This window comes from Salinimicrobium sp. TH3, assembly GCF_026676115.1.
GTDB lineage: Bacteria > Bacteroidota > Bacteroidia > Flavobacteriales > Flavobacteriaceae > Salinimicrobium.
Window position 1 is genome coordinate 171,801 of sequence record NZ_JAPONB010000002.1, and the last position, 57,671, is coordinate 229,471.

Annotated in this window: 48 protein-coding genes (1 of these 48 only partly in view); 23 read left to right on the top strand and 25 right to left on the bottom strand. The window is 41.2% G+C overall.

Translation table 11 applies throughout. From position 1 onward, the window contains the following. From OU683_RS04020 to OU683_RS04030, 3 genes are all read right to left on the bottom strand, one after another. A protein-coding gene (locus OU683_RS04020; protein WP_268135461.1) for a T9SS type A sorting domain-containing protein crosses the window boundary here: on the bottom strand, nt 1-2,582 show its 5' portion. It extends 403 nt beyond the left edge of the window; the window shows 2,582 of its 2,985 coding nt (coding positions 1-2,582); the start codon lies at nt 2,580-2,582; its stop codon lies beyond the left edge, outside the window. A 108-nt stretch (nt 2,583-2,690) separates the two neighbouring features. Then, a complete protein-coding gene (locus tag OU683_RS04025) occupies nt 2,691-4,229 on the bottom strand; it encodes a glycine--tRNA ligase (protein WP_268135463.1) in 1,539 nt (512 codons plus the stop codon). 65 nt (nt 4,230-4,294) lie between these two features. After that, nucleotides 4,295-5,176 (bottom strand): DUF8428 domain-containing protein, encoded by an 882-nt coding sequence (locus tag OU683_RS04030; RefSeq protein ID WP_268135465.1) that lies wholly within the window; start codon nt 5,174-5,176, stop codon nt 4,295-4,297. Between the two features lie 73 nt (nt 5,177-5,249). Here OU683_RS04030 and OU683_RS04035 point away from each other — a divergent pair, with 73 nt between their 5' ends. Both OU683_RS04035 and OU683_RS04040 read left to right on the top strand, forming a co-directional pair. Next, nucleotides 5,250-5,930 (top strand): ComF family protein, encoded by a 681-nt coding sequence (locus OU683_RS04035; RefSeq protein ID WP_268135467.1) that lies wholly within the window; start codon nt 5,250-5,252, stop codon nt 5,928-5,930. Between the two features lie 51 nt (nt 5,931-5,981). Beyond that, nucleotides 5,982-7,625 (top strand): Ig-like domain-containing domain, encoded by a 1,644-nt coding sequence (locus tag OU683_RS04040; RefSeq protein ID WP_268135468.1) that lies wholly within the window; start codon nt 5,982-5,984, stop codon nt 7,623-7,625. Here the strand turns inward: OU683_RS04040 and OU683_RS04045 are convergent. After that, a complete protein-coding gene (locus OU683_RS04045; protein ID WP_268135470.1) occupies nt 7,606-8,391 on the bottom strand; it encodes an amidohydrolase in 786 nt (261 codons plus the stop codon). The two genes, OU683_RS04040 and OU683_RS04045, sit on opposite strands and share 20 nt — an antisense overlap. A 101-nt stretch (nt 8,392-8,492) precedes the next feature. On the opposite strand from OU683_RS04045, the gene OU683_RS04050 reads away from it, so the two are divergent. Beyond that, on the top strand, nt 8,493-9,038 hold the full coding sequence (locus OU683_RS04050; RefSeq protein ID WP_268135472.1) for a DUF1440 domain-containing protein: 546 nt from the start codon (nt 8,493-8,495) through the stop codon (nt 9,036-9,038). On the opposite strand, the gene OU683_RS04055 is transcribed toward OU683_RS04050, so the two are convergent. The 5 genes from OU683_RS04055 to OU683_RS04075 form a co-directional block, all read right to left on the bottom strand. Beyond that, entirely contained in the window at nt 9,022-10,179 is a 1,158-nt protein-coding gene (locus tag OU683_RS04055; protein ID WP_268135474.1) for a methionine aminotransferase, read from the bottom strand. The two genes, OU683_RS04050 and OU683_RS04055, sit on opposite strands and share 17 nt — an antisense overlap. A 78-nt stretch (nt 10,180-10,257) precedes the next feature. Further along, nucleotides 10,258-11,001: a succinate dehydrogenase/fumarate reductase iron-sulfur subunit gene (locus OU683_RS04060; protein WP_268135476.1), complete on the bottom strand. Its 744-nt coding sequence runs from the start codon at nt 10,999-11,001 to the stop codon at nt 10,258-10,260. 26 nt (nt 11,002-11,027) lie between these two features. Then, entirely contained in the window at nt 11,028-11,405 is a 378-nt protein-coding gene (locus tag OU683_RS04065) for a four helix bundle protein (protein WP_268135479.1), read from the bottom strand. 36 nt (nt 11,406-11,441) lie between these two features. After that, nucleotides 11,442-13,445, bottom strand: a complete 2,004-nt coding sequence (locus OU683_RS04070) for a fumarate reductase/succinate dehydrogenase flavoprotein subunit (RefSeq protein WP_268135481.1) — start codon at nt 13,443-13,445, stop codon at nt 11,442-11,444. Nucleotides 13,446-13,448: 3 nt separating this feature from the next. Then, the gene (locus OU683_RS04075; RefSeq protein WP_228913654.1) at nt 13,449-14,162 is read right to left on the bottom strand and encodes a succinate dehydrogenase cytochrome b subunit; all 714 of its coding nucleotides are present in this window, start codon (nt 14,160-14,162) and stop codon (nt 13,449-13,451) included. Nucleotides 14,163-14,501: 339 nt separating this feature from the next. Here OU683_RS04075 and OU683_RS04080 point away from each other — a divergent pair, with 339 nt between their 5' ends. The 3 genes from OU683_RS04080 (at nt 14,502) to OU683_RS04090 (ending at nt 16,998) form a co-directional block, all read left to right on the top strand. Beyond that, complete coding sequence (locus OU683_RS04080) at nt 14,502-15,794, top strand: aminopeptidase P family protein (RefSeq protein ID WP_268135485.1); 1,293 nt, start codon at nt 14,502-14,504, stop codon at nt 15,792-15,794. A gap of 78 nt (nt 15,795-15,872) precedes the next feature. Next, the gene (locus OU683_RS04085) at nt 15,873-16,658 is read left to right on the top strand and encodes an alpha/beta fold hydrolase (RefSeq protein WP_268135488.1); all 786 of its coding nucleotides are present in this window, start codon (nt 15,873-15,875) and stop codon (nt 16,656-16,658) included. A 91-nt stretch (nt 16,659-16,749) separates the two neighbouring features. Then, nucleotides 16,750-16,998 carry a DUF1660 family phage protein gene (locus OU683_RS04090; protein WP_268135491.1) on the top strand — a complete coding sequence of 83 codons (249 nt, stop codon included), beginning with the start codon at nt 16,750-16,752 and terminating at the stop codon, nt 16,996-16,998. A 157-nt stretch (nt 16,999-17,155) separates the two neighbouring features. On the opposite strand, the gene thiL is transcribed toward OU683_RS04090, so the two are convergent. Then, a complete protein-coding gene (thiL, locus tag OU683_RS04095; RefSeq protein WP_268135494.1) occupies nt 17,156-18,220 on the bottom strand; it encodes a thiamine-phosphate kinase in 1,065 nt (354 codons plus the stop codon). A gap of 274 nt (nt 18,221-18,494) precedes the next feature. Between thiL and OU683_RS04100 the strand changes: the two genes are divergently transcribed. The 14 genes from OU683_RS04100 (at nt 18,495) to OU683_RS04165 (ending at nt 29,280) form a co-directional block, all read left to right on the top strand. Then, on the top strand, nt 18,495-18,824 hold the full coding sequence (locus tag OU683_RS04100; protein WP_268135496.1) for a HesB/IscA family protein: 330 nt from the start codon (nt 18,495-18,497) through the stop codon (nt 18,822-18,824). A gap of 32 nt (nt 18,825-18,856) precedes the next feature. Beyond that, the gene (locus OU683_RS04105) at nt 18,857-19,252 is read left to right on the top strand and encodes a four helix bundle protein (protein ID WP_268135498.1); all 396 of its coding nucleotides are present in this window, start codon (nt 18,857-18,859) and stop codon (nt 19,250-19,252) included. Nucleotides 19,253-19,289: 37 nt separating this feature from the next. Further along, nucleotides 19,290-20,735: a Fe-S cluster assembly protein SufB gene (sufB, locus tag OU683_RS04110; RefSeq protein ID WP_268135500.1), complete on the top strand. Its 1,446-nt coding sequence runs from the start codon at nt 19,290-19,292 to the stop codon at nt 20,733-20,735. A 6-nt stretch (nt 20,736-20,741) separates the two neighbouring features. Then, nucleotides 20,742-21,152, top strand: a complete 411-nt coding sequence (locus OU683_RS04115; protein ID WP_268135501.1) for a hypothetical protein — start codon at nt 20,742-20,744, stop codon at nt 21,150-21,152. Between the two features lie 22 nt (nt 21,153-21,174). Then, nucleotides 21,175-21,927 carry a Fe-S cluster assembly ATPase SufC gene (sufC, locus tag OU683_RS04120; RefSeq protein ID WP_268135503.1) on the top strand — a complete coding sequence of 251 codons (753 nt, stop codon included), beginning with the start codon at nt 21,175-21,177 and terminating at the stop codon, nt 21,925-21,927. A 58-nt stretch (nt 21,928-21,985) separates the two neighbouring features. Next, nucleotides 21,986-23,299 (top strand): Fe-S cluster assembly protein SufD, encoded by a 1,314-nt coding sequence (gene sufD / locus OU683_RS04125; RefSeq protein ID WP_268135505.1) that lies wholly within the window; start codon nt 21,986-21,988, stop codon nt 23,297-23,299. Nucleotides 23,300-23,319: 20 nt separating this feature from the next. Continuing rightward, complete coding sequence (locus OU683_RS04130; protein ID WP_268135506.1) at nt 23,320-24,558, top strand: aminotransferase class V-fold PLP-dependent enzyme; 1,239 nt, start codon at nt 23,320-23,322, stop codon at nt 24,556-24,558. A 10-nt stretch (nt 24,559-24,568) separates the two neighbouring features. After that, nucleotides 24,569-24,982, top strand: coding sequence for an META domain-containing protein (locus OU683_RS04135; RefSeq protein WP_268135508.1), 414 nt, complete (start codon nt 24,569-24,571; stop codon nt 24,980-24,982). Beyond that, nucleotides 24,975-25,403, top strand: a complete 429-nt coding sequence (locus tag OU683_RS04140) for a SufE family protein (RefSeq protein ID WP_326493543.1) — start codon at nt 24,975-24,977, stop codon at nt 25,401-25,403. The genes OU683_RS04135 and OU683_RS04140 overlap by 8 nt, the downstream gene beginning before the upstream one ends. Before the next feature lies 1 nt (nt 25,404). After that, the gene (locus tag OU683_RS04145) at nt 25,405-25,728 is read left to right on the top strand and encodes an SUF system Fe-S cluster assembly protein (RefSeq protein ID WP_228913669.1); all 324 of its coding nucleotides are present in this window, start codon (nt 25,405-25,407) and stop codon (nt 25,726-25,728) included. 27 nt (nt 25,729-25,755) lie between these two features. Next, nucleotides 25,756-26,259 carry a DUF2480 family protein gene (locus OU683_RS04150; protein ID WP_268135513.1) on the top strand — a complete coding sequence of 168 codons (504 nt, stop codon included), beginning with the start codon at nt 25,756-25,758 and terminating at the stop codon, nt 26,257-26,259. A gap of 2 nt (nt 26,260-26,261) precedes the next feature. Next, the gene (locus OU683_RS04155; protein WP_268135515.1) at nt 26,262-27,158 is read left to right on the top strand and encodes a DUF3078 domain-containing protein; all 897 of its coding nucleotides are present in this window, start codon (nt 26,262-26,264) and stop codon (nt 27,156-27,158) included. Between the two features lie 127 nt (nt 27,159-27,285). Further along, entirely contained in the window at nt 27,286-28,509 is a 1,224-nt protein-coding gene (gene hflX, locus OU683_RS04160; RefSeq protein WP_268135516.1) for a GTPase HflX, read from the top strand. A 42-nt stretch (nt 28,510-28,551) separates the two neighbouring features. After that, entirely contained in the window at nt 28,552-29,280 is a 729-nt protein-coding gene (locus tag OU683_RS04165) for a hypothetical protein (RefSeq protein ID WP_268135518.1), read from the top strand. A gap of 189 nt (nt 29,281-29,469) precedes the next feature. Here the strand turns inward: OU683_RS04165 and OU683_RS04170 are convergent, their stop codons facing one another. Next, on the bottom strand, nt 29,470-31,023 hold the full coding sequence (locus OU683_RS04170; RefSeq protein ID WP_268135520.1) for an NAD(P)/FAD-dependent oxidoreductase: 1,554 nt from the start codon (nt 31,021-31,023) through the stop codon (nt 29,470-29,472). Nucleotides 31,024-31,167: 144 nt separating this feature from the next. Here OU683_RS04170 and OU683_RS04175 point away from each other — a divergent pair, with 144 nt between their 5' ends. Both OU683_RS04175 and OU683_RS04180 read left to right on the top strand, forming a co-directional pair. After that, a complete protein-coding gene (locus tag OU683_RS04175; RefSeq protein WP_268135522.1) occupies nt 31,168-31,575 on the top strand; it encodes an ester cyclase in 408 nt (135 codons plus the stop codon). 169 nt (nt 31,576-31,744) lie between these two features. Next, entirely contained in the window at nt 31,745-33,922 is a 2,178-nt protein-coding gene (locus OU683_RS04180) for a S9 family peptidase (protein WP_268135524.1), read from the top strand. Between the two features lie 22 nt (nt 33,923-33,944). Here the strand turns inward: OU683_RS04180 and OU683_RS04185 are convergent, their stop codons facing one another. Both OU683_RS04185 and OU683_RS04190 read right to left on the bottom strand, forming a co-directional pair. Further along, on the bottom strand, nt 33,945-35,336 hold the full coding sequence (locus tag OU683_RS04185; RefSeq protein ID WP_268135526.1) for a DUF5689 domain-containing protein: 1,392 nt from the start codon (nt 35,334-35,336) through the stop codon (nt 33,945-33,947). A 4-nt stretch (nt 35,337-35,340) separates the two neighbouring features. Beyond that, entirely contained in the window at nt 35,341-38,142 is a 2,802-nt protein-coding gene (locus tag OU683_RS04190; protein ID WP_268135529.1) for a carboxypeptidase-like regulatory domain-containing protein, read from the bottom strand. A 95-nt stretch (nt 38,143-38,237) separates the two neighbouring features. On the opposite strand from OU683_RS04190, the gene OU683_RS04195 reads away from it, so the two are divergent. Then, complete coding sequence (locus tag OU683_RS04195) at nt 38,238-39,299, top strand: endonuclease/exonuclease/phosphatase family protein (RefSeq protein WP_326493544.1); 1,062 nt, start codon at nt 38,238-38,240, stop codon at nt 39,297-39,299. Here OU683_RS04195 and OU683_RS04200 read toward each other — a convergent pair. The 12 genes from OU683_RS04200 to uvrC form a co-directional block, all read right to left on the bottom strand. Then, on the bottom strand, nt 39,296-39,733 hold the full coding sequence (locus OU683_RS04200) for a hypothetical protein (protein WP_268135531.1): 438 nt from the start codon (nt 39,731-39,733) through the stop codon (nt 39,296-39,298). The genes OU683_RS04195 and OU683_RS04200 overlap by 4 nt on opposite strands. 85 nt (nt 39,734-39,818) lie before the next feature. After that, nucleotides 39,819-41,465: an Ig-like domain-containing protein gene (locus tag OU683_RS04205; RefSeq protein ID WP_268135533.1), complete on the bottom strand. Its 1,647-nt coding sequence runs from the start codon at nt 41,463-41,465 to the stop codon at nt 39,819-39,821. Nucleotides 41,466-41,560: 95 nt separating this feature from the next. Continuing rightward, nucleotides 41,561-43,285: a hypothetical protein gene (locus OU683_RS04210; protein ID WP_268135535.1), complete on the bottom strand. Its 1,725-nt coding sequence runs from the start codon at nt 43,283-43,285 to the stop codon at nt 41,561-41,563. 11 nt (nt 43,286-43,296) lie between these two features. After that, complete coding sequence (locus OU683_RS04215; protein ID WP_268135537.1) at nt 43,297-45,834, bottom strand: TonB-dependent receptor; 2,538 nt, start codon at nt 45,832-45,834, stop codon at nt 43,297-43,299. 185 nt (nt 45,835-46,019) lie between these two features. Beyond that, nucleotides 46,020-47,654 carry a glucose-6-phosphate isomerase gene (pgi, locus tag OU683_RS04220; RefSeq protein WP_268135539.1) on the bottom strand — a complete coding sequence of 545 codons (1,635 nt, stop codon included), beginning with the start codon at nt 47,652-47,654 and terminating at the stop codon, nt 46,020-46,022. Between the two features lies 1 nt (nt 47,655). Further along, nucleotides 47,656-48,894, bottom strand: a complete 1,239-nt coding sequence (locus OU683_RS04225) for a peptidoglycan DD-metalloendopeptidase family protein (protein ID WP_268135541.1) — start codon at nt 48,892-48,894, stop codon at nt 47,656-47,658. Between the two features lie 12 nt (nt 48,895-48,906). Continuing rightward, on the bottom strand, nt 48,907-49,863 hold the full coding sequence (locus tag OU683_RS04230) for a tryptophan 2,3-dioxygenase family protein (protein WP_268135543.1): 957 nt from the start codon (nt 49,861-49,863) through the stop codon (nt 48,907-48,909). Between the two features lies 1 nt (nt 49,864). Beyond that, nucleotides 49,865-50,638, bottom strand: coding sequence for a DUF3108 domain-containing protein (locus OU683_RS04235; protein ID WP_268135546.1), 774 nt, complete (start codon nt 50,636-50,638; stop codon nt 49,865-49,867). A 297-nt stretch (nt 50,639-50,935) separates the two neighbouring features. After that, complete coding sequence (hppD, locus tag OU683_RS04240) at nt 50,936-52,072, bottom strand: 4-hydroxyphenylpyruvate dioxygenase (RefSeq protein WP_268135548.1); 1,137 nt, start codon at nt 52,070-52,072, stop codon at nt 50,936-50,938. Nucleotides 52,073-52,161: 89 nt separating this feature from the next. Then, the gene (locus OU683_RS04245; protein WP_268135550.1) at nt 52,162-53,322 is read right to left on the bottom strand and encodes a homogentisate 1,2-dioxygenase; all 1,161 of its coding nucleotides are present in this window, start codon (nt 53,320-53,322) and stop codon (nt 52,162-52,164) included. A 113-nt stretch (nt 53,323-53,435) separates the two neighbouring features. Continuing rightward, a complete protein-coding gene (locus OU683_RS04250) occupies nt 53,436-55,658 on the bottom strand; it encodes a patatin-like phospholipase family protein (RefSeq protein WP_268135552.1) in 2,223 nt (740 codons plus the stop codon). Then, the gene (uvrC, locus tag OU683_RS04255) at nt 55,651-57,450 is read right to left on the bottom strand and encodes an excinuclease ABC subunit UvrC (RefSeq protein WP_268135554.1); all 1,800 of its coding nucleotides are present in this window, start codon (nt 57,448-57,450) and stop codon (nt 55,651-55,653) included. The genes OU683_RS04250 and uvrC overlap by 8 nt, the downstream gene beginning before the upstream one ends. Between the last annotated feature and the right edge of the window lie 221 nt (nt 57,451-57,671).

A 57,671-nucleotide genomic window follows, 5' to 3' on the forward strand; every position in this document is an offset into this window, starting at 1 on the left:
GCATTTTCCGGAAGGGTAAATTCAAATACGGTTACGGCTGAAGAAGAAGTAATATCTCCAGATCTTACCAATTGCTCTTCGGGTTCAAAGACCGCATTATCATTAAAGTCTATCCACATCGAAAATTCACTGCTGCTACCCGATCTTACACCAACAAAATAAGTCTCCCTGTTTACATCAAGTCTCGTTGAGATGCCGAGGAAATTATTATAACCGTCATCGCAATATATATTTTCGTTGACAATATCTTCTAAATAGAAGCTGTTGATCCCATCTCCAAAAGCACAGGAGGAACCTACAGGAATACAGTTAAGTTGGGCAATTGTTTTAATTACCCCATCATTGGTGGTGTCACTGTCGCCTCCAAGGTACGTGGATGCTTCGATGATATATTTTCCATTTGCCGAAAAATCATATGAGCTATTAAATGTGTAAGTTAATTGATCACCTACTTCAAGATTATCAGTCACAGTTTCGGTAACAAGATCACCTCCATTGACACTGTAACCTACATCGAAATTGGTTTGAGGTTCCCCTCCAAAATTTTCTATGGTTACTACAATATTTTCCATTCCCAGGTTTGAGGATGTCTCCGGGTGTACGATGCTGGTTACGCCTATATCTTTTGGTGGAAGATTAATTATCCTGGCAGACAAAGTATCATTTACCGAATTCATATCCCCCTCCAGTTCTGTACCCACTGTTAGCTCGTACTCTTCACCAGGATTTGATAGATCAACAGTTTCTGAAAATGTGAACTCCACCTGATCTGTAGAAGGAATAGTACCGCTGAAAGTTTCAGTAATAATTTCCCCTTCGTTCACCTGAAAATAAACAGGAAAATTACTTTGAGGCTGGCTTCCGAAATTCCTTATACTTACCCTAATGTTTTCACTGGCTGAAAGTGTAGAGGATACGGGTGAAATTATTTGAGTGACCCCCACATCTTTTGTAAACTGCGGAGCCAGCTTAAACACTCCCACTCGATTCAGGCGGGAACCGGGCCTAAAATATTCCCCGTTATACCAAAAAGTTTCATTGTCTACAGGATCTATGCTGGTATGGGCATAATCCCCGTATCTGTTGCTTTCACTCGGCGATGTACTTTCAATTAAAGTGACTTCCTGCAGGGTCATAAGATTTGGAGGATCGTTAAAGAAACGACCGGTGAACTTAAGGGAAGGAAGAACGGGGGATTCGGGATTATCATCAACTACAGTAAATCCCATTCCTATATTGCCATGCTTGTCAATATTGATGCTACCACACCAGCGATCATTTAAATCGGGGGCATAAGTCCCCTCCTGAAAAATAGACCAGGGCTGATTTTCTCCGGTTTGCCGCAGTTCATACCACCTTATTCCGGCGTGTTCTGCCTGCGAAGGGTCCACATCAACCACAAAATTAAAAACAACGGAATTATGGCCATCAAACCTTCTGTAAGAGGTGGGATACATTAAAGCTCCCTGGAGGGCATCGAGATCGGGATTCCCAAAAGGCTGGGGCAAATTTGAAAATCCCCCGCCATCAAATGTACTTTTGAATGGAGTGAGACCTTCATTAGGAGTAATTTCCTGAGATTCCCTTATGGTGGAATTCTGAAGGTTATTCCAATCCACGTTAACAAGCCAGATCTTAAGATGATCAATGTTCACTCCCATCCAGGAATCATCCTGAAAATAAATGACCGGCATATTTCCTGGTGGTGGTGGAACATTGCCGGTGGCGTTAAGAGCAGCAGGGCTGTAAAAACCATTATTTCTCACCCCGGGAAGAGGAAAACCTACATGCTTTGCCGCCTCTCCCTGCAACATCTTATCTCTTTCCAGCACATAAACCACTTCAGTAATTTCGGGATCATCCAGGTCTTGATTTGTCGTGACATAGTACCCGTCGCTCCAGACGAAATATTTTGGATAATCGGGGAAAGTTCCAGTAGCAAACCTATAGGTATACCAGCCATCATTCACAGGATCGGGACCACGTGAAATAGCCACCAGCAATGCATTCGTAGGATCATTCTTATTAGGACACCCCCTGGTAGGATCATATGGGCAGCCTGCAAACTGGGTTATAAGGAAACGGTCGGCAAATTGATCATACAACACTATGGGGTCCCCCAGTCTTTCTCCCGAAAATTCCCCTCCCAGGGAGGAAAGATCTGTAGGTGGCAGGAGCAAATTTCCCTGTTTATCAAAAACCGAAAATCCCGAATTGTATGCATTGACATAATGATTGGGACCGGCAGCCCCTGTAGGATCTGTTGGTGTATGAAAGAGGTTGGCGGCATCAAAAGAAATAATTGCCTGTTTTAAGGGAATGGATCCTTTCTTCTCCTGAAGGGCTGCGTCTTGACCTTTTGGAAATCCTTTACCCGGCACCACCCTGTTTGCAGTCCGGTTTTTTGGATTTACTTCCTTTCTTTCACTAATTGCCGGAATCAATTCCTTCGCCGAAAGTGGAGCAGAAACAGAAGGTTCTGAAAGCCCTTGCGATATAGGCCCCAAAATTTCTTTGTCCTGGGCGCTAACCTGCAAACCAGCAATAAAGAGGAGCAAAAGAAGGAAATAATTTTTCACCATGGAAGAACCTTTAACCTCTAAATTTAATGATTTAGAATGAGTAGAAACAAAAAAAAGAACAATTCGGCAGGAATTGTTCTTTTTTAACTCATTTTAGACAGATAAAAACTACTTTTTTAACCAGTGCTTAAAATTGGTTTCCTCTGCAATTACTTTTGAAATTTCAGAAATAGGTATTCTTTTTTGTTCCATGGTGTCACGAAACCTTACAGTCACGGTACGATCTTCAAGAGATTCGTGATCTACAGTGATACACAGCGGAGTACCGGCGGCATCCTGACGTCTATACCTGCGACCAATGGCATCCTTCTCATCATACTGTACATTGAAATCCCATTTAAGATCTTCAATGATCTCCTGCGCCAATTCGGGTAGACCGTCTTTTTTCACCAATGGCAGTACAGCTGCCTTATTAGGAGCTAAAATAGCCGGCAACTTGAGAACGGTTCTAGTGCTGCCGTCTTCAAGCTCCTCTTCCTTAAGTGAAGCTGAGAGTACAGCCAGGAACATCCTGTCCAGTCCTATTGAAGTCTCAATTACATAAGGCACATAATTCTCCTTAAGTTCGGGATCATAGAACCTCAATTTTCTTCCCGAGAATTCTTCGTGTGCCTTCAGGTCAAAATCGGTACGGGAATGAATACCTTCAAGCTCTTTAAATCCAAATGGAAAATTAAATTCTATATCTGTTGCGGCGTTCGCATAATGCGCAAGTTTCTCATGGTCATGGAAGCGATAATTCTCCTCGCCCAAGCCCAGTGAAAAATGCCATTTTTGACGCACCTCTTTCCAGTGTTCATACCACTTAAGTTCTTCCCCTGGGCGAACAAAATATTGCATCTCCATCTGCTCAAATTCGCGCATTCTAAAGATGAACTGCCTTGCGACTATTTCATTTCTAAAAGCTTTGCCGGTTTGAGCAATCCCAAAGGGAATTTTCATTCTTCCGGTCTTTTGCACATTGGAAAAATTTACAAAAATTCCCTGTGCTGTCTCCGGCCTAAGATAGAGATCAGATGCAGTTTCAGAAGAAGCTCCCAGTTTTGTACCGAACATGAGATTAAACTGCCGCACCTCTGTCCAGTTTTTAGAACCTGTCTCAGGATCGGCGATCCCAAGTTCTTCAATAAGTGCTTTTACATCCTTAAGATCTTCATTTGTGAGGGAGCGGCCTAATCGTTCCAAAATCTCTTTTCTCTCAGACAAATATCGCTTGACCCGGTCATTAGTATTTATAAACTGCCCCTCATCAAAGGCTTCTCCAAAACGCTTGCGCGCCTTTTCAATTTCTTTCTGAGCTTTCTGCAGGATCTTTTCGGCATGATCTTCCACCAAAACATCGGCCCTGTAACGCTTTTTTGAATCCTTATTGTCGATCAAAGGATCATTAAAGGCATCAACGTGACCAGATGCCTTCCAGGTTGTGGGATGCATGAGAATAGCGGCATCAATGCCTACAATCTCCTGGTGCAGTTGCACCATGCTCTTCCACCAGTATTCTCTGATATTTTTTTTAAGCTCTGCTCCATTCTGCCCGTAGTCGTAAACTGCGCTAAGGCCGTCATAAATTTCGGAAGAAGCAAAAATATACCCATACTCTTTAGCATGGGAAATAACGTTTTTAAATAAATCTTCTTGTTTTGCCATAGAGCAAAAATAAAAAAACCGCCCCGATTCAAGACAGGGCGGCAGGATTAATTGTTTTTTTTGTTTTATCTAAGACTAAACCCGGTTGCACCTATAAGGTTTGTTCCTTCATAGACCAGTACTTTATAAGATCCTTCAATAAGACGATCTGAATTTGTATTGGCCAAAAGGCAAACATCAAGCTCCTCGTTTTCGTAGAAAACTTTAGTTGAAGCGCTGTAAACCATGACACCACCTTCATGCTGAACGGCAATTTGATCTCCCACCAATTCGTTGTTGGGGTTATAAACCTGGACATAAAGCTCCTTATCTCCCGAAGAGGCAAGGGAATTTGGTGTGATGGTAAAGCAGGTTCTTATTTTATCCACTCTACGCGTGCGGTCATTTTCTACAAGCCTGCCGCTGTTTCTTTCAATTACTCCTTCCCCTCTCAGGTTACTTACCTTGAGTTGGGCGGCACGATCGATCTTGGACGCCATAGTTTGAGTTTGAACCTGAAGGGAATCAGAGATCCTGGTCCTCTCCAGCAACATGTTGTTTGTGCTGTCAATTTCGGTTATAAGCCGCTGGTTTTGATTGCTCAAACTATCCACTACCCTAAAAAGCTGTTCTTTCTCTGCCTTAAGGTTACTCACTTCACGTCGATAACGAGAGATAAGAGCCAAATTGGCTTCCATATCCTGCACAGAATCTCGCAAGGCAACTATTCTGCCTCTCGCTGCACTTAATTCAGAGTCAAGCCCTTCATTTTCTGCAATAGCCTCATCATACTTTACTATCAAATCATTGAGCTCTCCTTCTATAACAGCTTTCTCCTGCTGAAGTAACTCCTGATTCTCCTTTTCGTCATTATAAAATTTAATGGTATAAATACCCAGTGCAATCAAAGCGACTGCCAAGACCCCGGTTAAGATCTTTAAGGCATTATTACTCTTCTGATCCGACATAACAATTGTTTTTTAACGGTTTAGTTTTGTAAATTTAAGAGTTTTAATCAGGCCAAGACCAATTTGTTAACAAATGTTTCACGATTTCCTTAACCTTCTCTACCCTAAACTATGCAATTCATGTGAATCCACCTTGAAAACCAATGAAAATATTCTTTGTACCTCCTGCCTTCATGAGTTACCGATAGCCGATCATCATCTTGAAAAAGATAATCCTGTAGAGAAAATTTTCTACGGAAGAATTCCCGTTGAAAATGCCACCTCCCTTCTGTTATTTGAAAAGAAAGGGATGGTTCAAAAGCTAATTCATAACCTCAAATATCGTGGCCACAAGGAAATAGGTCCATTTTTAGGCACCTGGCTGGGAAGCGAATTAAAGGAAATCCCTGCATGGCAGAAAATCACAATGGTAATTCCTGTACCGCTACATCAAAAAAAGCTAAGAATAAGAGGTTTTAACCAGGTGGCCGGCTTTGGTGAGGAGATCGCCAAAGCATTTGAAGTGCCATACCGGGAAGACCTCTTGCTTAAAATCACCGCCACAAAAACTCAAACCCTTAAAAAAAGACTCGCCCGCTGGGGCACCATCGATGAGACCTTTGTAGTGAAAGATCCCGGTATCCTGGAAAATGCCCACGTGCTGCTGGTAGATGATCTGGTTACTACAGGCGCAACTCTTGAGGCTTGTGCCCATAAACTGCTCCAAATTCCAAATCTTAAAATAAGTATAGCTACCATGGCCGTTACCCATTAGCTACTTCAGGATTAAAAGAATAAATTGTTTCTTTGTACCAAATATCTCATTATGCAACGTGCCGGCGTCAATTTCCTGCTGATTCTATCTCTTATTCTCGCCTTTTCGGCCTGTGCAAAAAGAGGTACACCAGATGGTGGACCGCTGGATATGGAACCTCCCCGGTATGTAAAAGCGAGACCCGAGAATTTCACAACCAATTTTGATGCTAATGAAATAAGGATCTATTTTAATGAATATGTAAAACTTTCAGATCCACAGCGGCAAATAATTATTTCTCCTCCCATGGATCCCCGGCCCGAGATCACTCCGTTGGGAACCGCAAGTAAATCGATCCGCATCAGGATCAATGACACCCTGCAGCCGCGCACCACCTACACCATTAACTTCGGAAGAAGTATTACAGATAACAACGAGGCAAACCCGCTGAGTTTTTTCACCTACGCCTTTTCAACAGGACCATACATAGATTCCCTTTCCATAAGAGGAAGTGTGAATGATGCAGTTCTAAGGGCTCCAGATCCTTTTATTTCTGTCATGCTATATGAGATCGATTCTACTTATTCAGATTCTGTTATTTATACCCGCGTGCCACGCTACGTTACAAATACCCTCGACAGTGCCACCACTTTTCAGCTGAACAACCTAAAACAAGGCACCTATCAGCTTGTAGCTATGCGAGATGTGAATAACAATTATACCTTCGAACCAAAAACAGATAAAATTGCCTTTGCAGATGAGTATATCACTATTCCTACAGATAAGGAATTTGGTCTCACGCTCTTTAGCGAGGTACTGGAGGGAAGTTTCGAAAGACCGCAGGTTAAGGGGCAACAGCATCTCATTTTTGGTTATACCGGGCTTATGTTGGCCGATAGTATTTCAATAACTCCTTTAAACGTGCCGGCAGATTTTGAAGACAGGATCACCAAAGATCCTGCGAAAGACACCTTACATTACTGGTATAAACCTTTTGCAGAGCGGGATACGCTTCAGTTTGTTGTTCAAACCCCCAGGGTGACAGATACTTTGATCGCCAGATTAAAAAAGGCAAAGCGGGATACTCTTCAATTCACATTTGAGCCTCAGCCTTCATTGGGCTTCCACCAGGATTTGCAGGTTAGACCCACGGTACCACTTGATGAGATAAACGATTCTTTGGTAAGCGTCACCATGAGTGACAGCATACCTGTATCTTTTACCGGGAGTTATGACAAATGGAATAACGTTTACAGCCTATCCTTTGAAAAAGGTGAAAAAAAGACCTATAAAGTCACGGCCTTACCGGGCGCTTTTACAGATTTCTTCGGAAGGCTCAATGACACTATTACCTCCCAGGTACGCACTCCTGCCCTCTCAGATCTCGGAAATCTTATCATCAACCTCACAGGTGTTGAGGAGTTTCCCGTTATCGTCCAGGTGACCACCGAAAAAGGGGAAGTTATAGCCGAAAAATATTCGACGGGGAGCAATGTGATTAATTTTGAAAAACTAAAACCCGGAAACTACCTCCTAAGGTTGATCTATGATCGCAATGAAAATCAAGTTTGGGATACAGGAAGTTTTCTAAAAAGGACCCAGCCCGAACAAGTGGTGTACTTTCCGGTACCTGTAGATGTAAGAGCCAACTGGGACGATACCTATACCTTCGATGCCAGTCCCGAAGCTACTATACCTACTCCAGGTGTACCGTAAACCGGTCCCGGTCCTGCAGGAACTTCAGCTGGGAGCGGGTGTCCAATAGATGCTGCTTATTCAACGCCACCAACTCGGTGAATTCGGTTTCTTCCTTGCTGGAAGAGATCTGCTTTCCGAGGCAATCATAAACTGCCGAATGCCCTACATAATCAAGTTCACTGCCATCACGGCCCACACGGTTCAAACCTATACAATAGCTCATATTTTCTATAGCACGTGCCTTTAAAAGTGTATCCCAGGCTGTTACGCGCGCAGCAGGCCAGTTAGCTACATATATTAGCAGGTCATAATCTTCGGTATTGCGGGCCCAGACAGGAAAACGCAGGTCGTAGCACACCAGAGGACAAATTTTCCATCCTTTGTAATTTACAATAAGTCTTTCCCGTCCCGCAGCATATGTCTCATCTTCCTTAGCTAAGGTGAAGGTATGGCGCTTATCGTATTTTTCTGAAGACCCATCGGGGAAAACAAAATATAAACGGTTGTAAAAATGCCCTTTTTCAGAAGTAATGAGGCTTCCGGTTACGGCTGCATCTTTTTCTGAAGCCATTTTTTGCATCCATTTAAAGGTTGGTCCTTTATCGGGTTCCGCAAGATTTTCAGCATTCATTGAAAAGCCGGTAGAGAACATTTCGGGCAGGACAATTAGATCTGTCTCCTGCGGAAGTTCTTTAATCTTCCTTTCAAAAAGTGCTTTGTTCTGTTCGATATTCTCCCATTCAAGGTTCGCCTGAAGGAGTGCTGTATTTAAAATTTGTGCCATACGTAAAGTTATTAAAAATCCCTTTTATCCTGCTAAATGCTTGTTAAATGGTTGCATTGACCGGAGAAGTTGAATAGTTTTATTTGAGAAAAAATTAAGCTATGAGTTTACAATCATTTTTTGAGAAAGATTCTTTTCCCTCTAATACCTCCCGTGGAATTATATCAGGATTTATTGGCGGCCTTGCCGGAAGCGCTGTAAAATCTGTGGTGGAGAGATTCCTGGAAGTTAGAAAGATCGATAATAGATCTGCGCAGATCAAGGTCATGGACAAGTTTTCAACCAAAATTACCGGCTCCCCAATTAAACTGCAAAACGAAGCAATCGTAGAACAGTTGGTGAACATTCCACTTGGAGCCACTGTAGGTGCCATTTATGGCTACGGTAAAAGAGATAAAGACGAAGTTAATATCCTGGACGGCGGAATTCTTGGCGCCACCACCTGGGCATCAACCCATGAAACCAGTTTACCGCTTATGGGTCTTGACAAGAGCCCTAACAAGGTTCCTGTAAAAACCCAGGTGCACGAATTGGTAGCACACGTGATCTTTGGTATTACCACCGAAGTGGTGAGAGGCTATGTAAATGATAAGCTGAGAAGAAAGGAAGAAGAGTCTGAAGAAGCCGAATTTACTTCACTTTCTTAAGGATCTCTGCCGCTTCTTTTAAAGTGTCGTCTGTCTTTGCAAAGCAGAACCTCAATTGCCGGTAATCAACCTTATCCTTATTAAATACTGAAACCGGGATACTTGCAATGCCAAATTCTTCAATGAGCCTGCGTGAAAATTCAATGTCGGGCTCATTGCTTATTCTTGAATAATCAAGTAACTGGAAGTAAGTTCCATTAGAAGGCAATGCTTTGAACCCTGTATCTTTAATAAGGGCTAGAAATTTATCTCTTTTCTCCTGATAAAAATCTCTAAGTCCGAGGTAATGTTGAGGAGTTTTGAGGTACTCGGCAAAGGCTCTTTGGGTAGGGTGATGTACACAGAAAACATTTACCTCCATCACCTTCCAAATCTCGGCCATAAGTTCCTCGGGGGCTACGCAGTATCCCATCTTCCATCCTGTATTGTGAAAAGTCTTACCAAAAGAAGCACATACAATTGCCCTTTTTGAAAGGTTAGGAAATGCTGAAGCACTGTAATGTTTAGCTTCTTCAAAAATGATGTGTTCATATACCTCATCGCTCAGCAAAATTATATCCGTTCCTTCGAGCAGCTGCTCCAAATGCAACATTTCTTCCTTACTAAAGACATTTCCGCTGGGGTTATGCGGAGTATTTACGATCAACATTCTGGTCTTCGAGCTGATCTTCTCTTTAATAGCTTCAAAATTCAGTTTATAATCCTTTCCTTCCAGTTGCACGAGCACAGGAATTCCTCCGTTCAACTCAATTGCAGGTTCATAAGAATCATAAGCAGGTTTCAGCACAATCACTTCATCTCCCGGATTTATAAAGGCGGTAATGGCCAGAAATAATGCCTGGGTGGCACCATTTGTTACTGTAACCTCTGTGTTTTTATCATACTTTTTCCCGTGAAGCGATTCAATTTTGTCCACGATCTGCTCCCTTAGCGGGGAAACGCCTGCAAGAGGAGCATATTGGTTGTAACCATCGAGCATTGCCTGGTACACCAACTCTTTTAGATGCTTATCTGTATCGAAATTTGGATAGCCCTGGGATAGATTTACAGCTTTATGTTCATAAGCCATTTTTGACATGACTGTAAATATGCTGGTCTCGTGCTTTGGAAGTTTAGAGGAAATATGATTGACTGCTGCCATTGATTTTTTTAATAAGATCCAAAAAAAATCCCGAACTGCAAAGTCCGGGATCTTTAGAAATATTAGGTTTCAAAAATGTTATTTTACGCTGGCTCTTAAGTACTCCCTGTTCATACGGGCAATGTTCTCCAGGGAGATTCCTTTAGGACATTCAATCTCACAGGCACCTGTATTGGTGCAGTTTCCAAAGCCTTCTTTATCCATTTGCTCCACCATCGCAAGCACACGGCGATCGGCTTCTATTTCACCTTGTGGCAAAAGTGCCATTTGGCTTACCTTAGCCGATGTAAACAACATGGCGCTGGCATTCTTACAAGCTGCTACACAGGCACCACATCCTATACAGGTTGCCGCGTAAAATGCAGCATCTGCCTGGTCTTTTGGAATAGGAATAGAGTTGGCATCCTGTGTATTTCCCGAAGTATTTACAGAAATATACCCTCCTGCCTGCTGAATTCTCTCAAATGAAGAGCGGTCTACAACAAGATCTTTAATTACAGGAAATGCCTTTGCACGAAAAGGTTCAATGGTAATGGTATCACCATCCTTAAACATTCTCATGTGCAGCTGGCAAGTAGTAACTCCGCGGTCGGGCCCATGAGGCTCCCCGTTAATCTGTAAGCTACAGGTTCCGCAGATCCCTTCACGGCAGTCATGGTCAAAAACCACAGGCTCTTCTCCTTTATCTATCAATTCCTGATTCAATACATCAAGCATCTCAAGAAAAGACATATCGGGTTCAACTCCACCTAATGGGTAAGTTTGAATTCCTCCCTTTGAAGCGGCATCCTTTTGACGCCATATTTTTAGTGTAAGATTCATCTTGTAAAAAAGTTATTCGTTAAAAGTTAATAGTTATTTTCTGCACTTTTCAGGTATTTGATATAACCATTAAGTATAGTAGTGCATTCGACAACCTTTAACCTCATTTCTTTAAAACGATCTTCATTAATATAACCTTCGTCTAGTGCGGTTATCAATTGATCTTGTAATTCATATAAAGAACCTCTCGAAACTCTACAAAACTGAGCATTTTCTTTGAAATGGAATCTTCCATATCCCTCAGCAATATTATGAGTAACAGATCTTGAGGCTCTTCTCATTTGTGAAGCTAATTCAAATTTTTCATAGGAAGGAAATTCTCTAATTAAAACCGAAACCTGATTTCTAACTTCTCTTGCCACTTTCCAGCATTTGAGATCTTCAAAGGTTTTAATTGTATCCATCCCATTAACTAATAACCATTAACTACTAACAATTATCTATTTATAGCTTCTCGTTTTAACTTCAATATTTTCGTACTTCAATTCCTCTTTATGTAGAATCGCATTTGCAGGCTCTCCTGTATATTCCCAGGCTGCCACATACATAAAGTTCTCGTCATCACGAAGGGCTTCCCCTTCTTCTGTCTGGTACTCCTCTCTAAAGTGTCCTCCACAAGATTCTTCCCTGTGAAGTGCATCTTTGGCGAAAAGCTCTCCAAGTTCAAGGAAATCGGCTACTCTTCCGGCTTTTTCAAGTTCGGGGTTCATACTGTCGATAGTTCCTGGTACTCGCACCTCGTTCCAGAATTCTTCTCTCAAAGCTTTAATTTCTGAAATAGCTTCTTTTAATCCGGTGGCATTACGCGACATCCCTACTTTATCCCACATGATCTTTCCAAGACGCTTGTGGAAGTAATCGACCGATTTGGTGCCTTTGGTGTTTAGGAAACGTTCCAGTTGTCCACGGATGTTCCTCTCTGCCTCATCAAATTCAGGTGAGTCGGTAGGGATTTTTCCGGTTCTAATGTCGTTGGCAAGATAATCTCCCATAGTGTATGGAAGTACGAAATATCCATCGGCCAGTCCCTGCATCAAAGCCGAAGCTCCAAGACGATTGGCACCGTGATCGGAGAAGTTGGCTTCCCCGGCAGCGTAAAGTCCTGGAACAGTAGTTTGTAAATTATAATCTACCCAAAGACCACCCATTGTGTAATGTACAGCAGGATAGATCTTCATTGGAGTTTGGTATGGATTCTCATCAACGATCTTCTCATACATCTGGAAAAGGTTTCCATATTTGGCTTCAACTACGGCTTTTCCAAGCTCGCGTATCTGCTCTTCGGAAGCATTTTCTATTTTTTGTGTGGAAACGGCTTCTTTTCCGTAGCGCATAAATGCAGCGCTAAAGTCAAGATAAACAGCTTCTCCTGTTTTATTTACTCCAAAACCGGCATCGCAACGTTCTTTAGCAGCTCTTGAAGCCACATCACGAGGCACAAGGTTACCAAAAGCCGGGTAACGTCTTTCCAGGTAGTAATCCCGGTCTTCTTCAGCAAGTTGGGTTGGTTTCAGTTTTCCTTCTCGGATTGCTTTTGCATCTTCCAGTTTCTTGGGAACCCAGATACGACCGTCATTCCGCAGAGATTCAGACATCAGTGTCAGTTTAGACTGATGCTCCCCTGAAACCGGAATACATGTCGGGTGAATTTGGGTGAAGCAAGGGTTGGCAAAAAAAGCACCCTTTTTATGAACTTTCCAGGCTGCAGTAACATTACTTCCCATCGCATTTGTTGAAAGAAAAAACACGTTTCCGTATCCGCCAGAAGCGATCACTACGGCATGCGCACTGTGTCTTTCAATCTCCCCTGTAACAAGATCACGGGCAATAATACCACGCGCCTTACCATCAACAAGCACCACGTCAAGCATTTCATGACGGGTGTAAGATTGTATCTTGCCGCGGTTGATCTGCCTGTTCATGGCAGAATAACAACCTAATAACAATTGCTGCCCTGTTTGACCTTTTGCATAAAAGGTACGTGAAACCAGCACCCCTCCAAAAGAACGGTTGTCCAGGAGACCACCATATTCACGGGCAAAAGGCACACCCTGTGCAACACATTGGTCAATAATATTTCCTGAAACTTCTGCAAGACGATAAACGTTGGATTCGCGGGAACGGTAATCCCCACCCTTTACGGTGTCGTAGAAAAGACGATAGTCTGAATCCCCGTCTCCCTGGTAATTTTTTGCAGCATTGATACCTCCCTGTGCAGCAATAGAGTGTGCACGACGGGGCGAATCCTGGTAGCAAAAAGTCTTTACGTTATATCCAAGTTCTGCCAGAGTAGCAGCAGCACTACCTCCTGCAAGCCCGGTTCCTACCAAAATAATGTCGATATTCCGTTTGTTTGCGGGATTGACAAGATTGATCTTATTTTTATGATTGACCCACTTCTCGGCCAATAGCCCTTGTGGTACTTTAGAATCTAATACTCCCATAGCTTATATTTTTTCGAGTACGAAATAGATGTAAAACGGAATAATTGCAAATAGCAGCGGCACCACAATGGAAAAAGCGACTCCCACTCTTCTCACAAAGGTGTTGTACTTTGGGTGGTTGATCCCCAGGGACTGAAATCCACTTCCAAAACCATGGTACAGGTGGAAACCAATTGCGATCATTGCAATTAAATAAATAATTGCCCAGATAAGACCCATTTCAGAATCCTGAAAGGTCATTATTGTAAGCGTGTAAAGATCTTTAACCGTCTCCCCGTTAGCAGTTTCATAAACCGTGTCGTCAAGCCCCCCAAATTTCATTTCTCCCCAAAAGTTGATCAAATGGATCACAATGAATGCAAGGATCACGGTTCCAAGAACACCCATGTTTCGGGATGACCATTTGGAATTAGTAGAAGGTTTAAAACTAACATATCCCTGTGGTCGTGCCTTCCTGTTATTGATGGTTATGATAATACCATCGATCACATGAAAAAGTATACTCGCGAAAGTAACTATTGACAACACCCTCACCGCAGGATTTGTAGTCATAAAAAGAGCGTACTCATTGAACTGATCCCTCGCACCCACTCCAGAGACCAACAATTGCAGGTTTCCTGCAAGATGACCTACAAGAAATAAACATAGAAACAGGCCGGTGAAAGCCATCCAGTACTTTTTTGCAAGCGATGACTTTAATAGCGCAGATTTTGCCATAAAATTTATGATTGTTTTAATAAAGTGAAAACAAAAATACGCCCTTTCACATCATTAGCAAACAAACCTTCTTTAATTAGTGTTTATTTAGAATAAATTTAAAGAAGCCGCAAAAAAAGAATTTTTGAGATATAAAGATAAGAAGTTAAGAGATTTATACTTCAGAACATGGAATTAAAATTTCAATCAAACTGAATGGCCAAAGGATCACTCGCTGCATGTGATATAAGTTTAAGAAATTTACAATTCATTAAAATATCCTTAAAAATTATTCCTTATCCCTTCCCAAGGCTTCTCTCTTTAATTTTTTAAATTTGTAGCACACACTAAAAAACACTCATGAAATATCACCAAATAGATCGTAATCTGTTCATTAAGAACAGAAAGAATTTTACTGAAAAAATGCAGCCAAAGAGCCTGGCTGTTTTCAATTCCAATGACGTTTATCCAATTGGGGCAGATAGCACCATGCCATTTCAGCAGGCCCGTGACCTCTTCTATTTAAGTGGTGTAGATCAGGACAAGAGCATTTTGGTCCTTTTTCCTGATGCACCTTCAGACAAGCATAAGGAAATGCTGTTCCTTACCGAAACCAATGATCATATCGCGGTTTGGGAAGGAGAAAAACTAACCAAAGAAAGAGCAGAAGAAGTATCGGGCGTCAAAAATGTCTTTTGGCTAAAGGATTTTGAAAAGGTATTTTTTGAAGTCATGACTCAATGTGACACTGTTTACTTTAATACCAATGAACACTACCGGGCCAATGTTGAGACCGAAACCCGTGAAGCCAGGTTCATCAAATGGTGCAAAGAGCAATTTCCTGCTCACCGGGTCGCAAAAAGCAATCCCATCCTGCAACGTCTGCGCTCTGTAAAGGATCCTATCGAACTGGATCTTATGCAAAAGGCCTGTGACATAACAGAAAAAGCTTTCCGCAGAGTTTTAAAATTTGTAAAACCCGGAGTTTGGGAATATGAGATCGAAGCCGAATACTGGCACGAAATGATAAGAAACCGCTCAAAAGGTTTTGCATACACTCCTATTATTGCGAGCGGAAGTAATGCAAATGTTCTACATTATGTTGAAAACAACCAGCAATGTAAGGAAGGAGAGCTTATCCTACTTGATACCGGTGCCGAATATGCTAATTACGCAAGTGACCTGTCACGAACAATTCCTGTTTCGGGAAGATACACCAAGCGTCAAAAAGAAGTATACAACGCAGTTAACCGTGTGAAAAATGATGCGACCAAAATGCTTGTTCCCGGTGCAGACTGGGCAGAATATCACAAGGAAGTTGGAAAGCTAATGACTTCTGAACTTCTCGGACTAGGACTTCTCGATAAAGCAGATGTTCAAAATGAAGATCCCGACTGGCCGGCTTATAAGAAGTATTTTATGCATGGAACTTCACATAATATAGGCCTGGACACCCATGATTATGGGTTGCTATATGAACCAATGAAAGCCAATATGGTATTCACCGTTGAACCCGGAATCTATCTTCCCGATGAAGGCTTTGGGATAAGACTTGAAGATGATGTAGTCATCCAGGAAAAAGGAGAACCTTTTAACATGATGGGCAACATTCCTATTGAGGCAGATGAGATCGAAGAAATCATGAACAGCTAAAAGGTTTATAGTTATAAGTTTAAAGTTAATAGGCCACGTTTACAGGAATCAAGTGTATTCGTGGCCTTCTATTTTAATATGAATAAAGAAATGACGGTTAACTTCCAGGGAGCAAATATTTGTTATTCGAATGTTGGCGAAGGTGAGGCGACGGTATTGCTTCATGGGTTTCTGGAATCTTCAAAGATTTGGGAGGAATTCCTGCCTGAATTTTCCCGCTATGGAAAGATCATAACTTTGGACCTTCCGGGACATGGAAGTTCGGGTTGCTTTGATGAAGTACACAGTATGGAACAAATGGCCGATGCTGTTTGGAAAGTCTTAAAAACGGCAGGTATCAAAAAAGCGAATTTTATAGGGCATTCCATGGGAGGTTATGTTTGTCTTGCACTCTTGGAAAAGCATCCTGAAATGATAAAGGATCTCATGCTGCTCAATTCTACTCCCCAGGCAGATAATGAAGAGAAAAAGGAAATAAGAGATCGATCGGTTAAGTTGGTGAAGAGAAACAAAGGCGCTTATGTAAGTATGGCTATCAACAACCTGCTTTCCCCAAACAATACCGATAAATTTTCCGAAGAAATAGAGGAACTTAAGAAGACCGCAAAAAGGTTCCCCACCAAAGGAATCACTGCTGCTTTGAAAGGCATGAAAATTCGTACAGACAAAACAGATGTCCTTAAAAGCTTTAATGGAAATAAAATTATTGTTGCAGGAAAAGAAGATCCATTAGTTAATATTAAGGAATTAAAGCAATTGGCAAAGAGCTGTGGCTGCAGGTTTGTTAGCTTTTCAGGGGGACATCTTTCCTATATCGAAAATAAAGCTCAATTCGTTAAATTGTGCATTTCAACGAATAATTAACGCATTTTATCGATTTTTAAGAAAAGTTTTTTAATTTTAATTTTGAAACCTTTTTTAAATTCTTTACCCAATGGAATGTAAAAAGCCCCTTTTGTTTTCACCCAAGTCATGGATTTGTGCCTTATTTGACCATCGTTTTGAGGTTTCTCAAAACATCACAAATCATATTAAAGAATATCAATGCACCCGATGCGGAGAAGAAATGACCGATACTGCACAGGGCTTTATTGCCAAACTCACTCCAAAGTTCAGGGAAACTAATGCTTATATAGCGAAGATCCATCAACGCAGGTGTTCCAGAAAATTTTTTGAAAAAAAAGAGCTTTCCAGGGCCTCTTAAAATCTTCTATACAAACCTTTCATAGGATACTGCACAAAAGCATGTATTACCTGCCCAATTCCCACCAGGAAAACCATCCTGAAAACTGCATTTTTAAAAGGGAAGCAGAATATTTTTCAGACGTTGCTCCTGCTCCCCGGCACAAAATAATACAGCTCTAGTTACCTTCTCCTTCTTCTTTCTTCATAGCATTCCAGCCGCGTGCAATCAATTCAATCTTTTGATTGGCACGAGTGACGAGATGCCTACCCTCATTCTCTTCTGTCATGTGGCCAATTACCGTAAAGTTGGGATTGCCTTTGATCTTATCGTAATCCCCCTGGTCAATTGTAAAGAGCAGCTCGTAATCTTCTCCTCCACTTAAAGCAATGGTAGTACTATCCAGCTTAAATTCTTCGCACACAGAAATCACCGCCGGATCCAATGGTATTTTCTCTTCAAACAGATTTACTCCGGTTCCCGAATTCTTACAGAGGTGGATGGTTTCTGAGGAAAGTCCGTCACTAATATCGATCATTGAAGTGGGATGTAAATCTAAAGCCTTGAACAGCGGCGGGATATCCTGGCGGGCTTCAGGTTTTAACTGTCGCTCAATGAGGTAAGTGTACGGGTCAAGATCGGGTTGGGAGTTTGGATTTACTTTAAATACCTGCTTTTCCCGCTCCAAAACCTGTAACCCCATGTAGGCAGCTCCAAGATCTCCTGTAACTACCAATAAATCATTAGCCTTTGCGCCGCTTCGGTAAACTACTTCTTCTTCTTTGGCAGCACCTAGAGCAGTAACACTAATGATCATTCCCGAATTCGACGAGGAGGTATCTCCTCCCACCACATCCACTTTATATAGTTTGGCGGCCAGTTCAATGCCCGAATAAAGTTCTTCGAGTGCTTCAACCGGAAAACGATTTGAAACTGCAATAGAAACAGTGATTTGCCGGGCCTTTGCATTCATCGCATACAGGTCGGACAGGTTCACCATGACCGCTTTATAGCCAAGATGCTTCAGCGGCATATAGGATAGATCAAAATGAACCCCTTCCACAAGAAGGTCTGTGGTAACCACCACCTTCTCATCCTTAAAATCCAGTACGGCGGCATCATCGCCTATGCCTTTTAAAGTATTTTCAGGAGTAATTACAAAATTGCGTGTCAAATGATCAATTAATCCGAATTCTCCGTATTCTGAAAGGCTTGTTCTGCTTTCCCCGCTATTTTCAAACATAATCTTGGTGCATAAATTTTTGCAAAATTAAGGCTTAAATGTTCAATTGAGGAATGATAAGCCCAAAAAGGCATTTTTGACAGGCCGGTAAATCCTCTCCTTTTGTTTTTATTCTGAAAATGAGTCGCTTATACCTGAAGCTATCAAAAATCAAGGTAGAGTGACAGATAGCGGATGCTAATGCCTGAATTCTTTTTTCTGATGGTATTTACTATGGTTAAACCTATTGTTTGTATTATATTTGCACTTAATTTAGAATTAATCTTTATAAGCAATGATAAAGGTAAGTGAAAGCGCCAAAAAAAGAATAACCATGCTCATGGAGGAGGATGGATTTGATGCCATGCGCGATTTTGTTCGGGTAGGTGTGAAGAGCGGCGGATGCTCTGGCCTTTCCTATGATCTAAAATTTGATCATTCCCAGGCAGAAGGCGACCGGCTTTTTGAAGATAACGATATAAAGATCGTGGTAGACAAGAAGAGCGTTTTATACCTGGCGGGAACTATTCTGGAATATTCCGGAGGCCTTAACGGCAAAGGATTCGTATTCAACAATCCCAACGCCCAGCGTACTTGTGGATGTGGAGAATCATTTTCGCTTTAGGTTCAAAGTTTAAGGTTTAAGGTTTAAAGTCAATGGGGACGGTAAAAAAATTTGAGGATCTGGAAATTTGGAAGAGTGCCCGGGTAATTTGCAATGATATTTTTACAATTAAAGAAAAAACCGACCTTAAGACTGACTTTAAACTTTACAACCAGTTAAACGGTTCTTCGGGTTCAATAATGGACAATATTGCTGAAGGATTTGAGAGAAATGGCAACAGGGAATTTATTCAATTCCTGGCGATAGCAAAAGCATCTTGTGGTGAAACAAGATCTCAACTTTATCGCGCATTTGATAGGAAATATATTGAAAAGGAAATATTTGATTTTCTCTTGGAAAAATTGATTCAATTGAGCAGGCAGATAAGCTCCTTTATGAATTATTTGCAAAATACTGATTTGAAGGGAACGAAGTTTAGGAAAGAATAACCTTGAACTTAGAACCTTAAACCTGGAACATAGAAAGATGGCATATACAGAAGATGATTTAAAAAAAGAGCTAGACAATAAAGAGTATAAGTACGGATTCTACACCGATATTGAATCTGATACTTTTCCTGTGGGGCTTAATGAAGATATTGTGCGAGCGATCTCCCTCAAGAAAAATGAGCCGGAGTGGATGACCAACTGGCGCCTTGAAGCTTTTAAGGCCTGGCAGGAAATGATCGAGCCGGAATGGGCGAATGTTCATTATAAAAAACCGAACTTTCAGGACATTTCTTATTATTCTGCGCCTTCAAAAAAGCCAAAATATGATAGTCTTGACGAAGTTGATCCAGAATTACTGGATACCTTCAAAAGATTGGGGATTTCTCTTGATGAGCAGAAAAAGCTTGCAGGGGTGGCGGTAGATGTTGTTATGGATTCTGTTTCTGTAACTACTACCTTCAAAAAAACCCTGGCCGAAAAAGGAATTATTTTCTGTTCGATGAGTGAGGCAATTCAGGAGCACCCAGAGCTTGTCAAAAAACATTTAGGAACTGTAGTGCCTCAAAAAGACAATTTCTATGCTGCTTTAAATTCCGCAGTATTTAGTGATGGTTCTTTTTGTTATATTCCTAAGGGAGTACGATGCCCAATGGAGTTGTCTACTTACTTCAGGATTAACCAGGCCGGGACGGGACAATTTGAAAGAACTCTTGTAGTTGCCGATGAAGGAAGTTATGTAAGTTATCTGGAAGGTTGTACTGCTCCATCAAGGGATGAGAATCAATTGCATGCTGCGGTGGTGGAGCTTATCGCTTTGGATGATGCCGAAATCAAATACTCAACTGTACAGAACTGGTATCCCGGGAATAAAGAAGGAAAAGGCGGAGTTTACAATTTCGTTACCAAGCGTGGTATTTGCGAAAAGAACGCCAAGATAAGCTGGACACAGGTCGAAACCGGGTCGGCAGTGACATGGAAATATCCGAGTTGTATCCTGAAAGGTGATAATTCTGTAGGAGAATTCTACTCTATTGCTGTAACAAATAATTTTCAACAGGCAGATACAGGAACCAAAATGATCCACATTGGGAAGAATACAAAGAGTACGATCATTTCCAAAGGTATTTCTGCAGGGGTTAGCCAGAACAGCTATCGTGGTTTGGTACAGATCAATAGCAAAGCCGAAAATGCACGGAATTTCTCACAATGTGATTCCCTGTTGATGGGCGACAAATGTGGTGCGCATACCTTCCCTTACATTGAGGCCAAAAATAAAACTGCAAGGGTAGAACACGAAGCTACCACGAGTAAAATTGGAGAAGACCAGATATTTTACTGTAACCAGAGAGGAATTGATACTGAAAAAGCTATTGCCCTTATTGTTAACGGTTTCAGCAAAGAAGTATTGAATAAATTACCAATGGAATTTGCGGTTGAAGCGCAAAAGCTACTGGAAATTTCCCTTGAAGGCTCTGTAGGATAAGGAACTATGAAGAAGATTTATTTTTCATTACTGGCTGTTTTGTTCATGTTTACGGGATGTGGCGAAGATTCTACCCCCGAAGATACAGAACAGGAAGTTGTAGTTGTGAAAGACAGCATCCCTACAATAAAAGGGGATTTCATCTTTCTGGCAGACGCAGCAGTTATCAAAGGGAAAGATTTTATTTACGGAGTGGAGATGGATTCTATAAGCCGAAAGCTGGCCGATAGTGTTGCTTTTTTCAAAAGAGATGAATTCGATATGGTCCCCGTGACCGTGAAGGCAAAAATATTACAGAATCCCGGGCAACAAGGTTGGGAAGAGTTGGTGCAGATCAAGGAGATCCTGGAGATATCTGCAAGAATTCCAGACTCTGCAACTGCACCAAAAGTTAAAAAAGACATAGACAAACCCTGAGATTTCAGGAAATATAGAAATTATGCTTAAAATAAAGAATTTACACGCCAAAGTAGAAGGTCTTAAAATATTAAAAGGTATAGATCTCGAAATTAATGCGGGAGAAATACATGCTATTATGGGACCTAACGGTTCAGGAAAAAGTACGCTTTCTTCTGTTATCGCAGGGAAAGAAGAATATGAAGTGACCCGTGGAGAGATCATTTTTGAAGGGGAAGAACTTACCGAGTTTGATCCTGAAGAAAGGGCACATAAAGGTGTTTTTCTTTCTTTTCAATATCCCGTAGAAATCCCGGGAGTAACGGTAACCAACTTTATGCGTACCGTGATCAACGCGAACAGAAAGGCCAAAGGTCTTAAAGATATGCCCGCGAATGAGATGCTGAAGAAAATTCGTGAAAAATCTGAACTTTTAGAGATCGACCGCAAATTCCTGTCACGTTCACTTAACGAAGGATTTTCGGGAGGGGAAAAGAAAAGGAATGAGATCTTCCAAATGGCAATGCTAGAGCCAAAACTGGCTATTCTTGACGAAACAGATTCAGGTTTGGATATCGATGCGCTTCGCATCGTGGCCAATGGGGTCAATAAATTAAGAAGGCCAGATAATGCCACACTGGTGATCACTCACTACCAAAGACTTCTCGATTATATTATTCCTGACTTTGTGCACGTGATGCTTGACGGGAAGATCGTAAAATCTGGCGGAAAAGAACTGGCTTACGAGTTGGAAGAAAAAGGTTACGACTGGATCAAGGAAGAAGTAGGAGCGTAAGAACGCAGCAGAAAAACCTTTTAATTTTCCCTTTTTTGGGGAGTAAGAAAAAAGAACAATGGAGTTAAAAGATAAATTATTATCCTCATTTCTGGCTTTTGAAGAGAATGTGGACATGCATACAGATATCCACGAAATAAGAAGCCGGGCGATCAAGGATTTTGAGGAAATGGGATTTCCTACCAAAAAGCAGGAAGCCTGGAAATACACCTCGTTAAACAAGGTTTTGAAGCACGATTATACCGTGTTTCCAAAGAAAGAGGACACCATTGATTACCGGGATGTTGAGAAATATTTTATTGATGACATCGATACATATAAGATCGTGTTTATCGATGGGATCTATGCTTCTCATCTCTCGGCAACTACACATGAGAAGATCGATGCCTGTTTGATGTCTTCTGCATTGAACAGTTCGAAGTACAAGCCAATTATTGACAATTACTTCAATACAGTGGCACCAAAAGAAAGCCTTACCTCGCTTAATACAGCTTTTTCAAGGGAAGGTGCTTTTATCAATATTCCCAAGAACACCATGGCCGATAAGCCAATCCAGGTGATCAATTTTTCCACGGGAAATGAGTCGGCCCTTTTAGTACAGCCAAGAAACCTGATTGTTGTAGGAGAAAATTCGCATGTACAGATTATCGAGAGGCACCAAAGTCTTACAGATCATCCGGTCCTTACGAATTCTGTAACCGAGATCTATGCCGATAAACGTGCTATTGTGGATTATTACAAAATCCAAAATGACAATCACCAGGCTTCATTGATCGATAATACATTTATTGAACAGCACAGAGAAAGTAATTGTTCTGTTCATACCTTCTCTTTCGGGGGTAATCTTACCCGCAACAACCTGAACTTTTATCAAAAAGGTGAGCGCATAGATTCCACCCTTAAAGGAATAACAGTAATTGGAGAAAAACAACATGTAGACCACAATACACTAGTGCACCACATGGAGCCAAACTGTGAAAGTCATCAGGATTATAAAGGTGTTTTCGCAGAATCTTCAACAGGGGTTTTCAACGGAAAGATTATTGTGAACAAGGAGGCTCAAAAAACAAATGCTTTTCAAGCTAACAACAACATTCTGCTGGATGATAAGGCAACCATTAACTCAAAACCACAGCTGGAAATCTTTGCCGATGATGTGAAGTGTAGCCATGGATGTACCATTGGACAACTCGACGATGATTCCTTATTCTATCTTCGATCCCGTGGGGTTCCTTTAAAAGAAGCAAGAGCCTTATTAATGTACGCCTTTGCAAATAATGTATTAGAGAGTGTAAAAATTCCTGAACTTAAAACCAGGATCACAAAAATTATTGCTTTAAAACTTGGCGTAAATGTAGGCTATAGCCTCTAACGATATTAAACCCATTTTTAATGAAAGTTGCCTCTACCAGAACTAATTTTGATGTCGAAACTATCCGCAAGGATTTTCCCATTCTCTCACGCGAGGTGAATGGAAAACCTCTGGTATATTTCGATAACGCGGCAACCTCTCAAACTCCGCAGCAGGTAATAAACGCTATTGTAGACTACTACACGCGCTATAATGCCAATATCCACCGTGGAGTGCATACCCTCTCACAAGAAGCTACAGATGCTTATGAGCAGGCAAGGGTTAAAGTGCAAAAACATTTTAATGCCGCTCAATCTCATGAAATCATTTTTACTTCGGGAACAACCCATGCGATCAATCTTGTCGCTAGTGGATTTTCCTCGCTTCTAAAGGAAGGTGAGGAGATTATAGTTTCGGCCCTGGAACATCACAGCAATATAGTACCGTGGCAAATGCTCTGCGAAAGAACCGGAGCAAAGCTAAAGGTTATTCCTATGAATGACGATGGTACGCTCAACATGAAGGAGTATGAAAAACTTCTTTCAGAAAAAACAAAGCTGGTTTTTGTAAATCACGTATCCAATGCCTTAGGCACTATTAATCCTGTTGAGGAAATTATCGACAAAGCTCATGGTGTAGGCGCTGCTGTCCTATTGGATGGCGCCCAGGCGGCACCACATATAAAAGCAAATGTCCAGGAGTTGGATGTGGATTTTTATGTTGTCTCTGCTCACAAGATGTGTGGACCTACAGGGGTAGGTATGCTTTACGGAAAAGAAGAATGGTTAAAAAAACTTCCTCCCTACCAGGGAGGAGGTGAAATGATCGCGACCGTGACCTTTGAAAAGACAACCTACGCCGATCTTCCTCACAAGTTTGAAGCCGGCACACCCGACATCTGCGGCGGGATTGCTTTTGGAGCCGCTTTAGACTACATGAATTCCATAGGTTTTGAAAACATAGCTTCCTATGAACATGAATTACTGGAATATGCCACAGAGAAGCTTCAGGAAATAGAAGGCTTGAGAATTTATGGCACTTCCGCAGAAAAAACTGCAGTGATCTCTTTTAACATTTGCGATATTCATCCCTATGACATCGGGACCATTATAGATAAACTGGGAATAGCAGTAAGAACCGGCCACCACTGCGCCCAACCGGTTATGGATTATTATAAAATTCCGGGAACAGTAAGAGCTTCTTTTTCCTTTTACAATACTAAAGAAGAGATCGATATTTTTGTGGAGGCCGTAAAAAGGGCTAAAAATATGCTATCCTAATTTACGGGTTATGAAACAAATCCTGTTTTTAGTTTGCTCTCTGATTTTGTTTTCCTGTGCGAATACCGCAGATACGGTAACAGAAGAAATTTTGCTGGGAGAATACAGGGTGATAGAAATTGATGTCGAACAATCTCTTGAAAATGAAATAATTTTCGATTTTAGCCCTGTAGGTAACAGGGTATCAGGGAATACGGGATGTAATAGATTTTCAGCTAATTACAGTCAACAGGGAAACAACCTTGAGTTTTCTACCCCTATGAATACCAGAAAGTACTGCAAGGGAAAAATGGAAGTGGAGAAACAAATTCTTTCTTCTCTTGAAAAGGCTTCCAGGCTGGATCGCAATGGTAAGGAAATTGTGGTTTATTCCAGTAATAACATACCTTTAATGACCTTAATTAAAATTGAGCATAGTGAGTAATAATATCAAAGAAATACAGAACGAGATTGTTGATGAGTTCGAAATGTTTGACGACTGGATGCAGCGGTATGAACATATGATCGAACTTGGAAAGTCACTTCCGCTTATAGAAGAAAAGTACAAGACAGAAGAAAACCTGATAAAGGGTTGCCAGAGCAAAGTGTGGGTTCATGCTGAACTCGAAGGCGACCGATTAATTTTTACGGCCGATAGTGATGCAATAATAACCAAAGGAATTATTGCTATTCTTATCCGGGCATATTCAAATCAACATCCTAAAGACATCATAGATGCCGATACGGCGTTTATTGATGAAATAGGACTAAAAGAACACTTGTCACCAACCCGGGCCAATGGGCTGGTAAGCATGATTAAGCAGTTAAAAATGTATGCTGTTGCATATCAAACGCAATTGAATTAAAATGGAACACGCACAGAATTCAGAAGTTTTGGGAGAAAAAATCGTAACGGTTTTAAAAACCATTTACGATCCCGAAATCCCTGTTGACATATACGAACTTGGATTGATCTATGACGTTATGGTAAACGAGGACAACGAGATCAAGATCCTTATGACTCTTACAACTCCAAACTGCCCTGTAGCCGAATCGCTACCCATGGAAGTTGAGGAAAGGGTTAAATCCATGAATGAGGTAAAGGATTGTGAAGTAGAGATCACTTTTGATCCTCCATGGACCCAGGACCTTATGAGTGAAGAAGCCAAGCTCGAACTTGGAATGCTCTAATTAAACAGTAATTTTCTAACAACTTTTATGGCCGAAGAAATTGTAAACCGAATAGCCAACAGTAAACTTGTTACTATTGACCTGGAAGATTATTATCCTGTAGGCGAACGCGTGGTTTTCGACATAAAAGACTGGCTTTTGGAAGGTTTCGTTCTTAGGGAAAAGGATTTTAGAGCGACTGCTAAAGCTTACAACTGGTCCCGGTTTGAGGGAAAATATGTGGCTCTAACTTGCTCAAGTGACGCCATTATTCCCGGGTGGGCTTATATGCTGCTAAACACTTACTTGGCCCCTGTTGCCAAAAAAGTTGTGGTAGGCAATCTTGAAATGCTCGAAACCGTACTCTACACCGAAATTTTACAGGAACTTGACGTGACAAAATATGAGGGAGCACCGGTTATTATTAAAGGCTGTTCCAGGAGACCTGTTCCTCAAAATGCCTATCTTCAATTAATATCAAAACTTCAGCCGGTAGCCAGAAGCATTATGTACGGCGAAGCTTGTTCTTCTGTTCCACTTTATAAAAAATAAATATGAAGAGAGTTCTACTTTCAGTTTTCATTTTTATAGGATTTTTTGCCAATGCCCAGGAAAAAGGGGAGGCCGAAGAACAGAAGGAAGGATGGACTACAGAAGGGAATATTCAACTCCTGTTTAACCAGTCAGCTTTTAATAAAGAATGGGCCGGCGGAGGAACTTCCAGTCTTGCGGGAAATCTCACTTTTGATTACAGCTTCAATTACTTGATGGATGATATTACCTGGGATAACAAAGTCTGGGCAACCTACGGACTTACAAAGGTAAAGACCGATGAATTTATAAGGAAGACCAATGACAGGTTTGAAATAAATTCTATTGTGGGAAAACAGATCAAAGAAACCAATTGGTTCTATTCATTTTTCGCACATTTCCAATCGCAGTTTGACAGCGGTTATGTTTTTTCTGAAGACCCCGACACAGGAGAGATCACCCGCACCGAAACCTCCCATTTTTTCTCCCCGGCCTATTTAAAAGCAGGACCCGGTATTGGATGGCATAAAAGCGATGATCTGCATTTTAATATAGCACCTGCAACTTCGCGGTTCATATTTGTAGATGGTGATTTCACCAATGCCCCGGGATATGTGGATGGAAGTTATTACGGAGTTGATAAAGGAGAAACCATGCGGTTTGAATTTGGTGCCTCTTTAACGGGATATGGAAAATTCAAACTAATCGAAAACGTCATTTTGGAAAACACTCTTAGTCTTTACTCAAATTATCTCGATAAGCCGGGAAATATTGATCTCGACTATTTAATGAATCTCAATATGAGTATCAATAAATTCCTGTCGGCCAACCTTATTTTTCAGGCGATCTACGATGATAACACTATAGGAGCTTTCCAGATTAGAGAGGTTTTTGGAGCCGCGGTCACCTACAATTTTTAATTTCTTCAGGAACAAAAGCATATCGATCTCAGGAGCCAATTTTGGCTAATGTTTAAGACGGCTGTTTTAATCATGCCTGTACTTGTAGCGCATATTTATGTAACTTTGTTGGAATAGCCAATCTTTTATGTTAGAAAAAAACGATTTAGAATACGAAAAGGTAGTTTTAATCGGGATCGTCACCCGGGAGCAGAATGAAGAAAAGCTCGAAGAATATCTTGACGAACTGGAGTTTTTAACCTACACCGCAGGAGGAGAAGTAGTGAAACGCTACACCCAAAAAATGGAGCGTCCAGATCCTAAAACTTTTATTGGTTCTGGAAAGATGGAAGAAGTGCGGGCCTATGTCTCAGAACATGAAATAGGGACTGCAATTTTTGATGATGAACTCTCCCCTGCCCAACAGAAAAATATTGAAAAGATCCTCAACTGTAAGGTACTGGACAGGACCAATCTTATCCTGGATATCTTTGCCCAGCGTGCCACAACCAGTTATGCACGTACACAGGTAGAACTGGCTCAATACCAATATTTACTACCCCGTCTCGCCGGGATGTGGACCCACCTCGAGCGTCAACGTGGAGGTATTGGAATGAGAGGACCCGGGGAAACAGAGATAGAAACCGATAGACGTATTGTTCGTGATAAGATCGCTCTTTTAAAGAAAAAGCTTGAAACCATTGATAAGCAGATGGAAGTTCAACGTGGCAACCGTGGCCAGCTGGTAAGAGTAGCTTTGGTTGGATATACCAACGTTGGAAAATCTACTTTAATGAACGTGATAAGCAAGAGTAAAGTCTTTGCTGAAAATAAACTATTTGCGACTCTGGATACAACGGTGCGTAAAGTTGTGATAAGAAACCTGCCATTCCTGCTAACAGATACTGTAGGATTCATTAGGAAATTACCTACACAATTAGTCGAATCCTTTAAATCAACACTGGACGAAGTAAGGGAAGCAGATCTTTTGCTGCACGTAGTAGATATTTCGCATCCACAATTCGAGGATCATATTGCTTCTGTAAACCAGATCCTGGCTGAGATCAAAAGCGCCGAAAAACCTGTCCTTATGGTTTTCAATAAGATTGACGCTTATGAAGCCGAAAAGATCGAAGAGGACGACCTAATGACCGAAAAAACCAGCTCTCATAATACTTTAGCCGAATGGAAAAATACCTGGATGAACCGTCTGGGTGACAATGTTCTCTTCATTTCTGCCCTCAATAAGGAGAATTTGGAGGAATTCCGTAAGAAGTTATACGAAGCAGTTCGCGAGATACACATTACACGGTTCCCTTATAATAATTTTCTTTATCCCGAGTACGACACCTACACTGACGAAGAAGAATAATTTCTGAAAAATCAGTAATTTTGAGAAGCTAAATTACTGAATATGAAAAGCCTGATTCTTTTTTCAATGCTATTGTTTTTTGCAATGGCGACTGCACAGGACCTGGAGGGTTCGTGGCAACTCATGGAAATTAACGATCAACCTGTAAGTGATCGGGAGACAGTAAGAATTTATATGGATGGCTACTTTGCCCAGGGCGCCCGTGAAACCGAAACCAACAAATTCATAAGTGCTCTTGGAGGTGAATACACTATGGATGATTTCTACAAGGAGACCTACGACTTTGATACAGCAGACACAAATAACCTTGGGAAAACCCGCACTTTTGAGCCTGTTGAAATTCGTCAAAATATGCTTATTCTTACAGCCGAAGACGGCACAACTTCAACCTGGAAGCGCATTTCAAAAAAGAATAATGATCTTGCCGGAAACTGGGTGATCACAGGAAAACAAAGGAGCGGCGAATTGAGTCGCAGCACCCCCGGAGCTCGAAGAACCATAAAGATCCTGGGTGGCGAAAGATTTCAATGGGTGGCATTTAATTCCGATACCGGCGAATTCTTTGGAACCGGCGGTGGCACCTATAAAGCAGAGGACGGAAAATACATTGAGAACATAGAATTTTTCTCAAGAGACGACAGCCGCGTGGGAGCCAGTCTGGACTTTGAGTATGATATAAAAAACGGTGAATGGCATCACAGGGGAAAGAGTTCTAAAGGTGATCCTATCTATGAGATCTGGTCTCCTTATGCAGAGGCTTATAAGAAGTAAATTTTTAATAAGATTTGTGACTCCAAGAGCCAAGACAGATAAAGAACAGATGAGATATGCTTTATTATCAGTTATCACACCTGTGGCCGAAATCTTTTAAGAAATTTTCCAGACCTAAATGTGAAAACCAAAAATCAGGCAGGTTCACTTTTAGTCTTGGCTCTTGCATCTTGGCTCCACTTTCTTTTTTTATCCCATTGCCAGAACAGCTTTTTCAGCACATTTCTCTCCGTCAATAGCTGCTGAAACAATTCCGCCTGCATATCCTGCACCTTCCCCACAGGGATAAAGACCTTTGATCTGAACATGTTCCAGGGTTTCCCTATCTCTTGGGATTCTCACCGGGGAAGATGTTCTTGATTCGGTCGCATGCACAACAGCTTCATTGGTAAAATATCCCTTCATGCTTTTCCCAAACTCTATAAATCCCTTCTGAAGGCTTTCATATACGAATCCAGGCAATACTTCTCCCAGTTCAACTGAAGCGATCCCCGGTTTATAGGAAGTCTCGGGTAGAGAAGAAGATATCTTCCCGCTGCTGAAATCTACCAACCGTTGAGCGGGTGCTGTCTGGGTTTTTCCTCCGGCTATCCAAGCCTTTTTCTCCACTTCCTGCTGAAACTTAAGAGCTGCCAACGGAGAGTCTCCAAAAATGGCAAAATCTGAAGGTTTTATTTCCACCACAATCCCCGAGTTGGCAGTGGCCTGATCCCTTTTACTGGGGGACCAGCCATTAGTCACGATCTCTCCCGGGGAAGTCGCACAGGGCGCAATAATCCCGCCGGGGCACATGCAGAAGGAATAAACGCCCCTGCCCTTCACCTGTTTTACGATGCTGTATGAAGAGGGAGGTAAAAACTCTCCCCTATTTGCAGTGTGGTACTGAATTTGGTCGATCAAAGCCTGTGGATGTTCCACTCTTACTCCCAGAGCAAAAGGTTTGGCTTCAATAAAGATCTTTTTATTGTAAAGCAGGGTAAAAATATCCTTGGCAGAATGACCTGTGGCTAAAATGAGTTTTTTGGCAACTATTTTCCTGCCATCCATTAGTACAACTCCCGCAATCTCTTCATTTTGCAAAAGGATATCTGTAACACGGGAATTAAAAAGAACTTCTCCGCCGTGATCTATAATAGTTTTTGTGATATCCTGGATAATTGCAGGTAACTTATTAGTGCCGATATGCGGGTGCGCCTCCACCAGGATTTGATTTGTAGCACCAAAGGCAACCAGCAGCTCTAAAATGCGATTTACGTCTCCCCTTTTCTTGCTCCTGGTGTAAAGCTTACCATCAGAATAAGTGCCTGCACCACCCTCTCCAAAACAGTAATTGGAATCCTGATCTACAACGTGCTCAATATTTAACTTTTTGAGATCCCTGCGGCGGGCGCGAACATCCTTTCCCCTCTCGACCACAATTGGTTTCTTGCCCAGTTCAATACAGCGCAAAGCAGCAAAGAGTCCGGCAGGTCCTGCCCCGACTATTATAATCTCTTCGGCATTAGAAACATCTTTATATTCGGGAGTTGTGATCTTTTTTTCCTCAAAATCTTCCTGCAGGTATACCTGCACCTTCAGGTTCACCTTAATGTTTCTTTGCCGTGCATCAATACTTCTCTTTAAAACCTCCACATGGGTGATTTCATTAATGGGAAGCCCATACTGTTTGGCTACAAAGTGTTTTACGGCCTCGGTATTTCCGGCAGTTTCAGGAGATACCTGGAAAGAAAATTCTTGTTGCATGGATATTCATTAGCGGGTGCAAATATAAGACTTGGAAATCTAAACTTTGGGAAAGGAGGAAGAACTCCTCCAACAAATATTTCATCTACGGTGAAACGTTTGAGTACCTTCCTCGTCTTATACTCACGAATTAAAACATTGATCATGAACCAACAGGAACAAAATAAAAGAATAGTTGAAGCTTATGTAAACGCTTTTAACGCCGGAGAAATGGAAAAATTAGCTGCTCTGTTTTCACCGAAAGCCGAGATCCAGGGAGTTTTAGGAAAAGGGCTTATAGATAAGGTGATGCCCATTTGGAGACAACTCGTGGAGGGACTGGGGATGCAACTGAAGATCGAAGAGTTGTGTGCTGAAGGGGATATAGTTGCAGCAAGATACACCGAGACAGGAACTTTTAAAGGACCATTTATGGGAAATGAACCTACCGGGAAATCCTATGAGCTTGTTGCCATGGAATGGTTTACAATTAAGGATGATCTCATCATCCGCCGGTGGGGCGCAAGAGATGGAGCATCACAAGCGAGACAGCTGGGGCTTCCGCTGAAATAGATTTAACTGCTTCAGAAGAGCCGGGAAAGTCCTAAGCGGAAAATGCAATTTTACCATAAGATCTGCTTTAAAACTTGAAGATCGGGTACAATTTTCCTGTAGATTATAAGAAATTGGAAATAAATTTGCAAATTAGCAGCAGTAACATCCCATTAACAATCTTAGCGGTATGAAAAAATTTCAGTTATTAATAGTATTCCTGCTGGTGGGCTTCCAGAATCTTTCCGCCCAGGTCGTTGTTCAAAAAGGAGTTTCCGCTTCAAATTATTCCGAAGCGCCGGATGTGATACAGAAGGATTCAGTTCTCAGTATTCACGGCCACACCCGCACCGATCCTTACTTTTGGATGAGGCTTACAGATGAACAGAAAATAGCCGAAAGTCCCGATGAGCAAACTCAGAAGGTACTGGCCTATTTGAATGCTGAAAATACCTACACCGAAGAAGTAATGGGGGACACAGAGCATTTGCAGGAAAAATTGTTCAAAGAAATTGTTGGCCGCATAAAACAAACAGATGAGTCTGTACCTTATTTCAAGAATGGCTACTGGTATTATACCAGGTATGAAGAAGGTAAGGAATATCCAATCTACGCCCGCAAAAAGGGAAGTATGGATGCAAAGGAAGAGATCCTTATCAATGCCAATGAAAGAGCTAAAGGTCATGATTACTATGCAGTGAACGGCCTGGAGGTAAGTCCTGACAATAAAATTCTGGCTTTTGGAGAAGACACACTTAGCCGCCGGGTCTACCACATTCAATTCCTGAACCTGGAGACCGGGGAAATGTTGAATGACAAACTTGATAACACCACCGGTAGCGGCGCCTGGGCCAACGATAATAAAACATATTTCTATACAACCAAGAATAAGGTTTCCCTGCTTTCCGAAAAAATCCTAAGACACACCCTGGGAGAGGAAAATACTGAAGATGACCTGGTTTACGAAGAAAAAGATCCTTCTTTTTACATAGGGGTAGACAAATCAAAGTCTGATGAATATGTGATCATCAACACGCGCAGTACTCTTGCCAACGATCATTATATTCTTAAAGCCGATGATCCTAACGGGGAGTTTCAACAATTCACACCTCGTGAAGAAGACCTGGAATACAGTATTGAACATTACAAAGATAAATTCTACGTGGTGACAAATCTTGATGCAAAGAACTTCAGGCTCATGGAAACTCCCAAAGATAACACGGCTAAGGAAAACTGGGAGGAAGTAATTCCTCACCGCGAAAATGTTCTCCTGCAGGATATCGAGGTTTTTGAAAATTACCTGGTGGTCAATGAAAGGGGTAATGCTTTAACTCAAATTCGCGTAATTGATCAGGAATCAGGAGAAGAGCATTATCTTAAATTTGATGAGCCGGCATATGTAGCTTTCTTTTCTATCAATCCCGAGTTTGAGACCAACAAACTACGCTATATGTATTCCTCTTTTACCACGCCCCTTTCAACAGTAGAATACAATATGGAAACAAGAGAGAAGGATGTTTTAAAAGTAGAGGAAGTTGTGGGAGGCCATGATCCCGAAGATTATGTAACCGAGAGATTCTTTGCTGAAGCAAGGGATGGAGCTCATGTTCCTGTTACTATGGTCTACAAAAAAACCACCGAAAAGAGTGATTATACTCCGCTGTTATTGTATGCTTACGGTTCTTATGGCTCTTCTATGGATCCTTTCTTCAATTCCGCAATTTTAAGCCTGCTGGACCGCGGATTCATCTTTGCCACTGCGCATGTGCGCGGCGGTCAGGATATGGGCCGGGAATGGTACGAGGAAGGTAAAATGTTCAAGAAGAAAAATACTTTCACCGATTTTATTGACGTGGCCGAACATCTTATTGAAAATAACTACACTTCTCCCGAACATCTTTATGCCAAGGGCGGAAGTGCCGGTGGCCTTCTAATGGGAGCGGTAGTCAACATGGCTCCCGAAAAGTTTAATGGTGTTATAGCCGGTGTCCCATTTGTAGATGTAATCTCAACCATGATGGATGAAACCATTCCTCTCACCACCAACGAGTTTGATGAATGGGGAAATCCAAAGAACAAGAAAAGTTACGACTACATGCTATCCTACTCTCCCTACGACAATGTTGCTGAACAAGATTATCCTCACATGCTGGTTACGACGGGCTTATTCGATTCACAGGTACAGTATTGGGAACCTGCAAAATGGGTAGCCAAATTAAGGGATAAAAAGACAGATGACAACCTGCTTTTACTGGATACCAATATGGAAGCGGGTCACGGCGGTGCCTCCGGAAGATTTGAACGCTACAAAGAGACAGCTCTCGAATACGCTTTTCTGCTGAAGCTGGAAGGCATGGTAGAAGATTAATTTCTGAATAGTTTCTGCAGAATTAATCTGCAGAAACTATTACATCATCCAGTTCATAAACCCCATTGTAGTAGGTATGATCGCTACCGGTGTACCGGAAGGCTATATAACCTTTGCCTTCTATGCAGGAAAGGTCCACAAGGCCGGAGGAGATCCAATCGCCAAAGAAATCATTATTCTGCGCAATATAGGCGGCAGAAAGTATATTCCATTCTGCCTTTAAAAGATTTTCCTCCACTCCATCCCAGTCGGTCGAAATCAGTACTTCCATAAAACTGCCATTGGCTAAACTGGTAGAGGTTTTAAAGCTAAGTGCCTCCCCGTTATTAGAATCAAAATTTATCTTGGGAGTGATCAACCAGCTAAGACTGCGAACATCTCCAGAACCTGAAGGTCTCATCCTGGCCGATCGTCCCAGCGAAGCATTTGCTCCTTTTGCGGTATAGGCTTCCCATGGTCGGGAGCCCTCCTGGATAATATTCTTCCAGCCTTTGCCTTCAACCGGCTTGTTATTCCTTTGAGAGCTAAAGTCATCCTCGAATAAGATTTTATTCCCACTTTGAGAAGCCAGGCCACAGTCGACAACTTTTGGATCACATCTTAAATTTGTACTCAATTCGATATCTCCCGGATAGTTCACGTATATCGTATAGAACTCATCATAGAAGTCACGCGTTAAAATTCCACTCACATTTCCCGAACCCTTAGGAAGTTTCAAAGCTGCAAAGTCGGCATAAGTACTGGTGCTAAGGATAAAAGGAAAATCTCCCGTGCAGCTCTCCACCAGTCTTTCCCCGTCAAACTCATCATTCTCTTCGGCCGCATAGGTACCAGGTTTTTCAGGATTCGTTAAAAGCTTATTGAATTGAACATTGTTGATCATGACAAAAAGATTTTCCAGCCCGTCATTAAATTCTGAAGCCTGGATGATCTTTGGATTAATTTCAGCTACTTCAGAACTTCTGTAGATATGCCGTGACACATTCGACTGGGGAATATTCACTATTTGGTTACCTTCGGCCACCCCTAAGGCCGCCACCCCATTTACCTGGCCCACACTAAGACCTTTAAGGTTTATATGAATCTTTCTTCCGAAGTTGAAAAACTGGTAATAAGAAGTCATGTTGAGTTTTATATTTATTCCTGCGGTTGGATTGTGAGGTTTATCCTGCACTACCATTTCCTTATAAAAATTACCCGCCTCGTCGCTGGAAACTACATACGCCTCGAGAACAAGGTCCTTATCAAAAGTCACCAACCTTTCGGGATCTTGAAAATGTAAACCCAAAACCGCAGGAAGATCCATATTGGTTTCTACAGCAAGTTCAAAGTTTTCCCCGGGTGCTGCATGATCATCTTCGGGTGCACACGCAACCAAAATCAGGAGGCTCAGAAATGGTAAAATTCTTTTCATTTTTTCAGAATCTATAGTAAACATGGGCATAGTAGGTGGTACCGGGTCCAAACCAGTATTTTGATCCAAAAACAGGCTGCACTCTTTCCATATCGGCCTTAAGAAGGGCATAGTTGACATTTCGGGATTGCTCATAGCCACCGGTTTTATATGTAGAATCAAGTATATTGTTTAAGCTGCCAAAAAAACCTACGAATCTGTTCTTCAGCCTCCAGGATTTCCCGCCTACGATATTGACCAGCATATAGCTTTCAAATTCCTCCTGTCGCAAAAGGCTTTGGGCAATACTTTCATCATAGTGGACAAAAGGAAAGCCGTCCACATCAGATTTAAAGTTGCGGGTTCTGGGGAGGGGTGCCACATCAATGAATGTTTTTGAAAAGAAATTTGCAGAAGCTGAAATCCACCAGTAATCCGGGTCCCTGTATTCAAATCCTGCCTGGATTGCCTGCTGCGGACCACCGGAAAGCCGGTAATCTTTAAGAGCTGCCTTTCCCATGTGCCTAACCTCGGTAAAATCATCGGAGGTTAAATACACTTCAGGATCACTATTGAAGATATATTCTCCAACAGAGCCGGCAGTGCGCAGTTTCAACGTACTCGTTAACGGTATTTCAAGACCAAATTCAAGTCCAATATGCCTTTTATCCATTCCGGTCATTATTTCCTGGACAAAAGCATTTGTAACCTCTCTTCCAGATCCCGAGAGACCATCGGCATAATAAAAAGAAACCTCGGTTGCATCCTCAAAAGTGCCGTAAAAACCGGTAATTCTTCCGGTAAGAAAAGGTGCCCGTATAGTATACCCGGCATCGGCGGTGAAGATTTTTTCATTTTCCAGACCAAAAACAATATCATTATTTTGCCGTGCATTCGAAAAGCTGTTGCGAAGCGAAGGTGGCTTGGTAAAACCGGTCAAATTGGTTGTGAGATAATGTCTGCCGGTGATCTTATAGGTAAATCCCGCCTTTGCACCATAATTCCCAAAGTTGACCGGGTCGCTTTCACCCAGAGAATTATCGGGAAAATTTCCGTTTTGAAAGTAGCCGGTTCGCTGGTATGAAATGGCAGAACCCTGGCCAGCGAAATAAGCTTCTATTCTTTTAAATCTGAATTCTGCCTGGAGGAATCCTCCCCCGCTTGTAGCATTAATTCCATAATGGTATTTAAAAATGTCATTTTCGGCTACTAAATTATTTTGGTTTTGAAGGTCATTTTGAGCCTGAGTACCTTCTGAAAAAGAATCCACATCAAGAAAAGAGGCAGCTCCAAAAAGATCAAGAACCGATGCGAAATTTTCACTTCTAAGCTGCCGAAAATTCAGAGCTCCCGAAACTACCGCATGGGAAGATACGGTATACCGGAAATTGGATCCCGCAGTAAGTTGTCTGTCATCTGTCCTGTCCTCATACAATGCATAAATAGCGTTGCCACCTAAAGTTGCAGCTACTTCATTAGCCCGGTACAGCTCCTCCCAGTTCAATTGGCCATTGTCGCGAAAATCCTGCTCGGCCAGGTAAGCTCCCCTAAAATCAGGACTGTTTTCAGATCTTAGGTAGTAGGATGGCAGGTTCTGGTAATATGCAGGATCTGGATTACTGCCGCCGCCCATGAAAATAGTTTGAGAATCTGCCTCATACAAGCGGCTACCTCCATAATCAATCCTGCTATTCCCTGTCTTCCCAAAATGATAAGCTACACTGGAACTAATTTCTAAATCTTTGGAAGGTTTCCAATAATAGTTGAGCATTAGAACCGGCTCTTCCACAACCTTTATCCTTGAGTTTCTAATTTCCCCGTTCTGCCAGCCCCAATATGAATTATACCTGTGGCCCTTTAATTCATATACCTCCTGAGTATTGGGGGAATTCTTCCCCCTTTCATTTGGCGTGTAGAACCCGGTAAAATTAAGGCTGTGTGAATCATCAAACTTTTTTTCGACTGAAGCGAAAAAAGAATTGGCATCATAACTACTTCCTTCCATATAACTTTGTTTGGCATACCTTCTTGACAGCGACAAAGAATAAGCCCAGCCTGAAGGGAGTAACCCACTGTGATAGCTTCCCATTGACCTTCCCGAATAAGACCTGTTTGCCATAGCATAGGAAAATTTGCCTCCGTTTTGATATTGAGAGGCTCTCATAATGATATTAGTTGTACCTGCGGGACCGCCGAAGGAAACGTCTGAAGGCGTGGTGCTATTTGAAAATTCCTGGTTTCTCTGTACATCATTTAAACCTCCCCAGTTGCTCCATAAAGGCCTTCCATTGAAGATCTTATTCATTTCCAAACCGTTTATAAGTACTTTTCCATATTCACTGTCGTAGCCACGCGGTCTAAAAAAGGTGGGACTAAAATCAAAGGCTGCAGCATTTAGAAATACATCTTTGGAAGCCTGTAAGAGGCCCGAAATATTTGCAAAACCTCCATCTTCATCCAGTTCATGATCGGCCAGTGAAATAATTTCAGTTTGTCGCTGCATTTCGGGAAGGTTAAGTTGCAGCACAATTTCACCCAGATCAATGTCTTTAGAAAAAATCTTAATCGGAAAATGTTTATCCAAAAAGCCATTTTTGGAGAGAGTAAGGATCTGCTCTCCCTGCGGAAGGGATTCAGAAAAGATAAAGATTCCATCAGGATCTGTAAATTTTTCCAGAGTAGTATTAGAAAGCCGGACAGAAACACCATATACAGGTTTTCCTGACACCTTATCAATCACAACACCTGAAAGGCTCTGGCTAAAAGCAGCAGAAACCGAAAATAAGATTAAAGGAAATAAAATCCTCCCAAAAGAAAATATTTTCATAATTCATTACAAGGGAGGCAATTAGGGCGCAATAATACATTTATTATTTTATCTTTAGACCCCCCTCTTAAAATATTTAACAAATTAAAATTCACGTGTTTAGGATAATCGTTAGTTTTCTAATTGTGCTCCTGTATTCGAGCATCTTTTTTCCCGCTCCCGCACAGGAGAAGAAAGATTACAGGGTGGTGAGTGTTGCTTTTTACAATGTTGAGAACCTGTTCGATATTCATGATGACCCATTAATTTTTGATGAGGAATTCACTCCCACCGGAAAAAACAGATGGACACAAGAATTATATCTTAAAAAACTGGAAAATCTTTCTATGGTTTTAACCAGTATAGGTAAACCCAAAATAGAAACCCCTCCTGCACTTTTAGGCCTTTGTGAGATAGAGAACCTCCAGGTGCTTGAAGATCTCATTAAAACGCCTCTTTTAGCACCTTATGACTACCAGATTATTCACTTTGATTCCCCAGATGAAAGAGGAATAGACGTAGCCCTTTTGTATAGGCCGGAGGTATTTGTGGTGCAGAACACTGCTACCCATTCTCTTTTGCTTTACGACCGGGAGAATACTTCCAAAAGAGACTACACCAGGGATCAATTGGTAGTAAGTGGATTTTTAGAGGGAGAGGAAATGCACATTATAGTAAATCACTGGCCCTCCCGCAGTGGCGGTGAAAAATCCAGTAGCTACAAAAGAGAAAATGCAGCTAAGCTGAATAGAAAAATTATTGATTCGTTACAGAGAAAAAATCCCTATGCCCGGATTATTAATATGGGAGATTTTAATGACGATCCCAGTAATATTAGCCTTCAAAAAGTTCTTGGAGCAAAAGGCAAAAAAGAACAGGTCGGATTTCGAGCGCTTTACAACCCTTTCACAGTAATTGCTTCAAAGGGTACGGGAACCTCGGCTTACCGCGACCAGTGGAATTTATTTGATCAAATCCTGGTATCAAAACCTTTAATAGAAAAAGACCCTTCAAAATTTACATTTTTCAGGGCCTTTATATTTAATCCACCATTCCTGCTTACCTCTACAGGAGCTTATAAGAATTATCCTTTCCGCAGTTTTGGTAGTTCAGGTTTTACAGATGGTTTTAGTGATCATTTTCCGGTTTATATTCTTCTTACCAAAGAATTAGATTAGAACCAGGCCGACCATGGAATTCTCGAAAGAACAAATACAAGAGCCAATCCATAAAATATCCCAAGGGTTTTAAACTTAGATGTTGAAAGGCGCTTGTTCTTATGTTTGGAATAACCTATAGTTATCAATATTATCGCGATAATCATCATAAGAGGATGTTCCACCAGGTAAAGGCGCAAGGTTGAATCCCCCATGACTTCTCCCATTCCCACCTGCCCAAAAGCTTTAAAATAAGGGGAAACGAAATACAGGACCAGGCCAATTAACAATTGAATATGTGATACGATCAATCCAAACAACGCCAGGCGAAAATCTGTCGCCCCATATTCCTTCTTTGAGGTAATACCGATGATGAAATTTACTGTTGCAATAATTAGGACCAGGAGGACCAGGTATGCCCACCAGGAGTGGATAAAAGAAACGGTTTCGTACATAATAATTGGTTTTGGGTAAAGATAGGTTTTTTGCATAAAAAACCCGCCTCCCGGGAAAGGAGACGGGTTACATATATTTAAAGAATTAATCCCACAGATTTTCTGCCTTGGGGCCACCCCAGATTAAGGTAGCGAAGTATGGATTATCAATGAAAGGGTTTCGGTTACCCTGTGCTCCCTCTATGATTTCCTGCCGCTGAATTTCAAAAGCAGATACTGGATCTTCAGCGTTCCATTCCAGGAACATTTCAAGAGTTCCAACATCAGAAAAAGGCTCCCCATACTTAAGATGGACATACATTACCATGCGAGCAACATCACCCTTCCATTCGTCACCTGGATACCAGCTGTTCTCATTTACCAGTTTTGCTTCCCCACTTCCATCTGTAAAGGGGTAGTTGGACCGGGTTTCATTAATTTCTATATCCGATGCTCTCATGTGGTGCATATCGTTCTTTGCTTCTGATGAAGCCAATTTAGACTGTGGGTATATATGCTCGGTATTAAAAGTCTCTCCTTCACTAACATCTCCTTCCTGATATTCTGTCCAATGTCTCAAATCCCCGGTATACATCAATACAACGTATTCAGGATCTGAAAAACTTGCATCTGCATCATAAAGGTAGTCGTGACGCATGTAGTATTCAAGTTTATTCACATGTTTGTCCTCTGTGAGTTCAGCAAGTTCTGTTTTTAAAAGAACCGGATCCTGAGATAGAGTAGCTCCGGAGTAATAATCCTGCAGTTCCGCCGGAATATTTAGTGCAATCGGCTGAACAATCAGTACCCGAACAGTTGCCGTAGAACAGGTTGCAGTTTCATCATCATCACAAATTGTGTAAGTAAAACGGTCCTCTCCTTCCAAACTTGTTGTTGTACCATAGGTAATTGTACCGTCATCATTAAGAACTACAGATCCCTTACTGCCGGTAGCATCAATAGAAGTAAGAACTGCGTCATCGATCAAATCATCATTGTCCAGGAGATTAGAGAATACAACTCCTGTAGCTCCCACTTCCACTACTACCTCGTCATTTTTTGCTACAGGCGACCCTTCATCTATCACCATTACTGTAATAGTTGCAGTAGAACAGGTAGGCTCTTCATCATCATCACAAAGGTTGTACGTAAAGCTATCTTCTCCAACAAAACCATCTTCCGGGGTGTACAGGATATCTCCGTCACTCTCCAGGACAACTGTTCCACTGGTCCCTTCAACTCCTATAGAAGTAACCTCAGCATTATCTGCCAAATCATCGTTCGAGAGGTGATTAATAATCTTAAGTATCTTTTCTTCCTGCGTCTCATAAGTATCGTCTACCGCTGTAGGAGATGAAGCGGTAATTGTAATATTCACCGTAGCTGTAGAACAGTTTTTCGTAGCAGCATTATCGCAAATAGTATATTCAAAGGAATCTTCTCCCATAAAGTCCTGAGGCGGAGTATAGGTATAAGACCCATCATTGTTTGCTGTCACTTCACCTCCAGCTTCTGTTTCGTTGTCAATCTCGGTAATACGTGCATATTCAAAGACCGTATCATTATCCATTAGTCCACTGATCTTTACAGAAGTATTCTCGGCGGTGGAAAACTCATCATCAACTGCAACAGGTAATTCTTCCACAGGTGGTTCAACAGGCGGGGTAACTCCCCCACCACTATCATCTTCTGTACTGCAACCCAATACCAATAGCAAAGAAGACAAAAACAGTAATTTCTTCAATTCTTTCATTCCCTTAAGTTTGATTTTAGCCAAAGATGGCTTATTAATAAATACAAAAACCTCTTATACAAGATAAGAGGTTTTTGTGTTACATCATTCTATTACTATTTTACACGAACCCACTCCCCATCTGTTTTGATAAGGTGTAGTTGCTCTGTAGTATTTGTACCATTGTAGATATCAAATACCAGTAAATATTTTTGACCTTCATCTGCATTAGGCGCTACTTTTCCACTTAGAAGTAGATCCATTGCTTCAAGAAGCATAGCATCTGTCCACTGGTTTGAATTACCTTTTCTTCTGTCAAAGTTCTTATAGTAACCGGCACTATCTGCAGGACCAGGATACGTATCTATAAGTTGAGACTCTATATATTCATAATCTGAATCGGTAAGAACATGAACTATGGTATTATCAACTACCCATCCTGTGTCTTCATAACCAAACTGAAGAGTATAAGGAATTACTGTTGGAATAAATTCCCATTCTCTGTCATCCTCATTATAAACAAAACTTGCATAACGGGTAACAAGACCTCCTGAATACATTTTATATTCCACAGAGACAAAATCTCCATCCTGTGCATAAGGGAAACGTGGCTCTAACCATCTTCCAATATAAAAACCTGCTGTCGCTTCGTTCCCGAAGTTTCCATACTGCTGTTCAAATTCACTCTGATAGATACCATCAGGAAGGATAATTGGCATATGCCAGCTATTATCACCGAATCCAAACACCTGAGTTTCCATTACAGTTGAAACCTCCGGCTCGTAGGCTACATACTCGCCATCTTCCAGGATGAAAGAAGACATAACCTCTTCAGTTGAACCACCGGGAAATATCGTATAAGTTACATCATAATGCGCACCTTCGGTAGCATCTGGAAATTCATCCATAAGAACGATATTCATGGCTTCAAGAATCATTTCTTCACTCCAGAAGTTATCACTGGTTGATCTTACATCAAAACTCTTGAAGTATGCAGCATTGTCTGAAGGACCTGGATAAGCTTCAGCTAGTTCCACACCTAAAAGTTCATAATTGCTGTCTTCAAATTCAAATGGCATTCCGGCTGCACCAACAGTTACATAACTAGAACCATTGTACTTAATATTCATGCTCTCTTCTCCCGGGCTACCATCATATATCTTATAAGAAACCTCATAAGTCTGTCCTTCAATACCAGTGAAATTCTCCTCCATAACAACGTTGAGAGCTTCAAGGATCATGTCATTATTCCAATATGCGTCTCTATCTTCTCTTCTTTCAAAGTTTCCGTACTGGCCCGCACTTCCGGCAGGTTCGGGATAAATAGCTTCAAATTCGTCCTCTATAAGATCAAAATCATCACCTGTTAAAGTATAAGACTGCTCAACGGCTACTGTTCTATATGTTAATTCTACATAATCATTAAGTGTTGCCTGTTGAAATTGGTATTCAAGAAAGTCCTTAATCTCTGAAGTTTTTACAAAATAATTTCTTCCAAGATCTAAAGCTTCATAGCCCTCCTGAGATACTGTATACTCTTCAATTACAATAGGTGCATTGAGATCAAATGTCACCTGAGCCAGAGAACCTTCTTCCCAGAAAGGAAACTTTTCAGCAAGTACTTTAGGTATTAAGGCACCGGCATCTTCTAAATTATCAAAAACCCCATCCTCTACACCCAGTGTATCATAATTTGCCTCTGTAAGGGTATATTCTTCTATCCCTATAATAGGTGTATTGGCAATTGTATCATCCACATCATCGTGGAGGTCTTCCATAGGCTCACAGCTCGTAAGAGCAAGGCCAAGGAACATCATTAGTAAATAGATCGAATTTTTCATTATCAATTTTTTTAGAAATTAATTTTTGCTCCAATATTGAAAGTTCTTCCAAAACCATAGAAAACCCCTTCATCGATTCCTCCACGGGCAATAGAAATGTAATCTGTGTCCAATACGTTATTAACGTTACCCATTATCATGGCCTCAAGATTTCCAAGGTCAAATTTATGTGTCAAGCCCATGTCCACAAGACCATATGCAGGTAGCTCCCATGATTGGCCTAATTCTCTTGTACTTCTGGTTTCAGGCTCAAATTCAGCGTAAAGATCGTCAAAATAATTCCAATTTACACGAACACTAGTACCTTCAAACACCTCATAATCAGCTCCTGCAGCAAAAGTAGTTTGTGCAGATCCACCTACCTTAAGATCGGCCACGTATAAATTGATTGTTCTTACAATTTCCTGCTCTTCATTATAAATATCAACACCAGTAATGTCATTCTTCCAGGTCCAGTCTCCTAAAGAAGCCATTCCCGTAAGGATTAGACCTTCTATTGGACGATAATTTAATTCCAGCTCCACACCCTGGTGTAATGCATTTAACCCAAGAATATTTGCTGAAGCTGTTGTACCATCGGGCTGTTGGAATCTCTGTACGAAAGTTTTATCATTCCACTCTGTTCGGTAAACGTTGAGGTCTACTCTAAGGTTTGAAGTTCTGTAGCCGTATCCTAATTCCGCACTAAAGATCTTCTGGTTTTTAGCATCTTCGTTGATGTCATTCTTAAAGTTCAGAAAAACAGCATTAGAAAAAGGTGCTTTTTCGAAATAACCAATGTTAGCGAAAATATTGTTACGATCATCAAGATTATAGTTTGCACCACCCTTTGCACTGTATCCCAGGAAGTGTTGGAAATCTGTTTCTCTTGCTGGATTTATTGCAAGGTAGTTAAAGAAGTCTTCTCTCTTATAAGAAGTGTTTGAACCGGCAATAGTAACAAAAGCCGATAATGCATCCTTAGAATACTCAGCTTGTGCAAAAAGACCTTCCCAAAGAACAGTTCCTATATCATGATAATCAATAATATCACCTACTTGTGCAGCATGAAGAGGATTATTCTTGTTAGCATCATCAATTACATAACGTCCTCCTAAAAGATCTGTAACTTCAGTGAAGTGTTCTCCCTCATAATATCTAAAATCCACTCCTCCTGTAAACTCAACGTTTTCAAGAACCTCAGCAGAAAAAGTAGAAAGAACTCCGTACCATTCGTGGTTGTTTCTGGAAGCTCTTAAGTAGGTTTCTGAACCGTAAGCACCAAGTGCAATATTCTCCTCAACAATAAGGTCAAGGTTTACAGGCTGTAGGTAACCAAATCTATATGGGGAAGGATCGTTTACATCTCCAATACCAAATTTATTTACACCACCATATCCACCTCCTCCTCCGGAACCGAAAGAAGCGTAAACTGAAGTTGAAAGTTGTGCGTTATCTGATATATCCCAGTAGTGATTTAAAGACATTTGAGGTTTGTGGTAGAAGTTATCCTCAATATGAGTAACCTGTCCATTCATATAACCCCAATCTGAGTTAAAACGGGTCCCGCTTTCACTTCTTCTGTACACTTCGATTGGAAGTGCATTTTGACGCTGGCCGTGCTGTTGTTGTGCCCCGAATGCAGTGAATGACAACTCGTGGTCCTCACCTAATTCTTTGGCAATATTGAGAAAATAAGAGAAACCGCTGAATTCAGTTCCATCTACATAACCATCACCAACAGTTCTCGCACCAGAAACAGTTGCAGCCCATCCATTATCCATTTTACCGGTTGAAACTGTGGCAGCCACTTTTTGGTATCCGTCATTACCTAAAGAGTAAAAGGCACTTCCACCTTCTTCAGCATCTGTGGTTTTTGTAACAATGTTGATTGTACCCCCAATAGAAGGAACAGCCACTTTAGATGCACCAAGACCACGCTGTACCTGCATAAACCTTGTTACGTCTGAAAGACCAGCCCAGTTACTCCAGTATACACGACCATTTTCCATGTCGTTAACAGGAATACCATTAATAAGCACTGCAATATTTTCAGACTCAAAACCTCTTAAGCGAATTTCTGAATCTCCAAAACCTCCACCACCTTTAGTCGCATAAACACCTGGCGTAGATTTAAGAATTTCAGGGAATTCCTGGTTTCCAAGTCTTGTCTCGATAGCTTCTGCCTTGATGGTTGAAACGGCCACAGGAGTTTTCCTGTCAATAGCAATAGAGTAAGTTGTAATGATCACTTCTTCCAGTGCGTCTGCATCTGGAGAAAGAAGTATTCTTCCTAGATCAACAGTTTGACCATTTTTAACCGAAAATGGCACGCGTTTTGGTTCAAAACCTACATAGGTTACTTCAATAAATCCTGAAGTTAGATCGGTTTCGACGCTAAACTTTCCGCCGAAATCGGTCATTCCCCCAACGGCGGTGCCTACTACCAGAACATTGGCACCCGGTAGCGGTGCATCCATGTCAGAATCGATTACCGTACCGGTAACGATCCCTTGTGCAAAAATTGTAGCCGACGTCAAAAAGAACGCTAATGCTAAAAATTTCCTCATTGTGTAATTTGTTAGTTTGTGTTTAAAAAGTTGATGCAAAAGAACAACTTTCTTTAAAAATATCCTTTAACTTAAGGTTAAGAGTTTTTCACAATTGCCTTGACATACCCTACATGGCCTAAAACAAAATAACCCCCTGAAACACAGGAGGTTATTTTAAAAAGTTAATAAAAGCTAAATACCTGTTACTGTTGCAGATAAAACTTTAACAGATTTTCGGTTGAAGAATCATGGGAACCGACGTCATTTTTCTCGATTTCGGTGAGAATTTTGGTCGCAAGTTCCTTCCCTAATTCCACTCCCCATTGATCATAACTATATATGTTCCAGATGATACCCTGTACAAATATCTGGTGTTCGTACAAAGCCACTAATTTCCCAAGACTTTCGGGAGAAAGCTGGTCGATAAGAAGAGTTGTGGTTGGATTATTCCCTTTAAAAACCTTAAAAGGCAACAATTTATTAACCTGTTCTTCAGAAAGGTTTTTTGCTTCAAGTTCCTTTCTTACCTCTTCGGAAGTCTTTCCCTGAAGTAAAGCTTCGGTTTGAGCGAAAAAGTTTGCCATCAATTTATCGTGATGTTCTTTCTCTTTATGCAAGGATTTCCTGAAACCAATAAAATCGGCCGGAATAAGTTTTGTCCCCTGATGGATCAACTGGAAAAAGGCATGTTGCGAATTAGTTCCCGGCTCTCCCCAAACAACATTTCCGGTCTGGTAGCTAACCTCGTTCCCATCGCGATCCACTCCTTTCCCGTTACTCTCCATAATTGCCTGTTGTAAATATGCAGGAAAACGGTGTAAGTACTGAGTGTAAGGAATTACCGCCTGAGTTTCGGCTTCAAAAAAGTTATTATACCAAATGGTCAAAAGTGCCAGTTGCACGGGAATATTTTCTTTAAAAGGAGTTCCCTTAAAATGTTCATCCATTTTGCGGGCCCCTTCAAGAAGCGAGTTAAAATTGTCATAGCCTATAGACAGACTTATAGAAAGACCTACTGCGCTCCAAAGGGAGAAACGACCTCCAACCCAATCCCACATAGGGAAAATATTATCGCTTTCAATTCCAAACTCTTCTACCGCCTTAACATTACTGGAAACAGCAACAAAATGTTTGGCCACAGCATCGGCCGGAGCCTTTTTAGTGAACCATTTTCTTATGGTTGTAGAATTCGCCAGGGTTTCCTGGGTAGAAAAAGATTTGGAAACAATAACAAAAAGTGTAGTCTCGGGATTTAGATCTTTAATTACTTCCTGTACGTGATCCCCGTCAACATTGGAAACAAAATGCACCTTTAGGTGGTTTTTGTAGTATTCCAGAGCTTCGGTAACCATTACCGGCCCAAGATCTGATCCTCCTATTCCAATATTGACAACATCTGTAAAAGCCTCTCCGCTATATCCTTTTTTTGCTCCTGAAATGACCGAGTAACAAAAGCTTTTAATTTTATTTTTAACTTCAAAAACTTCGGGCATTACATTTTCCCCGTCCACTTTGACTTCGGTATCCTCCTTACTTCTTAAAGCGGTATGTAAAACAGATCGTCCTTCGGTCCTGTTGATTTCTTCCCCTTCAAAAAGGGCATTTGTAGCCTGCTTTAATCCGGCTTCTTCAGCAAGAGCGGTAAGAAGATCACGGGTTTCTTCAGTGATTAAATTTTTGCTGTAATCTACGTAAAGATCTTCCCATTGTAATGTGAAAGCATCGGCCCTGTTCTGGTCCTTTTGAAAAGCTTCTTTTAGGTCAAGACCTTTTATTTCGGAATAATGAGCCTGCAGTTTCTTCCAGGCTTGAGTTTTGGTTGGATTAACGTTATTCATTTTAAATTGATTCTTTAAATTGGATTCGCCCCAGTTCATCTTTAAGAGGTTCTATTGCAGCGAAATAGGATGGGATGTATTTATCTTCTATAGGCTCGGCTGCCGGTAAGTTTTGCCTAAAAGGATCTACCTGCGCGCCATTTTTCCAAAAGCGGTAACAAACATGTGGCCCGGTAGCCAATCCCGTGCTACCTACATAACCAATTATATCTCCCTGTTTTACCCTTTGTCCCTGCTTCACTGCCCTTTTTGACATGTGAAGGTATTGTGTGGTGTACGTGCCGTTGTGTTTGATCTTCACGTAATTCCCATTACCGGCAGTATAAGAAGAGGCTATGACCACCCCATTGGCAGTGCTCCAAATAGGTGTACCATGAGGAGCTGCGTAATCTGTACCCTTATGAGCCTTCCATCTTTGTTGCACAGGATGGAACCTCCTGGGACTGTAACGGGAAGAAATACGGGTAAAATTAAGCGGGGCCTTTAAGAAGAAACTCTGCAATGGCCTTGCTTTTTCATCGTAATAATCACGCTCGCCCGAAAGAGAATCCACCATAAAATTAAAGGCATAATATGGTTTTTCCTCATGATAGAAGACAGACGCTTCTATGCTCTCAATCCCGGCATAAATACTATCATTAATATAACGTTCATTATAAACCAGTTTAAACCGATCTCCTTTTTGCAACCTGAAAAAGTCAATACTCCATTGGTAAATATTACTCATTTCATGGGCAATGAGATAACTTAAACCTTCATCCTGAATAGCTTCGGTAAGGCTGGAATTAATAACTCCTGCTACTGTTCTCTTAGTAATAGTCACCGGCTTCTTAGCAGTGTAAACTGAAGTACTGTCTGAAAGATCAACTACCGTATAGTTTATCACATCATTCTCGTAAATAAAAACCCTGGGAGTTTTAGAAGAGTCCTTTTCCTTAAGAATGGTGTAAGGCTTCCCAAGAATAATCTTACGAGGATTAAAAGTGTCCTTTACCTTATTAACGATCTCAAAGATCCTGTTGGGATCAACACCATGAGTGCCAAGAATAAGCCCAAAACTATCCCCAGACCTAATGGTATCTCTTACCACCTCATAATCATTTAATACAAAACCAAATTCCTGGATTACAGGCGCTGGTTTTACTTTGACCGTGTTATCGGCTATTTCAGGTTTTTCACTACTTTCATTACAAGCAGTAAAAACCATCATCAACATTAGCAGGTAACTAAGCTTTTTCACTATTTCAAATTTTTATTGTGTTATCATTTCTTCTACCCATTGTTTGCCCCACTCCTCTTTTTCCTCTTCACTCCAAAGTTCAGGAAAAAATGAAATTCTTTGAAAACTTGGCGGCAAAAACTCCTTCCAGTTTGTACCTCCCGTAGCCTTAACAGCATTTTTCTTCACCATAAGGTAGCGTTGAGCTGCTCCTATATGAACCAGGAGCCAGTTTACATTCACTGCAACGTCCAGGTTACGCAACGCCTCAATAAGTTTTTTATTGTTTCTCTCTTCTTCTGGAAGAGCTTTATAAAGCTCAAAAAGGGTTTTCCCCTCAAGATTTTGTGCCAGCCGTAAAAAGACCTCATCATACTTCTCTTCGAATTGCCTTAGAGTCAAAGTCTTCTCTCCAGTATCTGAACTTATGCCACCTCTCTTCCAGTAAATATTTTGATAAACCTCATCCAGGTTCAAATTGCTTCGCAAGCTTTCCCGATCTGCATGATTTACGAGATTGTACAGCGGTGTTGCATGGATTTCAATCATCCTGAACTGGGCAGACTGGAAACCGCTGGCAGGTAAAAGAGCCATTCTAAATTTAAGAAACTGCTCCCGCTCCATCCCTCTTATCATTACATCAAACGAATTTGTTTGAATCCTGAAATACCTGATGATGCGATTTAGCTTTTCTGTAAGGAAATCGGCAGACAGGTCTTTGGCTTCGACAAGCTGTTTTAGCTCATGAAGCACGAGCTTAAAGTAAAGTTCTGTGATTTGATGGTAACCAATAAATATTTCCTCATCGGGGAAATGAGTTTTAGGCTTTTGCAGACTCAGGAGAGTATCAAGTTCCATATAGTCCCAGTAAGTGAGGTATTTGTCGTATAAAAGACCGTCAAGATACGAGCCGAGGTCCTGGCCAGAGTTTCGGAATTTTTCTTCCAGCTGCCTCACCTTTTCGGCTATCTCGGGCTGTATACCACTCATATTATTTCATTATTATATTCAAAGGATACTTTAAACCTTTAAAAGCATCAATATCTGCATCAAGAGAACCCACGGCAAGATCGGCTTTGATTTTTAAAGGAATACGGTTTTTATCATCACTCACCCAAATTGTAAGGCTTTCTTTCTTTTTAAACACTCTGCCGGCGAGCACGTAGGGTTGAAATTTTAATGCCGCAATATTACCCATTTTTGTTTTGACGACCTCTCTCCCCAGAAACTTTAACTTAAAATCATGGCTCTCGTCATCGATAAACATTTTGATATTAAACATCTCCCCCTGATCGAGTGCGTTTACGTCCAGATTGTTTCGCAGGTAGTAAAAAGAAGAAAGCATATCGTGCACATTATCGGGCACCGAATAGGTCTCTCTTCTATTGTGCTTACGATTAAAAACATGAGCATTATTACTGTCATGGTCAAAATCTATAAGAAGATCTTTAGTGTGACCTCCTTCATCTATTTGCCTGATAAATCTTAACGGAGCTCCATTTTTCTTATCCATAAAGGTTTCGTAATTGTCGTCCACCTTAAAGAACAAGTGCAGCAGCCCGGTGGATTTCCCCTTTCCCACAACATGATAAACAGGTTGATTCCTAAGGGTGGTTTCCTTTACTTCGAGGGTAGCAAAACTCGCGTTGAAAACCCCGTAATGAATTCGGAACCTAAACCATTCCCCTGCCTCATAAGCCTGATGGGATTGGGCAGAAACATTTAGAGCAATAAGAGAAATTATAATCGCGGCAATTTTCTTCATTTATAAGGTTTTTTTAGTCTATCGTAGATACAATTACAATTTCTATTCCAAATGTATCAAAACAAAAAACCCCGTCAAATGAATGACGGGGTTTTTAATCTTATTAACCAACTAAAACTTAAATTATGAAAAAAAAGTAATTTTTTTTCCCAATCCTGGTAACCACTCCAAAATTGCGGTGCAAAAGTCTTACTTAAGCAGTTGTTAGACAACTAAAATTTCAACTTTAACGCATCTTCTTTTAAAATGATATTTTTTTAAGCTTTAATCGGCTTTTTAAATGACACCTATATTAAATTATAATGTTCCCCGTAAATTTTGTTCTCTTTCTATAGCTTCAAAAAGGGCTTTAAAGTTTCCTTTCCCAAAAGATTGTGCTCCTTTTCTCTGTATGATTTCAAAAAACATGGTTGGCCTGTCAAGAACCGGCTTTGTAAAGATCTGCAACAGGTAACCTTCGTCATCTCTATCGATCAACACTCCCAATTTCTTAAGCGGCTCCAAATCTTCATCAATTTCTCCAACGCGATCAAGCACATCGTCGTAGTAAGCCTCCGGCACATATAAAAACTCTACTCCACGATCCCGCAAAGCAGTCACAGTTTCAATAATATTATCGGTTGCCACAGCAATATGCTGTACCCCGGCGCCATTATAGAAGTCTATGTACTCTTCGATCTGGGATTTCTTTTTTCCTTCGGCAGGTTCGTTAATTGGAAATTTGATCCTTCCATTCCCGTTACTCATCACCTTGCTCATCAAAGCTGTATATTCAGTAGAAATATCCTTATCATCGAAAGAAACCATTTGAGCAAAGCCCATTACTTTCGCGTAGAACTCACACCATTTGTTCATTTCATTCCAACCAACATTTCCAACCATGTGATCAATATATTTCAAACCTACATCTTTCACCTGGAAATTGGGGTTATATTCCTTGTAACCCGGCATGAATGGTCCCGTATAATTTTTTCTTTCAACAAAAACGTGCACAGTTTCACCGTAAGTGTGTATACCCGAAAGCACCACATGACCATTCTCGTCTCTAACTTCTCTTGGCTCGAAATAAGATTTCGCACCTCTTTTTGTAGTTTCTTCGTAGCTCTTACGCGCGTCCTCTACCCACAGCGCTACTACCTTCACCCCGTCTCCATGTTTATCTATATGGGCATTGATCTCTCCTCCCGGCTGTAAAGGACTGGTAAGAACAAGTCTTATTTTCCCTTGTTGCAGCACGTATGAAACCCTGTCTTTACTTCCAGATTCCAACCCTGAATAAGCTACCGGCTGGAAACCCCATGCCTGTTGATAATAAAAGGCAGCCTGTTTTGCATTTCCCACATAAAGCTCCACGTAATCTGTACCCAGAATAGGCAGGAAATCTTCGGCCTGAGGGACCGTTTTCTTTAAATTTGCAGTGTTTTCTGTTGACATAATCAAATATTTTTAGCCGCTACGCGACGTGTTTTTAAACTTAGAATTTAATTCCTCCCAAAAATAACATTTTTGAGAATGTTTTATTTTCAATGGTCTAACCAGGATTTATAGTAATCTCCGTCGGCGATCTCCATTGCATCTTCGGTAACCATTAATGGTTTGAAGGTATCTACCATTACCGCCAGCTCTTCAGTTTTCGTCTGCCCTATACTACGTTCTACCGCTCCCGGGTGAGGACCGTGAGGAATTCCTGCAGGGTGCAGCGAAATATGACCGGCCTCAATATCATTACGACTCATGAAATCTCCATCGACATAATATAAGACCTCATCACTGTCAATATTGCTGTGGCTGTAAGGTGCCGGGATACTTTCCGGGTGATAGTCGTACAACCTGGGACAGAAAGAACACACTACAAAAGCATCGGTTTCAAAAGTTTGATGTACCGGTGGCGGCTGGTGAATTCGGCCTGTAATAGGTTCAAAATCGTGAATGGAAAAGGCGTAGGGATAGTTATAGCCGTCATACCCCACAACATCAAATGGATGTGAAGCATAAACCATGTCAAACATTTTACCTTGCTTTTTAATCTTGATCAAAAAATCCCCTTTTTCATCATTTGTTTCCAGCTCGTAAGGCCTTCTTAGATCTCTTTCACAGAAAGGGGAATGCTCAAGGAGTTGACCAAAATGATTCCGGTAGCGTTTTGGAGTGTAAATAGGTCTTCTTGACTCCACAATGAACAGCCTGTTCACCTCATCATCAAAGTCCAGCTTATAAATCGTTCCGCGAGGAATCAATAAGTAATCTCCATATTTAAAATCAAGATTACCAAGATGGGTTCTCAATTTCCCACTGCCTTTATGAATGAACAGCAACTCATCTGAATCGGAATTCTTATAAAAATAATCTGTAGTAGATTTTTGCGGTGCGGCAAGAGCAATGTCCACATCGCTGTTGGTAAGCACCACTTTTCGACTTTTAAGGTAATCTGGATCTGGCTTTACCTGAAATCCTTTAAATCTGTAGGACTGGATATTTTTTTCGGCAGCTACTTTTGGTTTTACCTCATAACTCCCTTTGATCTCTTTGACCTGGGTGGGCCGCTGCTCATGGTACATGTTAGTGTACATCCCGTCAAAACCTATAGTTCCAAAAAGCTGCTCATAATACAAGCTGCCATCGGGTTTTTTAAAAACGGTATGTCTCTTATGCGGAATTTTTCCCAGGGTGTGATAAAAAGGCATATTTTGATCTTTTAATGAAAACGTTTTCGTGATTGATCCTTTTAAGCCGTAAAAAACTGAAGGACCAAATACAAATATCAATAATTTTTACCGGAAAATCCGTTAAAGGAGCACTAAAACCAAAAGCCCAGACTGAAATACCACTGACTTTTCTTTCTTTCGGGCGAGATGGAATACTTTACTTCTACAGGCCCCAGAAAAGTATCCAACCCATAGCCTATTGCATACCCTGAATATTCCGGCCATGCCAGCCAGTCTCCCCCCTCAAATAGCTCATTTTCCACATTGGCAAAATTAGCACTAAGTATAAGGTGGTTTTTTTGCAGGAAGCGGTAATCCAGCTCCAGCAGCCCCTTGATAAAACTATCCCCGGAAAGGCCTATGAACTCATAGCCGTACAATGATGTGAAATTGTTGATGAAATCATTGCCATAGCCACCAAGGAAAAAATCAAAAATATTATTCTGCCTGTTGCCAATCCTAAAACCTGCTTCTGAAGAAATGTTTAAAGCAACTCTGGGAGCAGGAGAAAAAGTATAACCCAGGGAACCCTTGGCTACAGAAAATGGTGTGAAATCATCTATTGAAGACAGCAGGTGCCAGTGAAAATCACTGTCGAAATACACCCCTCTGGTAGGAAAATACTTGGAGTCCCTACTGTCGTAAAGTAAGTACCCAAATCCTCCGTAATAAGAGTTATTATCGAACTCCCCCCTTTCCGGTTGATCTGGATTGGGTGTATTAATAGTTTCTGAAGTAATATTTAGATGTTTGTGCTCCAATCCCACTCCAAAAGAAAATACCTGTTGGAAAAGGGTTTCCACGTAGAATTGATTTGTAAAATCTTCATAGTCTATCTCCAGTTGATTAATTCCGTTACCGTCAATATCTGCATTTTCACTGGCGAAATCAAAAGAAACCCCTTTGCTGAAGCTATTGAACCTCGACCTGAATCCTACGCTCCAGTAATACCCTTTATCGATGTAATAATTAAAATTATACCTAAAGTCATCTCCTAAAACCACATCCAGCGAACTCACGTCATTTGTCACCAGAAGACTTTTATGGGTGATATTTAAAAGCACCCCGCTGTGGTAAACATTATCGTAATGCAATGCTATTCTCAAAAGGGTTTTACTTGGATTCTCCTCAAGCTGCATCACCAGCACATGTCCATCCTTTCTGGGTGCAAGCCGGTAATTGATACGATTAAAGTTGCGGGTGGCAGAGAGGTTATTGATCCCCAGATTTAGGTCTCTGTAAGAAATAGTATCCGGATAAGTTATTTTAAGTTTCCCCAGGATGTATGCACGGGGATAGGAGGTGTTCCCTTCAATGCGAACATTTCTAATAAAGAGAGACTCCACCGGGGGAATATACTTTTGCTCCTGGGCTCCCACCTTCTGCTTTGCTGCGATCTCTTTTAACTCCTCCATTTTCATTCGGGCAGCAGCTTCACCCGCATCAATGATCTCGTTTCCTTTTTCAAAAGACATAACAGAGAAAGGCTTAATATCGGGATCAATATAGATGTCTGTCTTCTTGATCTTACTCCGCATATCGGCAATAGTTCTAAAATTACTTATTTGGGTAAGAATATCAAAGACAGATCGCAGCTCGTCCCGCTCCATAAGAGTATCCTGCACATCCACACCAATTATAATGTCGGCTCCCCTGCGCCGCACCTCTTCAACGGGATAATTATTCACCACCCCGCCGTCAACCAATAATTGACCGTCCACCACCACCGGACTAAATAAACTGGGTATGGCCGAACTTGCCGATATTGCCTGCGGAAGATGACCCCTGTCAAGAAGCACCTCTTTCCCGGTTTCCATGTTGGTGGCTACAGCAAAAAAAGGAATGGGCAAATCCCCGAAATCCTGTACATTCTCCAGGTGCAGGGTGAGTTTTGACATGAGATTATATATATTCTGCCCCCTTGAAAGTGCAGTAGGAAAGCCTATATCAAAGTTGTCAAACGGCAGGGTAAGAGCATATCTTTCTGAATCCCTCTTCTCATAAAAGGTCTTAGCTCCCCGGGGCAGTTCATCCTGAAGCAGGATATTAAAATTAGTACTTTTGAAAATACTGTCCAGCTGATTTGCCGAGTAACCGGCCGAATAAAGCGCGCCGACAATTGCTCCCATGCTCGTACCACCAATGTAATCTACCCGCACCCCGGCTTCTTCGAGAACCTTGAGTACCCCAATATGGGCAAGACCTTTTGCCCCTCCCCCGCTCAATACCAATCCCACTTTGGGATCCTCCTTTTCCTGAGCGATTACCGGAAGGAGACCCAGAAAAAGAATAAATATTAGCAGTTTTTTATGCATCTTTTAAATGGTAATACTGGTATATAATGGTGGCTTTTGATTTTCCCACTACCGAAGATAAGCTTTCTAGCGATGCCTCCTTTACTCTTTTTAAAGACCTGAAATTCTTTAGAAGCTCTACCACAGTTTTTTCGCCTATGCCGGGGATTTCCTCCAATTCGGTATTAAGTGCTACACTGCTGCGCTTTTGACGGTGAAAAGTAATTCCAAACCTGTGGGCTTCATTTCTCAACTGCTGGATGATCTTTAGAGATTCAGTTTTTTTATCCAGGTATAGCGGGATGGAATCTCCAGGATAAAAGATCTCCTCAAGTCTCTTTGCGATTCCAATAATAGCAATCTTTCCCCTAAGCCCAAGGGTTTCCAAAGCTTTCACTCCAGAAGACAACTGTCCTTTTCCTCCATCCACGATGACCAACTGCGGCAAAGGCTCCCCTTCTTCCAGTAACCTGCGATATCTTCTAAAAACGACCTCCTCCATGGAAGCAAAATCATTGGGTCCTTCCACGGTTTTAATATTGAACTTTCGGTAGTCTTTCTTACTTGGCTTCCCATCTTTAAAAACCACACAGGCAGCTACAGGATTGCTACCCTGAATATTGGAGTTGTCAAAACATTCAATATGCCGGGGCTCTTCATTTAGACGCAGGTCCTGTTTCATCTGCGCCATAATACGATTTACATGCCTGTCGGGATCCACAATCTTCATTTGCTTAAACCGCTCCTGTCTAAAGTATTTGGCATTCCGCGTGGAAAGATCTACTATTTGCTTCTTGTCGCCCAGTTTAGGTACGGTTACTTTTAATTCCTCGCCTACATCAACTTTAAATGGCACATATATTTCACGGGTATGGGAATTAAATCTTTGCCTTATTTCGGTGATACCCAGCTCCAGCAATTCCTTATCGGTTTCATTTAGCTTCTTTTTCATCTCAATAGTGTGGGATCTAATGATAGCCCCGTGAGATAACTGCAGAAAGTTGACGTACCCATAACCTTCATCGCTCACAATAGAGTAGACATCTACGTTATTGATCTTTGGATTAACTACGGTAGATTTTGCCTGATAGTTCTCTAAAATGTCAATTTTGGTCTTGATCTTTTGAGCGTCCTCAAACTCCATTTTTTCGGCGTGTTCTTTCATTTGCTGCCGAAACTGCTGTAGAGACTCCTTAAAATTTCCTTTTACGATCTGTCGTATTGCATCTATCTTTTTTTGATACTCAGCTTCAGTTTCATACGCCTCACAAGGCCCCATACAATTTCCAAGATGATATTCAAGGCAAACCTTGTATTTTCCATTCCTTATCTTATCTTCAGCAAGATCATAGTTACAGGTGCGCAAAGGATAAATCCCTTTTATTAAATCCATGAGGGTATGAATGGTCTTAAAACTGGTAAAAGGGCCGTAGTATTCACTTCCATCCTTAATCAACTTTCGGGTAGCAAAAACCCTTGGAAATCTCTCATTTTTGATACATATCCAGGGATAAGTCTTGTCATCCTTCAACATCACGTTAAACCGCGGCTGGTGTTTTTTAATGAGATTATTTTCCAGGAGAAGCGCATCGGTTTCAGAAGAAACAACAATATGCCTTATTTCATGGATCTTCTTCACCATAACCCGAATGCGATGGCTGTCATTGTTTTTTGTAAAGTACGAAGTGACCCTTTTCTTTAAGTTTTTGGCCTTTCCCACGTACAGAATTCTGCCATTCTTATCAAAATACTGGTAAACTCCCGGATTTTCGGGCAGGGTTTTTATTTGTAATTCCAGCTTATTTTCCTCCATTCCTCAAAGGTAAAATATTAGAATTTGCCTTTCCCGAATGCCCGGTGCCATAAAGTGTTAAAATTTATTTCTAAAGTTTTATGATTTTTCTACGTTTTAATGTCTTAGCCACAACTTTAGAAGCAACTAAGGTTTCAAGGGGTCCCGGCGGGGATTAAAACAGTAGAAAAACCAATGGATTGCTCATTTTCAGCAGAATATATTTTCAGAAATAGTTAAGA

What these genes read in the sequence shown, in the direction of transcription:
- OU683_RS04025 (WP_268135463.1), bottom strand. Translation starts at nt 4,229, where the DNA reads ATGGCAAAACAAGAAGATTTATTTAAAAACGTTATTTCCCATGCTAAA.
- OU683_RS04030 (WP_268135465.1), bottom strand. Translation starts at nt 5,176, where the DNA reads ATGTCGGATCAGAAGAGTAATAATGCCTTAAAGATCTTAACCGGGGTC.
- OU683_RS04035 (WP_268135467.1), top strand. Translation starts at nt 5,250, where the DNA reads ATGTTTCACGATTTCCTTAACCTTCTCTACCCTAAACTATGCAATTCA.
- OU683_RS04040 (WP_268135468.1), top strand. Translation starts at nt 5,982, where the DNA reads ATGCAACGTGCCGGCGTCAATTTCCTGCTGATTCTATCTCTTATTCTC.
- OU683_RS04045 (WP_268135470.1), bottom strand. Translation starts at nt 8,391, where the DNA reads ATGGCACAAATTTTAAATACAGCACTCCTTCAGGCGAACCTTGAATGG.
- OU683_RS04050 (WP_268135472.1), top strand. Translation starts at nt 8,493, where the DNA reads ATGAGTTTACAATCATTTTTTGAGAAAGATTCTTTTCCCTCTAATACC.
- OU683_RS04055 (WP_268135474.1), bottom strand. Translation starts at nt 10,179, where the DNA reads ATGGCAGCAGTCAATCATATTTCCTCTAAACTTCCAAAGCACGAGACC.
- OU683_RS04060 (WP_268135476.1), bottom strand. Translation starts at nt 11,001, where the DNA reads ATGAATCTTACACTAAAAATATGGCGTCAAAAGGATGCCGCTTCAAAG.
- OU683_RS04065 (WP_268135479.1), bottom strand. Translation starts at nt 11,405, where the DNA reads ATGGATACAATTAAAACCTTTGAAGATCTCAAATGCTGGAAAGTGGCA.
- OU683_RS04070 (WP_268135481.1), bottom strand. Translation starts at nt 13,445, where the DNA reads ATGGGAGTATTAGATTCTAAAGTACCACAAGGGCTATTGGCCGAGAAG.
- OU683_RS04075 (WP_228913654.1), bottom strand. Translation starts at nt 14,162, where the DNA reads ATGGCAAAATCTGCGCTATTAAAGTCATCGCTTGCAAAAAAGTACTGG.
- OU683_RS04080 (WP_268135485.1), top strand. Translation starts at nt 14,502, where the DNA reads ATGAAATATCACCAAATAGATCGTAATCTGTTCATTAAGAACAGAAAG.
- OU683_RS04085 (WP_268135488.1), top strand. Translation starts at nt 15,873, where the DNA reads ATGAATAAAGAAATGACGGTTAACTTCCAGGGAGCAAATATTTGTTAT.
- thiL (WP_268135494.1), bottom strand. Translation starts at nt 18,220, where the DNA reads ATGTTTGAAAATAGCGGGGAAAGCAGAACAAGCCTTTCAGAATACGGA.
- OU683_RS04100 (WP_268135496.1), top strand. Translation starts at nt 18,495, where the DNA reads ATGATAAAGGTAAGTGAAAGCGCCAAAAAAAGAATAACCATGCTCATG.
- OU683_RS04105 (WP_268135498.1), top strand. Translation starts at nt 18,857, where the DNA reads ATGGGGACGGTAAAAAAATTTGAGGATCTGGAAATTTGGAAGAGTGCC.
- sufB (WP_268135500.1), top strand. Translation starts at nt 19,290, where the DNA reads ATGGCATATACAGAAGATGATTTAAAAAAAGAGCTAGACAATAAAGAG.
- OU683_RS04115 (WP_268135501.1), top strand. Translation starts at nt 20,742, where the DNA reads ATGAAGAAGATTTATTTTTCATTACTGGCTGTTTTGTTCATGTTTACG.
- sufC (WP_268135503.1), top strand. Translation starts at nt 21,175, where the DNA reads ATGCTTAAAATAAAGAATTTACACGCCAAAGTAGAAGGTCTTAAAATA.
- sufD (WP_268135505.1), top strand. Translation starts at nt 21,986, where the DNA reads ATGGAGTTAAAAGATAAATTATTATCCTCATTTCTGGCTTTTGAAGAG.
- OU683_RS04130 (WP_268135506.1), top strand. Translation starts at nt 23,320, where the DNA reads ATGAAAGTTGCCTCTACCAGAACTAATTTTGATGTCGAAACTATCCGC.
- OU683_RS04135 (WP_268135508.1), top strand. Translation starts at nt 24,569, where the DNA reads ATGAAACAAATCCTGTTTTTAGTTTGCTCTCTGATTTTGTTTTCCTGT.
- OU683_RS04145 (WP_228913669.1), top strand. Translation starts at nt 25,405, where the DNA reads ATGGAACACGCACAGAATTCAGAAGTTTTGGGAGAAAAAATCGTAACG.
- OU683_RS04150 (WP_268135513.1), top strand. Translation starts at nt 25,756, where the DNA reads ATGGCCGAAGAAATTGTAAACCGAATAGCCAACAGTAAACTTGTTACT.
- OU683_RS04155 (WP_268135515.1), top strand. Translation starts at nt 26,262, where the DNA reads ATGAAGAGAGTTCTACTTTCAGTTTTCATTTTTATAGGATTTTTTGCC.
- hflX (WP_268135516.1), top strand. Translation starts at nt 27,286, where the DNA reads ATGTTAGAAAAAAACGATTTAGAATACGAAAAGGTAGTTTTAATCGGG.
- OU683_RS04165 (WP_268135518.1), top strand. Translation starts at nt 28,552, where the DNA reads ATGAAAAGCCTGATTCTTTTTTCAATGCTATTGTTTTTTGCAATGGCG.
- OU683_RS04170 (WP_268135520.1), bottom strand. Translation starts at nt 31,023, where the DNA reads ATGCAACAAGAATTTTCTTTCCAGGTATCTCCTGAAACTGCCGGAAAT.
- OU683_RS04175 (WP_268135522.1), top strand. Translation starts at nt 31,168, where the DNA reads ATGAACCAACAGGAACAAAATAAAAGAATAGTTGAAGCTTATGTAAAC.
- OU683_RS04180 (WP_268135524.1), top strand. Translation starts at nt 31,745, where the DNA reads ATGAAAAAATTTCAGTTATTAATAGTATTCCTGCTGGTGGGCTTCCAG.
- OU683_RS04185 (WP_268135526.1), bottom strand. Translation starts at nt 35,336, where the DNA reads ATGAAAAGAATTTTACCATTTCTGAGCCTCCTGATTTTGGTTGCGTGT.
- OU683_RS04190 (WP_268135529.1), bottom strand. Translation starts at nt 38,142, where the DNA reads ATGAAAATATTTTCTTTTGGGAGGATTTTATTTCCTTTAATCTTATTT.
- OU683_RS04200 (WP_268135531.1), bottom strand. Translation starts at nt 39,733, where the DNA reads ATGTACGAAACCGTTTCTTTTATCCACTCCTGGTGGGCATACCTGGTC.
- OU683_RS04205 (WP_268135533.1), bottom strand. Translation starts at nt 41,465, where the DNA reads ATGAAAGAATTGAAGAAATTACTGTTTTTGTCTTCTTTGCTATTGGTA.
- OU683_RS04210 (WP_268135535.1), bottom strand. Translation starts at nt 43,285, where the DNA reads ATGAAAAATTCGATCTATTTACTAATGATGTTCCTTGGCCTTGCTCTT.
- OU683_RS04215 (WP_268135537.1), bottom strand. Translation starts at nt 45,834, where the DNA reads ATGAGGAAATTTTTAGCATTAGCGTTCTTTTTGACGTCGGCTACAATT.
- pgi (WP_268135539.1), bottom strand. Translation starts at nt 47,654, where the DNA reads ATGAATAACGTTAATCCAACCAAAACTCAAGCCTGGAAGAAACTGCAG.
- OU683_RS04230 (WP_268135543.1), bottom strand. Translation starts at nt 49,863, where the DNA reads ATGAGTGGTATACAGCCCGAGATAGCCGAAAAGGTGAGGCAGCTGGAA.
- OU683_RS04235 (WP_268135546.1), bottom strand. Translation starts at nt 50,638, where the DNA reads ATGAAGAAAATTGCCGCGATTATAATTTCTCTTATTGCTCTAAATGTT.
- hppD (WP_268135548.1), bottom strand. Translation starts at nt 52,072, where the DNA reads ATGTCAACAGAAAACACTGCAAATTTAAAGAAAACGGTCCCTCAGGCC.
- OU683_RS04245 (WP_268135550.1), bottom strand. Translation starts at nt 53,322, where the DNA reads ATGCCTTTTTATCACACCCTGGGAAAAATTCCGCATAAGAGACATACC.
- OU683_RS04250 (WP_268135552.1), bottom strand. Translation starts at nt 55,658, where the DNA reads ATGCATAAAAAACTGCTAATATTTATTCTTTTTCTGGGTCTCCTTCCG.
- uvrC (WP_268135554.1), bottom strand. Translation starts at nt 57,450, where the DNA reads ATGGAGGAAAATAAGCTGGAATTACAAATAAAAACCCTGCCCGAAAAT.